We start from the raw sequence: 55,291 nt of genomic DNA, 5'->3' as shown, positions 1-55,291 counted from the left end.
CCGACGGCGTCCTGTCCGTCGAGCTCACCCGTCCCGACGGCAAGCCGCTGCCCGCCTGGACGCCCGGCGCCCATGTCGACGTGCAGGTCGGCGGGCAGATCCGGCAGTACAGCCTGTGCGGCGACCCCGCGGCGACGGGCACGTACCGCATCGGCGTCCTCAACGAGCCGTCCTCGCGCGGCGGTTCACGCCATGTGCACACGGCGCTGCGGCCGGGCCAGCAGGTCACGGTGTCCGAGCCCCGCAACCACTTCGTCCTGGAGGACGCCGCCGGGTACGTGTTCGTCGCGGGCGGCATCGGTGTCACCCCGATCCTCGCGATGGCCCAGGAGGCGGCGCGCCGGGGCGCGGCGTGGCGGATGGTGTACGGCGGGCGCAGCCGCGCCTCGATGGCGTTCACCGACGAACTGGGCGCGCTCGGCGGCGACGTGACGCTCGTGCCGCAGGACGAGCTGGGCCACATCGACCTGGCGTCCGCCCTCGCGGACCTGCCGGACGGCACGCTCGTCTACTGCTGCGGGCCCGAGCCGCTGCTCGCCGCCGTCGAGGCGGTGTGCCCCGCGGACCGGCTGCGGGTCGAGCGGTTCGCGGCGCCGGTCGTCGAACGGGCCGTGTCCGACGACGCGTTCGAGGTCGAGTGCCGCGCCTCGGGGCTCACCCTCAGCGTCGGCGCCGACACCTCGATCCTGGCCGCCGCCGAGCAGGCCGGGCTGGACGTCGCCAGTTCCTGCCGCGACGGCATCTGCGGCTCGTGCGAGACGCGGGTGCTGGAGGGCGCCCCCGACCACCGGGACTTCCTGCTCTCCGACGCCGAGCGCGCCGCCAGCACCTCGATGATGATCTGCGTCTCGCGCTGCGCGTCGGGCCGCCTCGTCCTCGACCTGTGACCCCACCTCCCTGGAGACATGCATGAGCACCGAGACCGACTGGCCGTACCTGGAGATCCACCAGTCCCGTACGCACGAGCCGTCCCCGTACGAGTACAAGCTGGCGTCCACCCTCGAAGAGGTCTTCACCGAAGAGGGGCATGAACTCGCGGACGTCGTCCGCGGGTTGAACGCCCGCCAGGTCCACGCGCCCGACGGCGCGCCGTGGACCGAGGAGTCCTTCCGCGCCGAGATGCACCGACTGGGAGCGTGACCGCCATGACCACCCTGACCGCCGATCACCTCTACGCGACGGGCCTGCGCGGCCAGTGGCACCCGGTCGTCCCGTCCTCGTTCGTCGCGCCCGGCGCGATGCGCAAGGTCACCGTCCTCGGCGAGCAGTGGCTGCTGTTCCGCCGCTCGGACGGCACCCTGAGCATGCTCGCCGACCGCTGTCCGCACCGCGGCGCCCCGCTGTCGCTCGGCAAACACCTGGGCGACCGGGTGGCCTGCTGGTACCACGGCGTGGAGGTCGAGACGGACGGCACCGTCTCGTCCGTGCCCGGTCTGCCCGGCTGCAACCTGGAGGGCAAGCAGCTCGTCGTCTCGCTGCCCGTGCGCGAGGTCGGCGGGGCGGTCCTCGCCTACTTCGGGACCGAACAGCAGCCGTCGCCGGTCGAGTTGACGCTGCCGGAGCCGCTGACGGACCCGGACACCGACGCGATCCTCTGCTACGCCGAGTGGGAGGTGCCGTGGCGGTACGCCGTGGAGAACCTGCTCGACCCGATGCACGGCGCGTTCCTGCACCACGACTCGCACACGATGTTCGACGGCGACACCACCGCGAAGTTCCGCATCCGCGAGACCGACCGCGGCTACTTCTTCGAGAAGACCGACCAGCGGGGCGTGAACTTCGACTGGGTGGAGCTGTGCCGCACCGGCGTGGACTGGGTCGACCTGTCGATCCCGTACCCGCCCTCGGCGGGCCCCGGGGGCCCGTTCGGCATCGTCGGCATGGTGCGGCCGGTCGACGAGGGGCGCTGCGCGGTGTTCTTCTGGCGCTACCGCAAGGTCCAGGGCTGGCAGCGCGACAGCTGGCGCTTCCTGTACAAGACGCTGATCGAGGACCGGCACTGGCAGGTCCTGGAGCAGGACCGGGTGATGCTGGAGGCCATGCCGGCCGACGCCGACCAGCGGGAGAACCTCTACCAGCACGACCTCGGCGTCGTCCGGCTGCGCCGCCTGTACCGCGCGGGCGCCGAGGAGCAGGCGACGGCCTAGACGCTCCCGTCCCCGTCCCCCGAGTCCACGATCGAGCGCTCCAGCTTGCCGAGCAGGCGGGCCAGTTGGCGGCGCTCGGCCGGGGACAGGTCGGTGAGCATCCGGCGCTCGTTGTCCAGGTGCTCGGCGAACACCTCGTCCACCGTGGCCAGACCGGCGTCCGTGAGCCGGGAGTGGACCACGCGCCGGTCCTCGGCGTCGCGCTCGCGCACGATCAGGCCGTCCTTCTCCAGCCGGTCGATGCGCAGCGTCACCCCCGCCGAGGAGACCAGGCCCGAGTCGGCCAGTTGCCCGGCGGTCAGCCGGTACGGGGCGCCCGCCCGGCGCAGCGCGGTCAGCACGTCGAAGCCGGCGACGGAGAGCCCGTGCCGCTCGATGGCCGAGGTCAGCCGGGTGTTGTAGCGCAGGAACGTGCGGTGCAGCCGGGCGAGGACCTCCAGTGGCGCGGTGTCGAGCTCGGGCCGCTCCCGCGCCCAGTCCTCGATGATCGCCGCGACGGCGTCCTGTCGGACCGCCGTCCTCTTCTCCGCCATGCGCCGCCGCCTCCCTGTGCACCGCCCCCGCGGGCCCGCCCGCAAAACCTTAGGGCCTGTCCGGCGGATCAGGTCGCGTCCGGGTGGCCGGGCCCTGGTCCCGGGACCACGGAGGACTCCGCTCGTCCGCCCCGCCCGTGGCCACATAATGGTCCGGGACATCGGAGGTATCGGCCCTCCGGCGACGAGCAGAGGGGGCTGCCATGGCCGTCACCGACGAGGCCATCGAGAAGATCAAGGGCATGATCGTCTCGGGCGCGCTGCGCCCCGGCGACCGGCTCCCCAAGGAGAGCGAACTCGCCGCGGAACTGGGCCTGTCGCGCAACTCGCTGCGCGAGGCCGTGCGCGCGCTCTCGCTGATCCGCATCCTGGACGTGCGCCAGGGCGACGGCACGTACGTGACGAGCCTCGATCCGCAGCTGCTGCTCGAGGCGCTGAGCTTCGTGGTCGACTTCCACCGCGACGACACGGTCCTGGAGTTCCTCGCCGTGCGCCGCATCCTGGAGCCCGCCGCGACGGCGATGGCCGCGACCCTGATCACCGAGGACCAGCTCGACAAGCTCTCGGCCCAGCTGGACGCCCTGGGCGCCGAGCCGTCGGTGGAGGAGCTGGTCGCCGCCGACCTCGACTTCCACCGCGGCATCGTCCGCGCGTCGGGCAACTCGGTGCTGTGCTCCTTGCTCGACGGCCTGTCCGGACCGACCACGCGGGCCCGCGTCTGGCGCGGCCTGACCCAGGAGGACGCGGTCAGCCGGACCCTGCACGAGCACCGGGCGATCCTCGCGGCGCTGCGCGACGGCGACGTGGAAGCGGCGCGGTCGTGGGCCACGGTGCACATCGCCAGCGTGGAGCAGTGGCTGCGCTCGTCGCTCTGACATCCGGCAAAGGGCCCCGCACGGGTGGAGTGCGACCCTCCGACACGGGGCAGTGTTCCCGGCAGCCGCCGGGTTCCAGGGGGCTGCGGAGGGCCCTCGGGGACGCCGTAAGGTGGGCAGGTACGCGAGGGCACGTCGGAAGGAGGCACTGGGTGATCGAGCTCGAGGGGGTTCCCGAGCTGGTCGACCCGGTCATGGTGGCCGCGTTCGAGGGCTGGAACGATGCCGGCGACGCCGCCTCCACCGCGGTCGCGCATCTCGACAAGGAGTTCAAGGGCGAGGTGTTCGCGGCGCTGGACGCCGAGGACTACTACGACTTCCAGGTCAACCGGCCCACGGTCTTCCTGGAAGACGGCGTGCGCAAGATCACCTGGCCGACGACCCGGCTCTCGGTGATCCGCGTCGGCGGCGAGAAGCCGCGTGACCTGGTCCTCGTGCGCGGCATCGAGCCGTCCATGCGCTGGCGCTCGTTCTGCAACGAGATCCTCGGTTTCGCGCACGAGCTGGGTGTCGAGCTGGTCGTCGTCCTCGGCGCGCTGCTCGGCGACACCCCGCACACGCGGCCGGTGCCGGTGTCCGGCGTGACGTCCGATCCGGATCTCGCTACGCGCATGGACCTGGAGGAGACCAAGTACGAGGGCCCGACGGGCATCGTCGGCATCCTCCAGGAGGCGTGCACGCACGCGGGCGTCCCGGCGGTCTCGCTGTGGGCGGCGGTCCCGCACTACGTCTCGCAGCCGCCGAACCCGAAGGCGACCCTGGCCCTGCTGAACCGGCTGGAGGATCTGATCGACCTGCGCATCCCGCTGGGCGAGCTGCCCGAGGACGCGCGCGCCTGGCAGCTGGGCGTGGACCAGCTGGCGGCGGAGGACAGCGAGGTCGCCGAGTACGTGCAGAGCCTCGAGGAGGCGCGGGACACCGCGGAGCTGCCCGAGGCGTCCGGCGAGGCGATCGCCCGGGAGTTCGAGCGTTATCTGCGGCGCCGTGATCCGGGCACGCAGCCCGGCGGGCACGCGACCGATGGCGGGGACGGTTCGTCGACGTACCTCCGGGACAATCCGGGCGGCCGGCCGCCCCGCCCGCCGAAGCCACCGCGCCCGGAGGGCGACGACAGCGAGGACTGACGGGGCGGGGCCGCACGGTGCGGCCCCGCCCCTCGTGTGTCACACCTGGTCGACGCCGATCACGTCGTAGTCGGTGTCCGGGGTGGGCGGCTCCACGTCGAACCGTGCGTTCGGCAGATAGAGCCGGTCGCGCCACGCGGCCATCGTCGTCGGGATCCGGAACCGCGGGTCGGTGATCCGGGCGACGGCGACACCCCGTGTACCGGCGGGATCGAGCCGGAAGACGTCGATCGCGTTCTGCCACTGCTGGGCCACGTAGAGCAGCCGGCCGAGCAGCAGGATCCCGTCCCCGTTGGGCACGGTCGCGCCGCCCAGGTCGATCGTCCGCGCGACGCCGGTGCGCGGGTCGACGCGCAGCAGGCTGCCGCCGCCCGCGACGGTGTTGACCACGATGAGCGCCCGCCCGTCGGGGGTGCGCTCGATCCCGTTGGCGGTGAAGTCGGGGCCCTGCTCCCAGTCACCCGCGAGCGGCAGGGTCCAGCTGCGGCCGGGTTCGCCTCGCCGCCCGAGCTCGACGCCGTACAGCTGTGGCTTGTACGAGTCGGTGAACCACGCGGCGCCGGGCGTGAGCACCACGTCGTTCACCATCGTGCCCTCGGACCCGACGACGTAGGTCCGCTCGACGCGTCCGTCCCGTGCCGAGGCGATCCGGATCTCGCGGCTGGCGGCGCCCGCGAGATAGAGCCGGCCGTACTCGTTGATCTTGAGCCCGGCGGTGGGGTGTCCGATGTCCAGGCCGGTGGGCACGACCGTGCCGCGGCCGGTGGCGAGCGAGGCCCGGTAGAGATCGCCGCTCGCGAGCGAGCCGAACCACGCGTACGGCGCGGCGCCGATGGCGATGCCCTCGGGCTGGAATCCGTGGGGCAGATCGAACCGGGTGGGCCAACTCCCCTGTCCGCTACGGGAATCAGCCGCGCGGGCAGTGCCCGTGGCAAGTCCCGTGGTGATGGCGGCCCCCACCGCGAGGAGTCTTCGTCGTGCGAAGGAACGGTGCATGGAGCGTCCTTCCGCAGAGGGCCGGGAGCGCCGCGGCGCCACCCGGCCGAAAGGGTCAACAGTCGCTCCCACCCCAGCACATGACACCGGCAACCGCAGGCTCTGGCCGGTTTGCGGCGTGACATCTGTTTCCGGTCGAAATGCAGGGGGTTCCCCATTCAACTTCATTTCAAACGCAGTTGAGGAACGAGGTCTGGACGGAACCGCGCTGCCGTAGCAAGGTGTGCCCCGACGACGAGCGCGGCACAGCACGAGCACACCCGAACGACCAGATGCGGCGAGGGGAGCTGTGGACCGATGAGCGACCAGTACGCGGAACCGGCGGGGGGCCCGGGTGGGTCAGGCCCCGGGTCGTCCGCTCCCGGGCCGGAGGGATCCGGCTTCACCTATCGAGGAGCGGAGGAGGAACTGATCGTGGTGGCGCGCCCGGAGGCCCGGCTGCGCGTACAGGCGGGCGGCGTCCGTTCGGCGGCGGGCGCCGACGTGTCGGCCCTGAACATGTTCCTGGGCGACGAACAGCTCACCCTGGAACCGCTGTTCGGCAGTGAGGAGCGGCTCCAGTCCCTCGCCGAGTCGGCGCAGGCCGGCCCGGACGTCCCCGATCTCGCCCTGTTCTACCGGGTCCGCGGCGGCGACGAGCGCACCCAGGAGCTGCGGGCGCGGATCGCGGCGCTGCCGGAGATCGACACCGCGTACGTGAAGCCGGGGGCGGTGCCGGCCGCGCGGCCCGCGGACTTCGACGAGTCGCGGCGCATGCAGGAGAAGGCCGCCGCGACGCCCGACTTCACCGGCCGCCAGGGCTATCTGGGACCCGCGCCGGAGGGCGTGGACGCGCACTGGGCGTGGCAGCGGGTCGGCGGCAGCGGCGAGGGCGTCACGATCATCGACGTGGAGGGCGCCTGGCAGCTCGGGCACGAGGACCTGTCGGCGAAGCTCGCCGGCATCGTGGTCGGCACCCCGATCTCGGACGTGGCGTGGCGCAACCACGGCACCGCGGTCCTCGGGGTGATCGGCGGCGACCGGGGCGACTACGGCGTGACGGGGATCGTCCCCGAGGCGGTGACGGCGGCGGCCGCGTTCCAGGGCGTGGGCACGGCGGCGGCGATCCACGCGGCGGCCGAGCGGCTCGACCCGGGCGACCTGGTGCTGATCGAACTGCACCGGCCGGGGCCCCGGCACGACTTCCAGCAGCGCGACGACCAGCGCGGGTACATCGCGCTGGAGTGGTGGCCCGACGACTTCGCCGCGATCCGCTACGCGACGGCCAAGGGCATCGTCGTGGTGGCCGCGGCGGGCAACGGCGCGGAGTCCCTGGACGACGCGGTCTACGAGCGGCGCCCGGACGAGTTCCCGACGTGGTGGCACAACCCGTTCAACCCGTCGAACCGCTCCTCCGCCGCGGTGCTGGTCGGCGCGGGCGCGCCGCCTCCGGGCACGCACGGCCGCGATCACGGCCCGGACCGCTCCCGCCTCGCGTTCTCCAACTACGGCGCCCGGGTGGACGCCCAGGGCTGGGGCCGCGAGGTCACCACCACCGGCGGCTCCTGGAACCGGCCCGGCGACCTGCAGGGCGGCACCGAGGAGATCGCCTGGTACACCGATACTTTCTCCGGCACTTCGTCCGCCTCCCCGGTGGTCGTCGGCGCGCTGGCTGCCCTTCAGGGCATGCTCAAGGCGGGCGGCCAGCGCCCGATGACGTCGCAGCGGGCGCGCGATGTGCTCCGGGCGACCGGCTCACCGCAGCAGGACGCCCCCGGCCGGCCCGCCTCGCAGCGGATCGGCAGCCGGCCCGACATCAAGGGAGCGGTCACCAACCTGCTTCCCGCGACGGTCGGTTCGGGTCAGGCGGAGCGGTACTGGGACGAGCTGATCCCGTATCCGCCCGAACTCCCGCCCAGGCTCCGGCTGTTCGTGGCGGGCGCCTGGCGCAGTCTGAACAACCCGTCCCCCGAGACCCGCCAGGCGGTGCACACCGCTTTCGCGGGGGGACGGCCCGACGTTCGTGTCTGGTTCTCGGACGACGAGATCGTCGGCCTGGTGGTCACGGGCTGACGCAACGCAGCCAACCATTGATGGAAGGTGGCACCCGCATGAGCATGACCCCGCAGATGAGCCAGCAGGGGCAGCAGTCCCCGAGCACGTCGCCCTACCAGCAGCAACAGCAGCAGCCGTTCGGTCAGCAGGGCTTCGGCCAGCAGCAGCCGTTCGGCCAGCAGGGCCTCGGTCAGCAGGGCTTCGGCCAGCAGGGCTTCGGCCAGCAGCAGCAGCCGTTCGGCCAGCAGGGCTACGGTCAGCAGCAGCAGCCGTTCGGCCAGCAGGGCTACGGCCAACAGCAGCAGCCGATGGGTATGGGCGGCGGCTCGCTCGAGCAGCTGCAGCAGCTCGGCCAGCAGCAGCCCTTCCAGGGGCTGCTCCAGCAGCTCGGTCAGCAGCAGATGGGCGGCCAGCAGCAGATGGGTGGCCAGCAGCAGCAGATCGAGCAGCAGGTGCAGCAGCATCTGCACCAGATCGCCCAGATCGCGGTACAGCACGCCCAGCAGCAGGTCCAGCAGCAGGTGCTCCAGGCCGGCGTCGCGGACGCCTACATCGACGTGGTGCAGCCGCTGCCCGGGCAGCCCAGCCTCATCGCCCTGCGCATCCAGGGCCAGTTCAGGATCTTCGCCAACCCGAACCCGCAGACCCACGACCAGGTCCAGGAGGCCTTCGCGTTCGGCCACCAGGTCGTCGGCATCTGGGACTCCAACTCGCAGCAGGTCCTGCGCAGCATCCACGTGCGCAAGATCTGACCCGCCTGATCCGGTCCGCCGGATCCGACCTCGAAAGATGACACGAGGGGCGCTTCCTCCGCAGGGAGGAAGCGCCCCTTTCCCGTGTCCCGGTGGCTACAGGGCCACGCCCAGCAGCGCGTCCACGGCTCGCGACACGACACCGGGGGCGCCGATGTCCGTACCGCCCTCGGTGTCCTGCCGCGCGGCCCAGCGGTCGACCGCGGCGAGCGCGGCCGGCGCGTCCAGATCGTGGGCCAGCGCCTCCCGGATCTCCTCGACGAGCGCTTCCGCGGCGGGCCCGTCCGGGCGGGACACGGCGGCCCGCCAGCGGTCGAGGCGGGCCACGGCGTCCGCGAGGACCTGGTCCGTCCACTCCCAGTCGGACCGGTAGTGGTGCGCGAGGAGCGCGAGCCGGATCGCGGCCGGGTCGACCCCGTCCCGGCGCAGCTTCGAGACGAAGACCAGATTGCCCTTGGACTTGGACATCTTCTCGCCGTCGAGCCCGACCATGCCGGCGTGCACGTACGCCTTGGCCATCGGGAACTCGCCGGTCAGCGCCTGGGCGTGGGAGGCGCCCATCTCGTGGTGCGGGAAGGCCAGGTCGGATCCGCCGCCCTGGACGTCGAAGCCCATGCCGAGGTGGTCGAGGGCGATGGCGACGCACTCGATGTGCCAGCCGGGGCGCCCCTGCCCCAGCGAGCCGCCGTCCCAGCTGGGCTCGCCGTCACGTGCGGCCATCCACAGCATCGGGTCGAGCGGGTTCTTCTTGCCCGGCCGGTCCGGGTCGCCGCCGCGCTCGGCGGACAGCAGCCGCATCGCCGCGGCGTCGAGGTTCGAGACGGAGCCGAAGTGCGGATCGGCCTCGACGGAGAAGTAGACGTCGCCCTCGAGCTCGTAGGCGGCACCGACGTCACGGAGCCGCTCGACGAGCGGCACGATGCCGGGTATCGCCTCGACGGCGCCTATGTAGTGCTGCGGCGGCAGCATCCGCAGGGCGGTCATGTCCTCGCGGAACAGGGCGGTCTCACGCTCGGCGAGGCCGGCCCAGTCGACGCCGTCGCGCACGGCCCGCTCGAGCAGCGGGTCGTCGACATCCGTCACGTTCTGGACGTAGTGAACCTGCCGCTTGGTGTCGAGCCACACGCGCTGCACGAGGTCGAACGCGTTGTAGGTCGCCGCGTGACCCATGTGGGTCGCGTCGTACGGCGTGATGCCGCAGACGTAGATACGGGCGACGGGACCGGGGTCGAGAGTGACGAGCCCATCGGTCGCGGTGTCGTGGATCCGAAGGTCGCGGCCCTTGCCAGGCAGGGCGGGGACCTCAGAAGCGGGCCAGGCATGCATGACATGAGCGTAACCGGACGGTGCTTCCGCATACGAACCGGACCGGGTCAGCTGGCCGACAAGGCCCTCTTGCGCGCCCCTGCCGTGCCCGCTAGGACGCGCCGGGGGCGACCACGGTGGCCCGGATCGCGTCGGAGAGGCCGAAGTGACGGATGCCATGCAGCAGGTAGGCGCGCAGGCCGCACACGAAGTACGTCCAGCCCTGCGTCTGGCCGACCGCCCGGGCGGCGCCCTCGATCCCGTCGGCCATGGGCTGCTCCGTGATGGTCAGCCGTGTGGCCCCCGCGTCGTCCGCCAGCTCGATGGCGACGTCGCCGCCGGGCCAGCTCCAGGAGATGCGGCGATCCGTCTCGATCTCGCCGATCCGCACGTCGAAGGTCGCGTCGACATGACCGAAACGCCAGGTCACCGTGGTGCCGGGCACCATGGCGGCGGACGCCTCGGCCGTGAAGAAGCTCGACAGGCCGTCGGGCGTGACGATCGTGCGGAACACGTCCGCGACCGGGCGGTCGATCCGGTCCTCGACAATCAGCTTGGTCATGCCTTCGAACGTAGCGCCGACCACCGACAGCCGCCCGCGGCGACGACCGCGCCGCGCCTCAGACGGGCGGCCACGGAATCGCGGGCCACTCGCCGCTCGGCTCCCGGTGCCGGCCGGACTTCAGCAGGGCCGCCACCCGCTCCCGTACGGCCTCCAGCTCGGCGTCGGTGATCAGCTCGGCGAGCCGGACGGCCAGCGGCTCATCGGCCCCGAGACGCTCGCGCAGCGCCTCCAGGGACGCGGTCGCCTCCTCGGTGAGCGGCTCCCCCGCCCAGCCCCACAGCAGGGTGCGCAGCTTGTCCTCGACGTTGAAGGTCACCCCGTGGTCGATGCCGTACAGGCGGCCCCCGGCGTCGACGAGCAGGTGCCCGCCCTTGCGGTCGCCGTTGTTGATCACCGCGTCGAGCACCGCGAGCCGGCGCAGCCGCGGGTCGTCGGCGTGCACGAGCAGGGCCGTGCGTCCCTCCTCGACCTCGGCGAATCCGATGGCCTTCCAGCCCGGTGCCGGCTCCTGCGCGTCGACGAGGGCCAGCAGCCGGTCGCCCTCCGCGGGTTCCGCGGACTCGGCGGGGCCGTCGATCCACAACTGGCACATGCCCTCGCCGTAGGGCCCGTCGCGCAGCACGGTGGGCGGCACGAGGCCCCAGCCGAGCGCCTCGGAGACCTCGTACGCGGCGACCTCGCGCTGTGCGAGCGTCCCGTCGGGGAAGTCCCACAGGGGGCGCTCGCCGCGCACCGGCTTGTACACGCAGGAGGCCTCGCGGCCCTCGTGCGTGACGGTGCACAGCAGCACGGCGTTCGAGGCGTCGCGGATCTGCCCTTCCACATGCAGCTCCCCCTGTGCGAGGAGCGCGAGGTCCCGGTCGCTCACGCTCCGCGCCGGTATCCGTTCTGGCGCGGACATACGTGTCCCTCCGGGTCGAGCGGCAGGCTGCACAGCGGGCACGGCGGGCGGCCCGCGTTCACGACGTCGAGGGCCCGCCTGGCGAAGGCGCGGGCCTGCGCGCCGGTGAGCCGGACCCGGAGCATCGGCGGACCGTTCTCCTCGTCCTGGAGAAGCCTTTCCTCGGCTTCGGCCAGGTCCTCGTCGGAGTCGGCGTCCAGCTCGACGAGGGCCTGCGCCTCGACGATCATGCGCTGCTCGTCGCCGTCCCAGGCGAGCGCCATGGTGCCGACGCGGAACTCCTCGTCGACGGGCGCGTCCAGGGGCGCGGTGTCGGAGATCTCGTTGGGCACGACGGCGGGCACCGGAGCGCTGCCGCCGCTGCGCCGGACGACCTCGTCGAGCAGTTCGTCCATGCGCTCGGCGAGCGCGGCCACCTGGGTCTTCTCCAGCGCCACGCTGGTGACCCGGGTTCCTGCCGAGGCCTGCAGGAAGAAGGTGCGGCGCCCGGGGAGCCCGACCGTACCGGCCACGAAACGCTCCGGAGGGTCGTAGAGGAACACCTGACGGGACACGTCCTGTCTCCATGGGATCTGGGGATCGACTGGCTGGGGTCCGGTCTCGGGGTGACCGGACCCGCCGTGCTTACGGCTGCTTCACCCTACTGCGGCCGACGATCACGGTGCGCCCGCGCCGCCGCCTACGGGTGCGTCCGGTTCCTGCGACTGCTCGCGCGGGGCGAGGGAGGCGAAGTCGCCGGTGTCGCCGAGGCGTACGAGAAACGGGCGCAGTCGCGTGTAACGGATCGCCGTGATGGAACACGGCTCTACAGAGATGCGCTGAAAGAGGTCCAGATGCAGCCCGAGGGCGTCCGCGACAAGGGACTTGATGATGTCGCCGTGCGAACACATCAGATAGACGGCGTCCGCGCCGTGCTCGCGCTCCACGCGCGCGTTCCACTCACGCACCGCCTCGGCGGCCCGGTGCTGCATCTGCCGCATCGACTCGCCGCCGGGGAACGCGGCGGCGGTCGGGTGCTGCTGCACGACCTGCATGAGCGGCTCGTCGGTGAGTTCGGCGAGCTTGCGGCCCGACCAGTCGCCGTAGTCGCACTCTCCGATCCGCTCGTCGGCGCTCACGGCCACCTCGGGCCGGGCGATGAGCAGCGGCGCCAGGGTCTCCTGGCAGCGCTGCAAGGGGCTGGTGACGATCTGCGCGAGGGGCAGGTCCTTGAGGCGCTCGGGCAGGGCGGCGGCCTGCGCGGCGCCGCGCTCGTCGAGGGCCACGCCGGGGGTCCACCCGGCGAGCAGACCCGCGGTGTTGGCCGTGGAGCGTCCGTGCCGGACGAGGATCAGCGTGGGCATACGGGCCAGCCTAGGCGCCCGCGGAGGTGCGACCGGCGCGGCCCCTGGGAAGAATGCCAGTCATGATCGTCGACTGCGCCATCTACCGGGACGGGCGGCGGACCGAGGGGCCCGCGGACTTCTCCGACGCGCTCGCGCAGGCGCGGGCCGCGGGCGACGCGTTCGTGTGGATCGGTCTGCACGAGGCGACGGAGCACGAGTTCGACGTGGTCAGCCAGGAGTTCGGACTGCATCCGCTGGCCGTCGAGGACGCGCTCAAGGCCCACCAGCGGCCGAAGTTGGAGGTCTACGACGACTCGCTCTTCGTGGTCCTCAAGCCGGTCGTGTACGAGCCGCAGAGCGACCGGGTGTCCACGGGCGAGCTGATGCTGTTCCTGGGCGACTCGTTCGTGGTGACCGTGCGGCACGGCGAGGGCGAGCCCCTGAAGGCCGTACGCCGGCGTCTGGAGGACGATCCGGAGTTCCTCCGGCACGGGCCCACCGCGGTCCTCTACTCGGTGACGGACGCCGCCGTGGACCATTATCTGGAGGTCGCGAGCGAGCTGCAGACCGACCTGGAGGAGCTGGAGGCGGAGGTCTTCTCGCCGGTCGTCGGCGGTTCGCGGGACACGGCGGCGCGGATCTACACGTTCAAGCGGCAGATCCTGGAGTTCCGGCGGGCCACCGGGCCGTTGGCGCTGCCGTTGGCCCGGCTCTCCGGGGCGGGTCCCTGGGGGCTCGCGGGCGTGCCGTTCGTGGACGAGGACGCGAAGCCGTTCTTCCGCGACGTGAACGACCATCTGACGCGGGTCAACGAGTCCGTGGACGGTCTGGACCGCCTGGTGTCGGACATCCTGTCCGCGCACCTGGCGCAGATGAGCGTGCGGCAGAACGACGACATGCGGAAGATCTCCGGGTGGGCGGCCATGGCCGCGGTGCCCACGATGATCGCGGGCATCTACGGCATGAACTTCGACCACATGCCCGAGCTGCACTGGGTGTGGTCGTACCCCGCGGTGATCCTGCTGATGGTCGCCCTGGAGGTGGCGCTGTTCCGGACGTTCAGACGCCGCGGCTGGCTGTAGGGCCCGTCAGGCGAACTCGACCGACGTGGTCGCGGGGCCGCCGAGCGCGTCGCGCCGCTGCGGCATCGTCAGCGACACCATCCGCCGCCAGCCGCCGGCCCGTTCGTACGCGTACACGGCGTGGATCCCGGCGGCGAGCACGGCCGACTTGGCCTTCGGCCACCCCAGGATGCGGCCCATGTGGTCCATGACGGCCAGACTGACGTCCCGGTAGACGGCGATCTCCGCCAGGGCGCACTCGCGCAGGATGCGCTGGATGGTGCGGCCGTGGCCCGCGTACGCGAAGCGGAGCAGTTCCTCGTGGCAGTAGGCGAGGTGGTTGTCCTCGTCGTTGGAGATCATCTTGACCGCGCGGCCGATGTCCGGGTCCTGGGAGAAGTGCTTGCGCAGCAGTTCCATCTGCTCGGAGGCGCGCTGTTCGGTGACGCGGCTGTGCGCGAGGTAGGTGACGATGTCCTGCACGGAGAGCGGCTCGTCGCGCTTGAGCTGCTCGTGCGCGAGTCCGATGCCGTGCTTCTCCAGCAGCATCGTGTAGTCGGCTTCGTGCGGTACGGGCACCGGCTGCAGACCGCGCTTCTTCATAAGGGCGTTGAAAATGCGCCCGTGCTTGTCCTCGTCGGCGCCGTGCCGCGCCACTTTGGGGGCGAGTGCCCGCTCGCTCTCGGGGACGAGTGCGGCGATCCGCCCGTTCTCCCAGCCGCCCTGGGACTCACCACTGGCAGCGATGGAGCAGAACAGCCGGAACGACTCGTCGTTGTCGATGATCTCCTGGAACAAGCTCTTGGCCGACAGCATCCTGGTACCTCCACGCGTCCGCGCACGATCCGGTGTTCCGCAAAGAACGAGTCAAATGCGGTACGCGGGGCGGGGCAACAGGTGTGCAGGACAACTCGGCCGAACGGAGGATCCCGAGTGCGCAGCGAAGCGTAACCGTGCGCGCGATGGCGCGTTGGTCTCCGTGACGGCCGTGGCGGGGAAGACCCCCCGAGCCCCCACCACGGCCGCGGAAACCTCTTCGCTGCTCCCGTTATGCGAGCCCGGCCCGCTCCAGCGCCTCCGTGCCCGCCCGCAGCGCGGCCACCCGCTCGTCGAGCGTGAACCCGGCCGGGTTGATCGTCAGCGTGGTGACACCGGCGGCGGCGTACGCCCGCATCCGGTCGGCGATCCGGTCCACCGAGCCTAGCAGCGTCGTGGAGTCGATGAGCTGGTGCGGGATCGCCGCGGCGGCGCCCTCCTTGTCGCCGGCGAGGTACTTCTCCTGGATCTCGGCGGCCTCCTTCTCGTAGCCCATGCGCTGCGCGAGCTGGTTGTAGAAGTTCTGCTTGGCGCTGCCCATGCCGCCCACGTACAGGGCGGTGTAGGGGCGGAAGAAGTCCGCGAGGGCCGTCACGTCCTTGTCGGCGCCGAGGGCGAGCGGCAGCGTCGGGCAGACGTCGAAGCCCTCCATCGTCAGGCCGGCCTTCTCGCGGCCCGCGCGCAGGGGCGCGATCGCGGTCTCCTCCAGGTGCTCGGCGGCCGGGAAGATCAGCAGGGCGCCGTCGGCGATCTCACCGGTCTGCTCCAGGTTCTTCGGACCGATCGCGGCGATGTACAGCGGGATGTGCTCGCGCTGCGGGTGCAGGGTGAGCTTGAGCGGCTTGCCCGGGCCCCCCGGCAGGGGCAGCGTCCAGTGCGCGCCGTCGTGGGTGACCCGCTCGCGGCTCATCGCCTTGCGGACGATCTCGACGTACTCGCGCGTGCGGGCCAGCGGCTTGTCGAACTTGACGCCGTACCAGCCCTCGGAGACCTGCGGTCCGGAGACACCGAGGCCGAGCCGGAAGCGGCCGCCGGAGAGCGAGTCGAGGGTCGACGCCGTCATCGCCGTCATCGTGGGCTGGCGGGCCGGGATCTGGAAGATGGCCGAGCCGACGTCGATGCGCTCGGTCTGCGCGGCGACGTACGCGAGGACGGTGGCGGCGTCGGACCCGTACGCCTCGGCGGCCCAGCACACCGCGTAGCCGAGCCGGTCGGCCTCCTGCGCGACGGCCAGGTTGTCCGCGTCCATGCCCGCGCCCCAGTACCCGAGATTGATGCCGAGCTTCATTGACCACATCCCCTTAACGCCGTGCGGATCCGCTGGTTTACCCATCGGTAACGTCTCTTGCCGGGCACCTTAGCGCGGCGTCGGCGCCGGGCACATGGGCCGACCTGCTCGTCGGGCCGGGGGTCCGGGCGCCGTCCCCGGGAAATCCGGCCCGCAGGGCCCCACATCCTGACCTTCGGCCAGTAATCTCAGCGCCCATGGAGCAGAGGCATCTCGGCCACACCGGCCTGCGCGTGTCCCGGATCGGACTCGGCACCCTCACCTGGGGGCGGGACACCGACGAGCACGACGCCGCCGACCTGTTGAAGTCGTTCTGGGAGGCGGGCGGCACGCTCGTCGACACGGCCGACGTGTACGGGGACGGCGAGTCCGAGTACCTGCTCGGGCGGCTCGTCGAGGGGCTCGTGCCGCGGCGGGATCTGGTCATCTCCACGAAGGCCGGCAGCGTGCCCGACCCGGACCGGCGCTTCGACGGCTCGCGCGGCCATCTGCTCTCCGCCCTCGACGCCTCGCTGGCCCGGCTCGGCACGGACTACGTCGACCTGTGGCAGGTCCACGCGTACGACACCGGGACCCCGCTCGAGGAGACGCTGCAGGCGCTCGACATCGCTGTCAGCAGCGGGCGGGCGCGCTATGCGGGCGTCTCGAACTTCTGCGGGTGGCAGCTGGCCAAGGCCGGCACGTGGCAGCTCGCGGCGCCGGGCGTGCGCACCCGTCTGGCCAGTACGCAGATGGAGTACTCGCTGCTGCAGCGCGGGGTGGAGCGGGAGGTGCTGCCCGCCGCGCTCGACCTGGGCATCGGGCTGCTGCCCTCCTCGCCGCTGGGCCGGGGCGTGCTCACCGGCAAGTACCGCTCGGGCACGCCCACGGACTCGCGCGGGGGCTCCGACCACATGGCGCCGTTCGTCGCGCCGTACCTGGACGAGGCGGCCGGGCACATCGTCGACGCGGTCGCGATAGCGGCGGACGGACTCGCGGTGACGCCGCTGCAGGTGGCTCTCGCCTGGGTCCGGGACCGGCCCGGGGTGGCCGCGCCGATCGTCGGGGCGCGCAACGCGCAGCAGCTCACGGCGGCATTGTCAGTGGAGGCCCTTAGTCTTCCTGACGAGATCTGCCAGGCGCTCGACGACGTGTCGGCGCCCGTGCACCGCTATCCCGATCAGGACTGGAGCACGTTGTGAGTACGGAGTCCGCTGCCGCGGAGAACGAGTCAGGGGCGCGCCCCGACGCCGGGCCGGACACGGAGACGTCGGCCGAGGCGCCTTCGGCGGAGGCCGGGTCGGCGACTGCGGAGCCGCAGCCGGAGGGCACAGAGGCCGCGGAGGCGGACGGTCCGGAGGGCGCGGGCACGGAGGGCGAGGACTCCGAGGGCGAAGGCACGGAGAGCGAGGGCGCCGAGCGGCAGGAGGCGGCCCAGCCGAGCGAGGCCGAGGCCGAGTTGGCCGCTCAGCGGGAGCTGCGGGAGCGGATCGCGCAGCGCAAGGCCGCCAAGGACGGCCCGGTCGACGCCGGGGCGAAGCTGAGCGGGAAGGCCGCCGATCTGCTGGCCGCCGTGCGCGCCGTGGAGAGCGGCGAGAAGCCCGTCGCCACCGTCTTCGCGGACCCGGAGCGCGAGCCGCGCCGCGTCGTCACGCCCCAGCCGGTGCGCAGGCCCGAGCCCGTCGCGCCCGCCGCCGACGCGGGGCCCGATGCCGGGACGGTGGACGCGGTGCGGGCCGTGCTCGTCGAGGGCGGGGCGCCCGACACGCTCGCCGCGTCGGCCGCCCGGACCCTGGGCGAGGACGCCGACGGGCAACTGCGCGCCGATCCGTGGCAGTTGCTGCGGGTGAGCGGTGTCCGGCCGGAGCAGGCCGACGGGTTCGCGCGGGCGCTGCTCGGCGCCGAGTGTGCCCCCGACGACGAGCGCCGTGGCCGCGCCGTCACCGTCTGGCTGCTCGAACAGGCGGCTGTCGCCGGACACACGGCCCTCGACCTGCCCGTCCTCGTCGAGGCGCTCGGCAAGCGCGCCGTGCCGGATCCGGACGCCGCCGTGCAGAGCGCCGTCGCGGAGGGAGAGGCGCTGCTCTTCCAGGACGCCCTCGACGACGCACCCGCGCCCGAGCCGGCCGAGGGCGAGGAGGAGGCCGAGCGCCCGGTCCGCGTCCTGGTGGGCCTCGAGCGGACCGCGCTCGCCGAGGAGAGCCTCGCCGACGGCCTGGCCCGGTTGATCAACTCCGGCCCCAAGGACGGCGGTTCGCCCGGCACGGACTGGGAGGACGCCGCTGCCGCCGCGGGCGGTTCGACCGCCGAGCTGATCCGCGCGATCGGGGCGCACCGGCTCGTGCTGCACACCGGTGGTGAGGCCGCCCGCGCGGAGCCGGTCGCCGCGGCGGCGGCCGCCGCCCGGCTCGGCCTGCGCGTCTGCGTCGCCGCGCACAGCGCGGACGGACGGCGGCGGGCCGCGCGGCAGCTCGGCGCGGAGGCACCCGAGACGGCCACGGCGACGGTCGCGGGCCTGCTCGCGCAGACGGAGGGCCCGGGCCGGGACGCCGACGGGGCGATCGCCGTCGACCTGCTCGTCGTCCTCGACGCACCGCAGACGGACGTGGACGACGCGGCGATGCTCGTCGAGCTCCTCGCCGACGGATCGGGGCTCGTGCTCAGCGGGGATCCCGGGACGCTGTGGTCGGCGGGCCCCGGGCGGGTGTTCGCGGATCTCCTCGCGGCGGGGATCTGCCCCCGGATCTCCTCCCGCACCCCGGACTTCGGGCCGATCGGCGAGCTGGTCTCCGGGATCGGCATCGGTGAGCTGAACCAGGTGGAGGCGCCGGGCAAGGAAGTCGTGATCGTTCCGGTGCGGGACGCGGCCGAGGCGATCCACCGCACGGTGCAGCTCGTCGCCGACTCGGTGCCGCGGGCGATCGGCGTGCCGGCCGAGGAGACCCAGGTGATCACTCCCGGGCACGGCGGCGCGGCCGGGACACGGGTGTTGAACGCGGCGCTGAAGGAGCGGCTCAACCCCGGCCCCGGGCGGTTCGGGGGCTTCGACCCCGGGGACCGGGTGGTGTACGTGCCGACGCCGGGGCGGATCCGGCCCGGCCGGGTGCTCGGCGCCGACGCGGAGGGGCTGCGCCTGGAGTGCGACGGCGAGCCCGTCGTCGTACCGAAGGAGCAGGTGGAGCGCGCCGTGCGGCACGGCTGGGCGGTCACCGGGCATCAGGCGATGGGACTGCGCTGGCCGGCGGCCGTGGTGGTGCTGCCCGGCGATGCGGTGCAGGCGCTGAGCCGGCCCTGGGTCTACACGGCGTTCGGGCGCGGGGAGCGGCACCTGTCCGTGGTGCACGGCGTCGACGCGGCCCTGCCCCGGGCCGTCGCGGAGGTCCCGGCCAAGCCGCGGACCACGCGGTTGCAGACCCTGGTCCGGGCGCAGGTGCCCGGCGCCTAGTCGAGGCGTCCGTCCCCGGCCCGGTTCCCCGGCGCCGGGGGGGACGGACGCCCCGGGGACCGTCATCTGCGGTCGGCGTCCTCCAGTGCCTCGTCGATCTCCACGCCCGCGTCGATGTCCTCGTCGGGGTCCAGGTCGTCGTCGTCGAAGACGGCGCTCACGTCGAAGCGGCAGACGACCCGCTGGGGGTCGGCCTGGTCGAACGGGAGCTCCAGCCACTCGCCCGGTTCCGCCGGTTCGTCCGCGGCCATCACCCAGAGCGTGGAGTCGCCCTCCTCCAGGCCGAACTCCTTGTGCCGGGAGGCGATCTCGTCGGGTTCGAACTCGCCGAAGAGGACGCCGAGCGCGGCGTGCACGCTGCTGCCCGCCCCGGTCGCGGTCTCGGTGTCGATGTCCGGATCGCCGTCGAGGTCGGCGACCCGGCCGGCCTGGGCGAGAAGTCGCTGCGGCTCCACCACGGCGTAGTCGCGTCGGATCAGCACGCTCAGCGCGTTCGGCTCCTCGGGCCCCGTGTACGGCGGCAGGGAATCCTCTCCGCCGGGGATCTCGAAGGGGGTGACCTCGTCGTAGCGGTCGTAGAGGAGCTCGTCGTACTCCTCGGCCGCGGCGGCGAGCTCGTTGAACGCTTCGTATACGGCCGGGTCGTCCTCTCCCGACCTGCGCTCGACAGCCGCCAGGTGGCGGTCGAGCGCAGCCTTGACCGCCTCGGCGGCGGCGCGTACCTCGGCAGCGGTGGGCTGCGCAGCATCAGACATAGTGCAGACGCTATCCGTACCGGGCCACTGCCCGCACAATAGATGCGATGCCGGAATACGAATTTGTCGACGTGTACGTGCCGCGCGGGGTCTCCCGCAAGGATGCGACGCGCCTGCTGACGGACCATGCAGAGTACGGACACTGGGAGTTGGACCGATTGAGTCTGCGCCGCGACGGCAGTCGCCGCGTGCGGCTGCGCCGTCGGATCATCCGCCAGGTACGGGCCACATGGTGACCTGAACCCGGCGGGTGAGCCGACACGGAGGAGCGGGCCCCGCACCCGCGGGGCCCGCTCCTCCGTTCTTGGCGCCTGCTCGACTCAGGCCGCCTTGGCCCGCCGGTAGAGGACCGCGCCGGCGAGCAGCGCACCCGCGCCCACCGGGATCGCCGCGCCGACCGGCAGGGAGCTGCCGGTCATCGCCAGCTGCGACTCGCCCTTGGGCTGGGCGACCGTCTGCGTCCCCGGCTGATTGGGGGTGTCGGGCTGGTGCTGGTGGTGCACCGCACGGGTCGGCGGGGTCCCCGGGGTGCCCGGCGTACCCGGGTGGTGCCGCTTCGACGGCGGCTTCTCGGGGCCGCCGGGCGGCGTGCTGGTGCCGCTGTCGTGGTTCGAGCAGTCGTTGCCGGTCGTCGCGTTGCCGAGTCCGATGACGCTGACCGAGTTGCCGCACGCGTTGACCGGCACCTCGACCGGCACCTGCACGTGGTTGCCCGAGCCGACGCCGGGCGAATCGCTCGTGTGACCGCCGGCCTGCGAGCCACCGCCGGACGACTGGTGCGAGCCACCGCCGGACGACTGGTGCGAGTCGCTGCCGTAGCCGTCGCGGTCCGAGGCGTTGGAGCAGTCGTTGCCCGTCGCGGGGTTGAGCAGCCCGACGACGTTCACGGTGTTGCCGCACAGGTTGACCGGAACCTCGACGGGCACCTGCACCGAGTTGCCGGACAGCACGCCCGGGGAACCCGAGGAGCTTCCCTGCGCGCCCGAGTCGGCGTGCGCGTAGCCACCGGTGACGGCGAGCACGCCGGTCGCGGCCGCCACGGTGATCAGGCCCTTGCGCGTGACCTGTCGCATAGCTTTCCCTGCCTTAGAACTTGCCTAAGCACCTACCGAAATGTGCGGAGCCGTGCGCCCCGCACCGAATCACCGTCGGCCCCGGAGCGCATGGCGCGCACTCCGGGGCCGACGGACTCAGACCCTCAAGGGGTGAAGCACAGCAACGTCAGCTGTTGACGCAGGTGTTGCCGAAGGCGGGGTTCAGCAGCCCGATCACGGAGACCGTGTTGCCGCAGACGTTCACCGGCACGTGGATGGGCGCCTGGATGACATTGCCCGACAGCACACCGGGGGACTTCACGGCGGCACCCTGGGCACCGGCGTCGGCAGCGGCGATGCCCGCACCCGCGAGCACGAGACCACCAGTGGCAGCCGCAGCAGCGACGACCTTCTTGATCATTATTCCTCCTTGTTGGCAATGCAGTCCCAGCCGCGGACTGCACTCCCTGTAACGAGGAGGAAGTAATGGGGCTACGAGCCTATGGTTCCTTTCACTCTTTTCAGGCAAGTACGCACGTGCGGACGAATGTTGCGATCACGCGGTGTTGACGCGGACCGTTCCTCACGACGCGTCGATGAACCGGTCGAGCACCCGGACACCGAACTTGAGGCCGTCGACCGGGACCCGCTCGTCCACGCCGTGGAACATGCCCGCGAAGTCCAGCTCGGGCGGCAGCTGCAGCGGCGCGAAGCCGAAGTTGCGGATGCCCAGCTCCACGAAGGACTTGGCGTCGGTGCCGCCGGAGAGCATGTAGGGGATGGCCTTGCCGATCGGGTCCTCGGCGGCGATCGAGGACTGCATGGCCGCGACGAGCGCCCCGTCGAAGGTGGTCTCGACGGCCTTGTCCGCGTGCACGTCCTCGCGCTTGACGAGGGGGCCGAGGATGCGGTCGAGGTCGGCGAGGAACTCCTCCTCGTGGCCGGGCAGGTACCGTCCGTCGACGTGCGCGGTGGCCTCGCCGGGGATGACGTTGACCTTGTAACCGGCGCCCAGCTGCGTGGGGTTGGCGGTGTTGCTGAGCGTGGCGCCGATCAGCTTGGCGATGCCGCCGAGCCGGACGAGGGTCGACTCCATGTCCTCGGGGTCGAGCTCGGTGCCGAGCGCGTCGCCGAGCTCGTCGAGGAAGGCGCGGGTGGTCTTGGTGACGCGCACGGGGAACTTGTGGCGGCCGAGCCGGGCGACGGCCTCGGACAGTTCGGTGATCGCGTTGTCCCGGTGGATCATCGAGCCGTGCCCGGCGGTGCCGGCCACGGTGAGCTTCATCCAGTGCATGCCCTTCTCGGCGGTCTGGACGAGGTAGAGCCGGCGCTGCTCGTTCACGGTGAACGAGAAGCCGCCGACCTCGCTGATCGCCTCGGTGACGCCCTCGAAGAGCTCCGGGTGGTGGTCGACGAGGTGGTGGGCGCCGAACGTGCCGCCGGCCTCCTCGTCGGCGAGGAAGGCCAGGACGATGTCGCGCGGGGGCTTGCGGCCGGTGCGCAGCCGGTCGCGGACGACCGCGAGGGTCATCGCGTCCATGTCCTTCATGTCGACGGCTCCGCGGCCCCACACGCACCCGTCGGCGACCTCGCCGGAGAAGGGGTGGTGGGTCCAGTCGGCCGCGTTGGCCGGGACGACGTCGGTGTGGCCGTGGATGAGCAGCGCGGGCCGCGTCGGGTCCTCGCCCTCGATGCGGGCGACCGTGGAGGCGCGGCCGGGGTGGGACTCGAAGATCTTCGGTTCGAGACCGACCTCGGCGAGCTTCTCCGCGACGTACTCGGCGGCCTTGCGTTCGCCGGGACCCGAGTGGTCGCCGTAGTTGCTGGTGTCGATCTGGATCAGCTCACGGCAGAGGTCGACGACCTCGTCCTGTCCGGAGACGGCCCTGCCCGTGCTCGACTCGCTCACGCTTGTTCCTCTCTCCCTGTGGATCCCTCCCATCCTCTCTCTCCTGGTGCCCGCGCCCAAGGCCGGGCCGCCCTCGTCACGTGCCGTTCACAGGCCGGTCGGGTGGCGTGATCGGACCACCTGGAAACCCTGGTAATGTTCTCTGTGTCGCCGCGGGAAACACCCCGCAAAAAGGCGGCAGACACCTTGTCCGGGTGGCGGAATGGCAGACGCGCTAGCTTGAGGTGCTAGTGCCCTTTATCGGGCGTGGGGGTTCAAGTCCCCCCTCGGACACAGCGAAAGACCCCAGTCCATCTGGGGTCTTTTTGTTTTACCGGCGGTCGGTGAGAGGGAAGTTGTGCGGTTTCAGCGCGGTGGGCGGGACGCCCGCTGGTGGATCACCTTCGGCGGGATCGCGTTCGGGGCCCTGTTCCTGGCGATCGGTCTGGTGCTGGGCGGAATGTCGGTCTCGCTGGCGGTGAGCGGGAAGCACGCCGAGGGCACGGTGGTGCACATGGAGTGGAGCTCCGGCACGAGCAGCGGTTCGTCCCGCAAGAGCCGGGGCAGCGGGCCGTCCGCGCACCCGGTGGTCCTGTTCACCCCGGCCGGCGGCGAGTCGGTGACCTTCCGCAGTTCGGCGGGCTCCAATCCGCCGGCGTACGACGTGGGCGACCGGGTCGATGTGCTGTACCGGGCCGATGACCCCGAGGACGCGCAGATCGACGGCTTCCTCTCGATGTGGCTCCTGCCGCTGATCTTCAGCGGGATCGGCCTGGTGATCCTGGCGATCGCGACGGCCTTCGCGGTGGCGCGGCGCAGGCGGTCGCGGGTCGCGGGCGCGCCGCCGGTGGCTCTCACGAAGGCGTAGCGACACACGCACCAGACCCCCCGGCCGTCCGGCCGGGGGGTCTGGTGTTTGCGGGTCGGTCAGCCGGTGAAGCCGGCCGTGATCTTCGTGAACTGCCAGGTGTCCTGGCTGATGCCGGAGCAGTTCTCGGCGACGCCGCCGCCCGCGCACGGCCGGTCGCGGTTGACCGACCAGAAGGCGAGGCGGGCGATGTGCTTGCTGTTCGCCCAGTCCTTGATCTGGGTCCAGATGGCGGGCGTGGTGGTCTCCTGCTGGTCGCTGAGGCCGTTCATCCCGGAGATGCCGAGGTGGGCGTAGGCGGTGGCGTCGTCCCAGCCGAAGACCGACTTGAGCTTGGTCTTCAGGCCCTCGGCGGCGTTCACGGTGTTGCCGTACATGTCGCTGCCGCCGCCGAAGTCGAACGGCATGATCGTGAAGACGTCGATGTCCGCGTTCAGGGCCTTGGCCTGCTCGATGAGGCGGTTGCCGTAGTACGTCGGGCCGGTGGTCGACGTGCCGAAGGTGAGGATCGTGCGCAGGCCGGGGTTGTTGGCCTTGACGATCTTCAGGGCGTTCAGGATGCGGTCCTGCACGGCGGTGTTCTCGAACTCGTCGGTGTTCTCGATGTCGACGTCGATCGCCTTGAGGCCGTACGCGTCGATGACCTTCTGGTACGCGCCCGCGAGCGCTTCCGGTGTCGAGCAGTTGGGGCCGAGCTTGTTGCCGCTCCAGCCGCCGATGGACGGGACGATGTCGCCGCCCGCGGACCGGACGGCGTTGATCGCGGTCTGGTCCTGGCCGCCGGTGAGCGGGCGCTGGCCGTCCCAGGCCGGGTTGCAGCCGCCGGAGGAGAGGATGAAGGCCATCGTGAACCACTTGACTCCGGTGGCGTTCATGACGGTGGTGGGGCTCGGCGGGTCTCCCCAGCCGGTGTAGAGGTACGGCGCGGCCTGTTTGAAGCCGGTGCCGCCGCCGGAGCCCGCGCTCGTGGTGACGGAGACGGCGTTGGAGGCGGCCGAGCTGTTGCCCGCCGCGTCGTGGGCCTTGACCGTGAAGCTGTACGCGGTGGACGCGGCCAGGCCGGAGACGGTGGCCGACGTGCCGGAGACCGTGAGGAGCTTGTTGCTGCCGCCGGAGTAGATGTCGTAGCCGGTGACCCCGACGTTGTCGCTCGCCGCGCTCCAGGACAGGGAGACGCTGGAGGACGTCTTGCCGGTGGAGGTGAGGCCGGTCGGGGCGGTCGGGGCCTGGGTGTCCGAGCCGCCCCCGCCGCCGGGTCCGTCGAGGCTGATGTCGTCGGCGTAGTAGGTGCCCTGCCCGTACCAGCCCTGCGTGTAGATCCTGACGCTGGTCTGGGCGGCGCCGGTGGTGAACTTGACCGTCAACTGGCTGTACGTGGACGGGGACTGGGTCCAGGTGGAGGCGCCGCCGTCGACGCCGAGGTAGACGTAGCTGCCGCGCAGCGAGCCGGAGAGGGTGTACGCGGTGTTGGGCTGGACGGCGACGGTCTGGCCGCACTTGGCGTTGTCGCTCGCACTCGCCGCGCCCGCAAGGGCCTTGGTGCCGCCGTGGACGGGGGTGGAGACCACGGAGCCGAGGTTGCCGGAGCAGGTCCAGGGGCCGAGGGAGCCGGACTCGAAGCCGGGGTTGGACAGGACGTTGGCCGCCTGGGCGGTGCCGGGCAGGGCGACGGCACCGGCGAGGGCGAGGGCGGCGGCGCCGAGGAGGGCCAGGAAGCGGGGTCTGACGGAGGGTCTGGTGCGGCGTTGCGTTCGGTGTGGGGACACGCGAACTCCCGGTGCTCTGAGGGGACTTGGGGACGAGCGCGAACCGTGCAGTTCCTGTGGCCCTCATAAGTTGGTATGGACCAATGCGGTTGTCAAGGTGGTCCGCCGGATTGCGGGGCCGCCCACCCCGCCTGCGTCCGGTTCGTCCCCGGGGCCGACCGTACGGCCGTGTGCCGTACGGTCGGCCTCGCGTCAGGACGCGGGTCGTACGTTCCAGGCCGCGACGACCGGCCGGCCGTGCTCGGTGGAGAGCCGGCTGACCGTGCCGGTGGCGAGCTGGAACAACCGACCGTCGGCCGGGGCGAGCCCCAGCCGACGGGCGGTGACGACGCGCAGGAAGTGCGCGTGCGCGACGAGGACGACGTCCCCGTCGTCGGCCGCGAGGGCCGCGTCCACCCGGGACAGGACGCGGTCGGCCCGCGCCCCGGCCTCGGCCGGGGACTCCCCCGGGTGCCCCTCGGGGCCGGGCGGCACACCGTCCGTCCACAGGTCCCAGGTGGGCCGGGTGCTGTGGATCTCGCGGGTGGTGATGCCTTCGTACGCCCCGTAGTCCCACTCGTGCAGATCGGGGTCGGGCTCGGCCCCGGCCAGGCCCGCCAGATCGGCGGTGCGGACCGCGCGGTCCAGCGGGCTGGTGAGGACGCGTGCGAAGGGCCGGCCGGCGAAGAACGGGGCCAGGGACTTGGCCTGTTCCTCGCCGTGCCGGGTGAGGGGCTTGTCCGTCCAGCTGGTGTGCTGTCCGGACAGGCTCCACTCGGTCTCGCCGTGGCGGACCAGCAGGAGGTCACCCATGGCGACATCCCCCCTCAACTTGCCTTTATATGTGGCTGCTTGGTGCCGTTGCGTGTGGGGCTACTTGGCGGACTCGACCGCGTGGCCGCCGAACTGGTTGCGCAGCGCGGCGATCATCTTCATCTGCGGCGAGTCGTCCTGGCGGGACGCGAAGCGGGCGAAGAGCGAAGCGGTGATCGCGGGCAGCGGCACCGCGTGGTCGATGGCCGCCTCGACGGTCCAGCGGCCCTCGCCGGAGTCGGCGGCGAAGCCGCGCAGCTTGGCCAGGTGCTCGTCGTCGTCGAGGGCGTTGACCGCCAGGTCGAGCAGCCAGGAGCGGATGACCGTGCCCTCCTGCCAGGAGCGGAAGACCTCGCGCACGTCGGTCACCGAGTCGGCGGCCTCGAGCAGCTCCCAGCCCTCGGCGTAGGCCTGCATCATGGCGTACTCGATGCCGTTGTGGACCATCTTGGAGAAGTGGCCCGCGCCGACCTTGCCCGCGTGGACGTAGCCGAAGTCGCCCTCGGGCTTGAGGGCGTCGAAGACCGGCTTGACCTTGGCGACGTTCTCGTCGGAGCCGCCGACCATGAGGGCGTAGCCGTTCTGCAGGCCCCACACGCCGCCGGAGACGCCGGCGTCGACGAAGCCGATGCCCTTCACGCCCAGCTCGGCGGCGTGCTTCTCGTCGTCCGTCCAGCGGGAGTTGCCGCCGTCGACGACGATGTCGCCCTCGGAGAGCAGGTCCTTCAGCTCGTCGACGGTGGACTGGGTGGCGGCGCCCGCGGGGACCATCACCCAGACCACGCGCGGGCCTTCGAGCTTCTCGACGAGTTCGGCGAGCGACGCGACGTCCGAGACCTCGGGGTTGCGGTCGTAGCCGATGACGGTGTGGCCCGCGCGGCGGATGCGCTCGCGCATGTTGCCGCCCATCTTGCCGAGGCCAATAAGTCCGAGCTGCATGTCAGTTCACTTACCTTCAGTGGTACGGCCGCGCAGGGCGCGGTAGGTGGAGACCAGGGACTGGGTGGAGGCGTCGAGGCCGGGGACCTCCGCGCCCTCCGTGAGGGCGGGCTCGACGCGCTTGGCGAGGACCTTGCCGAGTTCGACGCCCCACTGGTCGAAGGAGTCGATGTTCCAGACCGCGCCCTGGACGAAGACCTTCTGCTCGTAGAGGGCGATGAGCTGGCCGAGGACCGACGGGGTCAGTTCCTTCGCCAGGATCGTGGTGGTCGGGTGGTTGCCCTTGAACGTCTTGTGCGGCACCAGCTCCTCGGCCACCCCCTCCGCGCGCACCTCGTCGGGCGTCTTGCCGAAGGCGAGCGCCTGGCCCTGGGCGAACAGGTTGGCCATCAACAGGTCGTGCTGGCCGGCGAGTTCACCGAGCTCCTCGACCGGCTTCGCGAATCCGATGAGGTCCGCCGGGATCAGCTTCGTGCCCTGGTGGATCAGCTGGTAGTAGGCGTGCTGGCCGTTGGTGCCGGGCGTGCCCCACACCACCGGTCCGGTCTGCCACTCCACGGGGCGGCCCTCGCGGTCCACGGACTTGCCGTTGGACTCCATGTCGAGCTGCTGGAGGTACGCGGTGAACTTGGACAGGTAGTGCGAGTACGGCAGGACCGCGTGCGACTGGGCGCCGTGGAAGTTGCCGTACCAGATGCCCAGCAGGCCGAGCAGCAGCGGCGCGTTGGCCTCGGCCGGCGCCGTGCGGAAGTGCTCGTCGACCAGGTGGAAGCCGTCGAGCAGCTCGCGGAACGCGTCCGGGCCGATCGCGATCATCAGGGACAGGCCGATGGCCGAGTCGAAGGAGTAGCGGCCGCCGACCCAGTCCCAGAACTCGAACATGTTGGCCGTGTCGATGCCGAAGTCGGAGACCTTCTCGGCGTTCGTCGACAGGGCGACGAAGTGCTTGGCGACGGCGGCGTCGTCACCGAGGGACGCCAGCAGCCAGGACCGGGCGGCCTTGGCGTTGGTGATCGTCTCGATGGTGGTGAAGGTCTTCGACGCGATGATGAAGAGCGTCTCGGCCGGGTCGAGGTCGCGGACGGCCTCGTGCAGGTCGGCGCCGTCGACGTTCGACACGAAGCGGAACGTCAGGTCCCGTGCGGTGTACGGGCGCAGGGCCTCGTACGCCATCGCGGGACCCAGGTCGGAGCCGCCGATGCCGACGTTCACGACGTTCTTGATGCGCTTGCCGGTGTGGCCGGTCCACTCGCCGGAGCGGACCTTGTCGGCGAAGGCGGCCATCGTGCCGAGCACGGCGTGCACCTTCGGAACGACGTTCTCGCCGTCGACCTCGATCACGGCGTCGGCCGGGGCGCGCAGCGCCGTGTGCAGCACGGCGCGGTCCTCGGTCGTGTTGATCTTCTCGCCGCGGAACATGGCGTCGCGCTGCCCGAACACGTCGGTGGCGGTGGCCAGTTCCTGGAGGAGGGCGAGCGTCTCGTCCGTGACCAGGTGCTTGGAGTAGTCGATGTGCAGGTCGCCGACCTGGACGCGGTAGCGCTCGGCGCGCGCCGGGTCGGTGGCGAACAGGTCGCGCAGGTGCGTGCCGTTGAACTTGGCGCGGTGGTCCTCCAGGGCGGTCCACTGCGGGCGGCGCGTCAGGAGGGGGGTGGTGTCAGGCATGGTGAACGGACTCCTTGGAAGCCTTGGTGGCCTTCGTCGCCTTCGTGTCCTTCGTGTCCTCGGAGGAGGCCTTCGCGTCCTCGGAGGAGGCCTTCGCGTCCTTCGGGCCGGAGGCGCCCGTGGCGTCCCCGTGCAGCGCGACGGCGTACATCTCGTCGGCGTCGAGGCGGCGGAGCTCCTCGGCGATCAGCTCGGCGGTGGAGCGGACCTTCAGGGCGAGGGTGCGCTCCGGCTGACCGGGCAGGGACAGGGTGGCGAGGGGGCCGTCGGGGCGGTCGATGCGGATCTCGCCGTTCGGCGTGCCGAGGCGGACCGCGGTGACGACGGGGCCGGCCGTGGTGACCCGCTCGACCTGGACGCCGAGCCGGGTGCCGAGCCAGCGTGCGAGCAGTTCGGCGCTGGGGTTCTCGGCCTCGGACTCGACGGCCGCGGAGACGATGTCGGCGCGGGCCTGGTCGAGGGCGGCGGCCAGCATGGAGCGCCACGGCGTGAGCCGGGTCCAGGCCAGGTCGGTGTCGCCCGGCGCGTAGGACTTGGCGCGGTCGGTGAGCGCGGCGATCGGGTCCTCGACGGCGTACGCGTCGGTGATGCGGCGGGCGGCGAGCGCGCCGAGCGGGTCCCCCGCGGGCACCTCGGGCGCGTCGACCGGCCACCACACGACGACCGGGGCGTCGGGCAGCAGCAGCGGCAGCACGACGGAGTCGGCGTGCTTGCTGACCTCGCCGTACAGCCGCAGGATCACGGTCTCGCCGGTGCCGGCGTCGGAGCCGACCCGGACCTCCGCGTCGAGGCGGTTGCCCTGCCGGTCGCGCGGCGAGCGCGCGGTGCGCTTGATGACGACGAGGGTGCGCGACGGGTGCTCGCGGGACGCCTCCTGGGCGGCCTTCGTCGCGTCGTACGCGTTCTCCTCGTCGGTGACGATGACCATCGTCAGGACCATGCCCACGGCGGGCGTCCCGATGGCCCGGCGCCCTTGCACGAGCGCCTTGTTGATCTTGCTTGCCGTGGTGTCGGTCAGGTCGATCTTCATGGCCTGCGCCAGCTCCGTCCGTCTCGTGCGAGCATCTCGTCCGCTTCCTTCGGCCCCCAGCTTCCCGAGGCGTACTGGGCGGGCCTGCCATGCTCGTCCCAGTTCTCCTCGATGGGGTCGAGGATGCGCCAGGACTCCTCCACCTCTTCCGTGCGCGGGAAGAGGTTGGCGTCGCCCAGCAGCACGTCCAGGATCAGACGCTCGTACGCCTCCGGACTGGACTCCGTGAACGACTCGCCGTAAGCGAAGTCCATGGAGACGTCGCGGATCTCCATCGAGGTACCCGGGACCTTCGACCCGAAGCGTACGGTCATGCCCTCGTCGGGCTGGACGCGGATGACGACCGCGTTCTGGCCGAGTTCCTCGGTGGCGGTGGAGTCGAACGGGGAGTGCGGGGCGCGCTGGAAGACGACCGCGATCTCGGTGACGCGGCGGCCCAGGCGCTTGCCGGTGCGCAGGTAGAAGGGGACGCCCGCCCAGCGGCGGTTGTCGATCTCCAGCTTCACGGCGGCATAGGTGTCGGTCTTCGACCTGGGGTCGATGCCGTCTTCCTGGAGGTAGCCCTTGACCCGCTCGCCGCCCTGCCAGCCCTCGGCGTACTGCGCGCGGACCGTGGACGCGCCCAGGTCGGCGGGAAGCCGCACGGACTTGAGGACCTTGAGCTTCTCCGTCACGAGCGACTCGGCGTCGAACGCGGCCGGCTCCTCCATGGCCGTGAGGGCCATCAGCTGGAGCAGGTGGTTCTGGATGACGTCGCGGGCGGCGCCGATGCCGTCGTAGTAGCCGGCGCGGCCGCCGATGCCGATGTCCTCGGCCATCGTGATCTGCACGTGGTCGACGTACGACCGGTTCCAGATCGGCTCGTACATCTGGTTGGCGAAGCGGAGCGCCAGGATGTTCTGGACGGTCTCCTTGCCGAGGTAGTGGTCGATCCGGAAGACCTGCTCGGGCGAGAAGACGTCGTGGACGATCCGGTTGAGCTCCTTGGCCGACGTCATGTCGTGGCCGAAGGGCTTCTCGATGACGGCGCGCCGCCAGGAGCCCTCGGGGGCGTCGGCGAGGCCGTGCTTCTTGAGCTGCTGCACGACCTTCGGGAAGAACTTCGGCGGGACCGAGAGGTAGAAGGCGTAGTTGCCGCTCGTGCCGCGCTTCTCGTCCAGCTCGTCGACGGCGTCGCGCAGCTGCTTGAACGCGGTGTCGTCGTCGAAGTCGCCCGGGATGAAGCGCATGCCCTCGGCGAGCTGGGCCCAGACCTCCTCACGGAAGGGCGTGCGGGCGTGCTCGCGCACCGAGTCGTGGACGACCTGCGCGAAGTCCTGGTCCTCCCACTCGCGGCGGGCGAACCCGAGGAGCGAGAAGCCCGGCGGGAGCAGACCGCGGTTGGCGAGGTCGTAGACGGCCGGCATCAGCTTCTTGCGGGACAGGTCGCCGGTGACGCCGAAGATGACGAGCCCGGAGGGGCCCGCGATGCGCGGCAGACGCCGGTCGCGGGGGTCCCTCAGCGGGTTCTGCCAGGCGGTGACGCTCACTTGGAGGCACCTTCCTTGCCGGCGAGGCGGTCGGCGACCGTGCCGAGCAGGTCGTTCCAGGAGATCTCGAACTTGGCGACGGCCTCGTCCTCGAGCTGCTGGACGACCTGGTCGTAGGAGATGCCGAGCATCTCGACGGCCGCGAGGTCGGTGCGGGCCTGGGCGTAGCCGCCGGTGATGGTGTCGCCGGTGATCTCGCCGTGGTCGGCGGTGGCGTTCAGGGTGCCTTCCGGCATGGTGTTGACGGTGCCGGGGGCGACCAGCTCGTCGACGTACAGGGTGTCCTTGTACGCGGGGTCCTTGACGCCGGTCGAGGCCCACAGCGGGCGCTGCTTGTGGGCGCCGGCGGCCTCCAGCTCGGTGGCCCGCCCGGTGGCGAAGACCTGCTCGTACGCCTCGTAGGCGAGACGGGCGTTGGCGAGCGCGGCCCGGCCCTTGAGGCCCTTGGCCTCGTCGGTACCGATCTTGTCGAGGCGCTTGTCGATCTCGGCGTCGACGCGCGAGACGAAGAAGGAGGCGACCGAGTGGATCGTGGAGAGGTCGATGCCGCGCCGGTGCGCCTTCTCCAGGCCCGCGAGGTAGGCGTCCATGACGGCCTTGTAGCGGTCGAGGGAGAAGATCAGCGTGACGTTGACGGAGATGCCGAGGCCGATGACCTCGGTGATGGCCGGCAGGCCCGCCTTCGTCGCCGGGATCTTGATCATGACGTTCGGGCGGTCGACGAGCCAGGCGAGCTGCTTGGCCTCGGCGATCGTGGCCGCGGTCTCGTGGGCCAGGCGCGGGTCGACCTCGATGGAGACGCGGCCGTCGCGGCCCTGCGTCGCGTCGAACACGGGGCGCAGGATGTCGGCGGCGGCGCGGACGTCGGCCGTCGTCATCATGCGGACGGCCTCGTCGACGGTGACCTCGCGGACGGCCAGGTCGGCGAGCTGGTCCTCGTAGCCCTCGCCGGAGCCGATGGCGGCCTGGAAGATCGAGGGGTTCGTGGTGACGCCCACGACGTGGCTGTTCTCGATGAGCCCGGCGAGGTTGCCGGACTCGATGCGCTTGCGGGACAGGTCGTCCAGCCAGATGGAAACGCCTTCGTCGGAGAGGGACTTCAGGGCCGACGGGGAGGAGGCGGCGTTGCTCATGTTCTTCTTCATCTTCTTTCTGGCGTACTTACTGCGTACTGATCAAGCGCGGGCGGCGGCCAGGGATTCCCGGGCCTGGGCGGCGACGTTCTCGGCGGTGAAGCCGAACTCGCGGAAGAGGACATCGGCGTCCGCGGAGGCGCCGAAGTGCTCCAGGGAGACGATGCGGCCGGCGTCCCCGACGAAGCGGTACCAGGTCAGGCCGATGCCGGCCTCGACGGCGACGCGGGCCTTGACGGCGGGCGGCAGGACGCTGTCGCGGTACTCCTTCGGCTGCTCCTCGAACCACTCGACGGACGGCATCGACACGACGCGGGTGGCGACGCCCTCGGCCTCCAGCGCCTCGCGCGCGGCGACGGCGAGCTGCACCTCGGAACCGGTGGCGATCAGGATGACGTCCGGGGTCTCCTTCGAGGCCTCGGCGAGCACGTAACCGCCCTTCGCGGCCAGCTCGTTGGCCTCGTAGGTGGGCAGGCCCTGACGGGAGAGCGCGAGGCCGTGCGGGGCCGGCTTGACCGAGCCGCGGCGCAGGATCTCGCGCCAGGCAATGACGGTCTCGTTGGCGTCGGCCGGGCGGACCACGTTGAGGCCGGGGATGGCGCGCAGGGAGGCGAGGTGCTCGACCGGCTGGTGCGTCGGGCCGTCCTCGCCGAGACCGACGGAGTCGTGGGTCCAGACGTAGGTGACGGGCAGCTGCATCAGCGCGGACATGCGGACCGCGTTGCGCATGTAGTCGGAGAAGACCAGGAACGTGCCGCCGTAGATACGGGTGTTGCCGTGCAGCGCGATGCCGTTCATCTCCGCGGCCATCGAGAACTCGCGGATGCCGAAGTGGACGGTGCGGCCGTAGGGGTCGGCCTCCGGCAGCGGGTTGCCCTTCGGCAGGAAGGACGACGTCTTGTCGATGGTGGTGTTGTTCGAGCCGGCGAGGTCGGCGGAGCCGCCCCACAGCTCGGGGATGACCGGGCCGAGCGCCTGCAGGACCTTGCCGGACGCGGCGCGCGTGGCGATCTTCGTGCCGGTCTCGAAGGCGGGCAGCGCCTGCTCCCAGCCCTCGGGCAGCCGGCCGGCGACGATCCGGTCGAGCAGCTTCGAGCGCTCGGGGTTGTCGGTGCGCCAGGCGCCGAGCTGCTTGTCCCAGGCGGCGTGCGCCTCGGCGCCGCGGTCCAGGGCCTTGCGGCTGTGGGCGACGACCTCGTCCTCGACGATGAAGGTCTGCTCGGGGTCGAAGCCGAGGACGCGCTTGGTGGCCGCGATCTCGTCGGCGCCCAGCGCGGAGCCGTGGGAGCCCTCGGTGTTCTGCTTGGTCGGGGCGGGCCAGGCGATGATCGTGCGCATCGCGATGATGGACGGGCGCTCCGTCTCGGCCTTGGCGGCGGCGAGGGCCTCGTACAGGGCCTTCACGTCGACGTCGCCGTCGGCCTGCGGCGTGATGCGCTGGACGTGCCAGCCGTAGGCCTCGTAGCGCCCCAGCACGTCCTCGGAGAAGGCGGTCGCGGTGTCGCCCTCGATGGAGATGTGGTTGTCGTCGTAGACGAAGACGAGGTTGCCGAGCTTCTGGTGGCCGGCGAGCGAGGAGGCCTCGGCGGAGACGCCCTCCTCCAGGTCGCCGTCGGAGACGATCGCCCAGATGGTGTGGTCGAAGGGGCTGGCGCCCTCGGGGGCCTCGGGGTCGAACAGACCGCGCTCGTAGCGGGCGGCCATCGCCATGCCGACGGCGTTGGCGACGCCCTGGCCGAGCGGTCCGGTGGTGGTCTCGACGCCCGCGGTGTGGCCGTACTCGGGGTGGCCCGGCGTCTTCGAACCCTGCGTCCGGAACGCCTTCAGGTCGTCGAGCTCCAGCTCGTAGCCGGCCAGGAAGAGCTGCGTGTAGAGGGTGAGGCTGGTGTGGCCGGGCGAGAGGACGAAGCGGTCGCGGCCCGTCCACTCCGGGTCGGCCGGGTCGTGCCGCATGGCCTTCTGGAAGATCGTGTACGCGGCGGGGGCCAGGCTCATGGCCGTGCCGGGGTGCCCGTTGCCGACCTGCTGCACGGCATCGGCCGCCAGGAGGCGGGCGGTGTCGACGGCACGCTGGTCGAGTTCGGACCACTCGAAGGGGCCCGCGAAGGGGTCGAGGCCGTCCGGTGTCTGCGTGCTCATCTGTATGACTTCCTTCGCATCCGTGGTGCTCTTGCTGTGCCGAAGGGCACTGCCCGTCCAGGGCTAAAGTCCCTGGTCGAACCACCTACGACGTTAAAGGTCATACTTTTCGCTCGGTAGGTGCCCCCGTGCCAGCGTTCGGTGAAAATGGGACACGGGACGCAAGCGAAGTCGGTAGAGGTCGAGGAAAACGGATGTCGGAGCAGAGCGCCGCGCAGACGAGCGCACATCTGGGAGCACTCCCCGCGGATCGAGCGCACATCCGCACCTACCCCTTCGACCCGAGCGCGAGCGTCTCCGGCGTCGGGATGCAGGTCGGCCCGATGGGCACCGAGGGACCTTGGGCCGGCGGTGTGGGACTTTCGCGGCGCGTGCACCGCATCGACTTCCACGTCCTGCTGTTCTTCCGCGAGGGGCCGGTCCGTCACATGATCGACTTCACGGAGCACGAGGTGGCCGCCGGGGACATCCTGTGGATCCGGCCGGGCCAGGTGCACGGCTTCTCGACGACCGAGCCGTACGTCGGCACGGCCCTCACGATGCAGCCCGGCTTCCTGCCCCGCGCCATCGTCGAGGCGACCGGCATGTACCGCTACGACCGGCCGCCGCTGCTCCGCCCCGACGCGCCCCAACTCGCCGCTTTGGAAGCCTCGTTGGAGCAGTTGCAGCGCGAGTACCTGGACACCTCGACCCTGCCGCTGAGCCTGCACACGTCGGTGCTGCGGCACTCGCTGACGGCCTTCATGCTGCGCGTGGCGCATGTGTCGGCACAGGCGGCGGCCGACAGCTGCGAGCCGCAGCCGGACACCACGTTCACCCGGTTCCGCACGGCGGTCGAGCAGGGCTTCACCACGAACCACAGCGTCAGCGCGTACGCCGACGAGCTCGGCTACTCGCGCCGCACTCTGGTCCGCGCCGTACGGGCGGCGACCGGACAGACCCCGAAGGCCTTCATCGACCGGCGCGTGATCCTGGAGGCGAAGCGGCTGCTCGCCCACACGGAGCTGCCGGTGGGACGGATCGGGGCCGCGGTCGGCTTCGGCGACTCGGCCAACTTCTCCAAGTTCTTCCAGCAGCACACGGGGGCGACCCCGGCCGCCTTCCGGGCCGAGCAGGTCTGAGCCGCACCCGCACCGCACCTCCCCGCAACCCCCCGTTTCAGCATGCGCAACGGGGGGTTGACCGTTCCCCCGGCGCCTCGTACGGTGCTCGCACCCCCGCAGGTATATCGATTAACCATTCATGACTCTCCTGGCTTCCCCGGCCCTCATGGTTGGAGACATACCGCTGTGCCCTCGACACTGAGTCGGCGCGGTTTCCTCGCCGCCGGTGGCGCGCTCGCCACCGCCTCCGCCCTGCCCGCACTGTCCGGCTGCTCCTCCCTCGCCGCGGCCGACGACGATCCCGACACGCTCGTGGTGCACAGCCAGCTCGGCACCACCGCCCCCGGATCGCCCACCTACCTCTCGGCGCTGGACCGGTTCCGCAAGGAGAACCCGGGCCTCAAGGTCCGCAACCTCGTGAACGGCGACGACCTCGCGCAGGTCTACGAGACCTCACGGCTGGCCCGCAAGGAGCCGGACGTCGTGATGGTCAACCTGTACGACAAGACCCTGGCCTGGACGGACGTCGGCGCCACTGTCGATGTCAAGGGGCACCTCGACGACTGGGGCCTGCGCGAGCGCGTGCTGCCCGTCGCCCTGGACGCCTGGACGGACGGCAAGGGCCGGCTGCGCGCCTTCCCGTACTTCGCGACGAACTGGCCGATCGCCTTCAACCGGGCCCTGCTCGACAAGGCGGGCGTCGACCGGATCCCCGTCACCGGCGACGAACTCATCGCCGCCGCGGGGAAGCTGCGCAAGAAGGGCATCGCGCCCGTGACGACCGGCGGCAACGACTGGACCGGGCAGAAGCTGCTCGCGCAGATCATCCAGACGTTCCTCAGCGAGGACGAGGCGCGGCACGTCTACGAGACGGGTGACTTCAGCGGAAGCCGCGGGGCACGCCGGGGCATCGACTACTTCGTCGAGCTGCGGGACGCCGGGGTCTTCGCCGACAAGGCGCAGGGCCTGACGTCGGACACGATGACGACGCAGTTCAACACGCAGGCCGCGGCGATGCAGTCGGCGATGTCGTCGGCGCTCGCGAAGGTGCCGGAGGCGGTGGCGCGCCACACGGACGTGGGCGGCTGGCCGCTGGCGCCGGGCGCGGCGCACGACAAGCCGACGATCCTGCGCACGTACACCCTGATCGGCTTCTGGATCAGCCCGAACGGCACGAAGAAGATCGACGCGGTCGAGAAGTTCCTGAAGTTCTTCTACCGCGAGGACACGGTGGCCCGGTTCATCAAGGAGTCCGGGCGCGACATGGCGCTGCGCTCGGACGCGGTGAGCACGGACTTCCCGCTGGTCGCCGCGGCGCAGCGGCTCGGTTCCGACGTGGGTCAGGTGCTGCTGCCCGACCTGTTCGTGCCGCCGCCCGCGACACAGCCGCTGATCACCGCGACGAGTACGTCGTTCACCCGTGGCACGAGTGCGGCCAAGGTCCGTTCGGTGCTCGAAGCCGCCTACCGCGGCGCCTGACCGCCCGCCCCCTCATCTCTTCTCTCGCGTAAGGGAGTTGCTCATGACGACGCTGACGTCGACAGCGGGCGAGGCCGCGGTCCGCCGCCCCACCCCGCCTTCCTCGGCCCCCGGCAGGCGCCCGCGCCGGCAGGGCGGCACGATCCTCGCGCTGCCCGCACTCGTCTGGTACCTGGTGTTCATGGTCGGCCCGCTGGTCGCCATCTTCGTCGTGGCGGCGCTGCACTGGCCGGGCATGCTGCAGCCGGTGTCGTTCGCCGGGCTGGACAACGTGCGCGCGGTCTTCGACGACCCGGTGTTCTGGGACGCGGTGAGCAACACCGCGATCCAGCTCGTCGTCGCCATCCCGGTGATGGTGGTGTGCGCGTACATGCTGGGCTATTACGTGGCGCAGAAGCCGCCCGGGCATCGCGTGATCCGCTATCTCCTCTTCGTCCCGGGGCTGATCTCGACTCCGGCGAAGGCGATGGTCTTCTACGCCGCCCTCTCCCCCGACGGGCTGGTGAACGGGGGGCTGGAGGCGGTCGGGCTCGGGTCGCTCGCCGACGCGTGGCTGGCCTCGCCGTCGACGGCGCTGGCGTGTCTGATCGCGCTCGACATCTGGGCCGGGATCGGCTTCACGGCGGTGCTGTTCGCGGCGCGGCTCGGCAGTGTGCCGGACGAGCTGGGCGAGGCGGCGCAGCTGGACGGGGCCGGGCACTGGCGGACCATGTGGCGCGTCCACTTCCCGGTGATCCGGGACTACGTGGGCGTGGTGACGATGCTGCAGTTCCTGTGGACGCTGTTCGGCTCGGCGCAGCACGTGCTGCTGCTGACGCAGGGCGGGCCCGGGAGTTCGTCGACGACGCTGTCGTTCCTCGTCTACCAGAAGGCGTTCATCGCGGCGGACCTCGGCTACAGCCAGACCGTGGGTGTCCTTCTCTTCCTCGTCGGCCTCGTCGGACTGCTCGCCATCCGGCGTGCGTTCCGCCAGAACTACTGATCGGAGCCGTACGCCATGAAGTCTGCCGTGAGCTCTTCGAAGCGTTCGAGGTTCGGCCGGTCCTGGCTGCCCGCGCACATCCTGGTGTGGCTGTACGCGGTGCTGCTGGTCATCCCGCTGTACTACTTCATCGCCTCGGCGTTCAAGACGAACGACGAGATCTTCGCGCATCCCTTCGCGCTGCCGTCGTCGTACGGGTTCGGGAACTTCACCACCGCCTTCGAGAGCGCGGACCTGGGGCTCGCGGTCGTCAACTCGGCGCTGGTGACGGTTTTCTCACTGGTCCTGACCCTGGCGCTGGCGATCCCGGCGGCGTTCGCGCTGGCCCGCTCGACGGGGCGGCTCGCGTCGGCGGTGGAGAAGGTGTTCTCGCTGGGCTTCCTGATCCCGACGTTCGCGGCGCTGTTCCCGACGTTCCTGCTGGCGGCGGCCACCGGTCTGTTCCACACGCGGACGTTCATGGTGCTGTTCCTGCCGGCGACGGCGATGCCGCTGTCGGTGGTGATCCTGGTGCAGTTCATGCGGACGATCCCGAAGGAGATGGAGGAGGCGGCCCGGCTGGACGGCGCGTCCACGTTCGCGGTCCTGCGGCACGTCTACACGCCGATGTGCCTGCCCGGCATCGCGACGGTGCTGCTGCTCAACTTCCTGACGTTCTGGAACGAGTACCTGTACTCCCTCGTCATCATCGGGCCCGACCCCGCGCAGCGCACGGTCCAGGTGGCGCTGCCCACGCTGAAGGCCATCACCGGCACGGACTACGGCGTGCTGACCGCCGGCACCGTCCTCACGCTCGTCCCGGTCTGGGTGGTCTATACGGTGCTGCAGAAGCGGATGCAGCAGGCACTGGTCAGTGGGGCGGTGAAGATGTGAGCGGGACCCGAGCGACGAAGAAGGCCGGTCGTCCGACCATCAAGGCGGTGGCGGCCGCGGCGGGCGTGTCGACGGCGGCGGTGTCGCAGGCGTTCAACGACAAGGGGCGGCTGGCCGAGGCGACGCGGCAGCGGATCCTCGACGCGGCCCTGGAGCTGGGCTGGTCGCCGAGCGCGTCGGCGACGGCGCTGCGCAGCGCCCGGACGCGCACGCTCGCGCTGGTGGTGCGCAGGCCCACCGACGTGCTGGGCGCGGACCCGCACTTCAGTGAGCTGATCACCGGCATAGAGGGCGAGTTGGCGCCGCGCGGCTACGGTCTGCTGCTGCATCTGGTCGCCGATGTCGCGGAGGAGGGCGCGCTGTACGAGCGGCTCGCCGCCGAGAAGCGGGTGGACGGGGCGGTGCTGACGGACGCCCGCGCCGACGATCCGCGTCCGGCGCTGCTGACCCGCCTCGGCCTGCCCGCCGTGCTGCTCGGCGCGCCGAACCCGGAGTCGGACGTGCCGGTCGTCGGGCTCGGCAACCAGGGCGCGGGTGTGCACGAAGTCGTCGACCATCTGCGGGAGTTGGGACACACGCGGATCGCGTACGTGGCCGGTCCCGCGGAGCTCCAGCACACCCGGCTGCGCCTCGCGGTCTTCGAGGAGACCCTGGAGACGGCCGGGCTCGCGCCCGCCGCCGTGCGGCACACCGACTTCTCGGAAGCCGCGGCCGTGGCCGCGACCCGGGAACTGCTCGCCGCCGACGCGCGGCCCACCGCCATCGTCTACGCCAACGACTCGATGGCCGTGTGCGGCATCGGCACCGCCCAGCGGGCGGGCCTGCGCGTACCGGAGGACCTGTCCGTCGTCGGCTACGACAACCTGCCGCTCGGCCGCTGGCTGCACCCGCGACTGACCACCGTCGACCAGCAGGTGCAGCGGGTCGGCGCGGCCGCCGCCCGCACGCTGCTCGCCCGGTGCGGTGAGGACCTGCCCGCGGCGCGGCTCGACGACCGGCCACGCCTGGTCGTCCGCGAGTCGACCGGACCCGTGACAACAGACGTCTAGCATCCCGCACTTCAGCAACGGAGACCCGTACCACCATGCGACGCCACAGCGCCCATCTGACCCACGACGCCGCCGTCCTGCCCTGGCTCGGTGCCAACTACTGGTCCCGCACGGGCGGGCCCCTGATGTGGCGCGACTACGACCCGAAGGTGGTGCGCGAGGAGCTGGAGGTGCTGCGCGAGCACGGGCTGAACATGACCCGCTCGTTCTTCTACTGGCCGGACTTCCACCCCGAACCGCACCGGATCGACGAGGAGCTCTGCGAGAGGTTCCGCGACTTCCTGGACGCCCACCGGGAGTCGGGGATGGGCACGGTGCCGACGTTCATCGTGGGGCACATGTCCGGCGAGAACTGGGATCCGGCCTGGCGGGGCGGCCGGGATCTGTACGAGGACGTGTGGATGGTGGGCCGGCAGGCCTGGTTCGCGTCCCAGATGACGCGCCGCTTCAAGGACCACCCGGCCGTCACCGGCTGGCTCATCACGAACGAGATGCCCGGCTACGGCCGCATCTACCAGGTGGACCCGCCCGACAGCGATGTCGTGACGGCGTGGGCGCAGGCGATGTGCAACGCGGTGCGCGCGGCCGGCGCCACGCAGCCCGTGTCGCTGGGGGACGGCGCGTGGGGCATCGAGGTGACGGGCCGCGACAACGGCTTCTCGCTGCGCGACACCGCCGAGTACGTCGACTTCGTCGGCCCGCACGTCTACCGCTCGGACACGGACCGGGCGCGCCAGCACTACCGGGCGGCGTTCGAGTGCGAGCTGGCCGCGGTGACCGGGCAGCCGGTGGTCCTGGAGGAGTTCGGCCTGTCGACGGACACGGTGTCCGCCGAGAACGCGGGCGTGTACTACCGGCAGACCCTGCACAATTCGCTGCTCGGCGGCGCGACGGGCTGGATCGCCTGGAACAACACGGACTACGACGACCTGTGGGACCGGTCCCCGTACGACCACCACCCCTTCGAGATGCACTTCGGCATCACGGACTCCACCGGCGCGCCGAAGGCTCCGCTGCGTGAACTCGCCTCATTCTCAGAGGTGTTGAAGGGCGTCGACTTCGCGCGGTGCCGTCGCGCGGACGCGGGCGCGGCGCTGGTCGTGCCCGCGTTCCTGGAGCGCGGCTACCCCTACAGCCGCCCGGCGGACCGCCCGCTGATCTTCACGTCGCTGCATCAGGGGTACGTGGCCGCGCGCGCCGCCGATCTGCCGGTGGGCCTGACCCGCGAGGCGGACGGCATCGCGGAGGACGTGGAGCTGTATCTCCTGCCCGCGACCCGGCAGTTGACGACGCGGACGCGGCGGACGCTGCAGCGCCGGGCGGACGAGGGCGCGACGGTCTACCTGTCGTTCTGCTCGGGCGAGCACCCGGGCACCCGTGGCCCCTGGTTCGACGACCTGGACAGCCTGTTCGGCGTGGAGATGCAGCTGTCGTACGGCGTCGCGGAGCCGATCGAGGACGAGGTCCTGGAGATGACGTTCCAGGAGGACTTCGGCGGCATCCGCGCGGGCGAGACGCTGCGTTTCCCGGTCGCGGGCAACGAGGACAGCCGCGCCTACCTGCCCGTCGTGCCGCGCGGCGCCCGGGTCGTCGCGGTGGACGCGCACGGCCGTCCGGCGCTGCTGTGCCACGAGACGGGCCGCGGCCGCACGGTCCTCGCCACCTACCCGCTGGAGCACATGGCCGCCCGCACGGCCCGGGTCAACCCGGAGCAGACGCACCGGCTGTACGCGGCGCTCGCCGAACTGGCCGGTGCCAAGCGGGCGGTGACCGTGGACGATCCGTTCGTCGGGGCCGATGTGCTGGTGCACGAGGACGGGCGGCGGTTCGTCTGGCTGGTCAGCCAGGCCGAGGACGAGGTCACGGTGCGCCCGGCGGCGGAGGGGACGCTGCACGCCCTGGACTCCGGGGAGCCGGTCGGCGACGTGACCCTGCCCGCGTTCGGCGTCCGCGTCCTGGAACTGCGGTGAGCGAGCCGCTGTACCGCGATCCGGCGGCGCCCGTGCCCGACCGGGTGCGGGACCTGCTGGGCCGGATGACGCTCCCGGAGAAGGTCGGGCAGGTCAACCAGCGCCTGTACGGCTGGCACGCGTACGAGCGGACGGCCGCGGGCGGGTTCCGGCTGACCGACGCCTTCCGCGCCGAGGTCGCGGCGTACGACGGGATGGGCGCCCTGTACGGGTTGCAGCGCGCCGACCCGTGGTCGGGCGTGACGTTCGCCGACGGGATCACGGCGGCGGACGCGGCCGCCGTCGCCGACGCGGTGCAGCGGCACGTGGTGGAGGGGACCCGGCTCGGCATCCCGGTACTGATGGCCGAGGAGGTGCCGCACGGGCACCAGGCGCTCGACGGCACGGTGCTGCCGGTGAATCTGGCGGTCGGCGCGAGCTGGGACCCGGACCTGTACGAGGCGGCGGCGAGCGCCGTCGCCACCGAACTCCGCGCGCGCGGCGGTCACTTGGCGCTGGTCTCCGCGCTCGACCTGGTGCGCGACCCGCGCTGGGGCCGGGCCGAGGAGTGCTTCGGCGAGGATCCCTACCTGGCCGCCCGGTTCACCGAGGCGCTGGTGCGCGGGATGCACGCCCAGGGCGTCGGCGTGGTGCTCAAGCACTTCGCGGGCCAGGGCGCGACGGTCGGCGGGCGGAACAGCGCGGCGACCGAGCTGGGCCCGCGCGAGCTGCACGAGATCCATCTGGCGGCGGCCCGGGCGGGGGTGCGGGCCGGGGCGGCCGGGGTGATGGCGGCGTACAACGAGTTCGACGGCCTGCCGTGTGCGGCCAACCCGTACCTGCTGACCGGACTCCTGCGGGAGCGTTGGGAGTTCGACGGGATCGTGATGGCGGACGGGTGCGCGCTCGACCGGCTGGCGCGGCTCGCGGGCGATCCGGTGGCGGCGGGGGCGATGGCGCTCGCGGCGGGGACCGATCTGAGCCTGTGGGACTCGGCGTTCCCGCGGCTCGGGGAGGCCGTGGAGCGCGGGCTCGTCGGCGAGGGGGCGCTGGACGTGGCGGTGGGGCGGGTGCTCGCGCTGAAGTTCCGGCTCGGCCTGTTCGAGCAGCCGTACGTCGGCGACCGGGAACAGCCCGGTACTGCGCGGGAGTTGAGCGAGCGGATCGCCCGGGAGTCGGTCACGCTGCTCGACCACGACGGACGGACCCTGCCGCTCGGCCCCGACGTGCGCCGGATCGCCGTGCTCGGCCCGAACGCCGACTCGGTGCCGCAGCAGATCGGCGACTACACGGCGCCGCAGCGTCCCGGCACCGGGATCACCGTGCTCGACGGGATCCGCACCGCCGGCGGACCCGGCCGCGAGGTGACCTGGGCGCGCGGCTGCGAGCTGGTCGGCGGCGACCGGTCCGGGCTCGGCGGGGCGGTCGCCCTGGCCGCCGCGGCGGACGTGGCGGTGCTGGTCCTCGGCGGATCGAGCGCCCGCGAGGACGGCACCCGGTTCGAGGCGAACGGCGCGGCCGTCGTGTCGTCCGGCAACCCGGTCGGCATGACGTGCGGCGAGGGCGTGGACCTGGCCGATCTCGCGCTGCCCGAAGGACAGTTGGCCCTGCTCGACGCGGCCGCGGCGACGGGGACGCCGGTCGTGGCGGTCCTGGTGCAGGGACGGCCGCACGCGCTGCCCGATCTCTCCGGGCGGGCGGCGGCGCTGCTGTGCGCCTGGTACCCGGGTCCGTGGGGCGGCCGGGCGGTGGCCGATGTCCTGTTCGGCGCGGCGGCTCCGGCCGGCCGGCTCCCGGTGTCGGTGCCGCGCTCGGCGGCCCAGCTCCCCGTCTTCTACAACACCAAGGACCACGGCTACCGCGGCTATGTCGATCAGCCGGCGACCGCGCGGTACGCGTTCGGGCACGGCCTGTCGTACGGGACGGTCGGCTACGGCCCGCCCTGCCTGAGCCGGGCCGCCGTGTCCGTCGCCGACCCGCTGGTGACCTGCACGGTCACTGTCGAGAACACGGGCGGTGCGGCCGTGCGGGAGACCGTGCAGCTGTACGTGCGGCGCGTGTCGGGCGGCTCGTCGTGGCCGCGGGTGCGGGAGCTGCGCGGGTTCACTCAGGTCGCTCTCGCGCCGGGCGAGCGGCGGGACGTGACGTTCGAGGTGACCTCGGAGACGCTCGCGTCGGTCGGCCGCGACCTGGAACTCGTCGTGGAGCCGGGCGAGTTCTCCCTGGAGACCGGACCGGCGTCGGACCGCACCCAGGGGGTGTCGCTCACCGTGGCCGCCGGGGCCGGGCCGGGGGCCCGCATCACGGGGCCCAGCTCCGGACCCCGCTCCCCGACCGCCGGAGGGGCTTGATCGGGAACAATGGGGCGCATGGCTCGATCCACCGTTCCTCCCACCTGCCCTTGCGGGCTCCCCCGCCCCTACGCCGACTGCTGCGGCCGTTTCCACTCCGGCCAGGCGGCCGCACCCAGTGCCGAGGCCCTGATGCGCTCCCGGTACGCCGCCTTCACCCGCAGGGACGCCGCGTACCTGCTGCGCACCTGGCATCCGGACACCCGGCCGCCGGGCGTCGACTTCGACCCCGCTCTCACCTGGGCCGGTCTGGAGATCCTGGAGACCACCGAGGGCTCCGCGTTCCACCAGAAGGGCACCGTCACCTTCCGCGCCCGCTACAAGGACAGCGGCCGTGCGGGGTCGCTGCACGAGCGCAGCCGGTTCGTGCGGGTCGACGGCGCGTGGGTGTACGTCGACGGGGACTTCATCGAGTAGTACCCCGTCGCGCACGGCGGCTCAGGGCGCCAGGATGTCCAGCTCCTGCAGCGCCCCGGCCGCGATCTCCCGTGTGAGCGCCTCCGCGCGCTCCGCGTTCCCCTCCCGCACCGCCTCCGCGACCTGCACGTGCAGGGTGACCGCCGCCGGGTCCGGGTCCTCGAACATGACCTGGTGGTGGGTGCGGCCCGCGAGCACCTCCGCGACGAGGTCGCCGAGATGGGCGAACATCTCGTTGCCCGACGCGTTGAGGACGATCCGGTGGAACTCGATGTCGTGGACGAGGTACGCCTCCAGCTGCTGGCCGCGTGACGTGGCGACCATGCCGAGCGCGCACTCGGTGAGCGCGGCGCACTGCTCCGCGGACGCGTGCCGCGCGGCGAGCCCCGCGGCGACCGGCTCGACCGCCGAGCGCAGCACCGTGAGCGAGCGCAGCTGGCGGGGCCGGTCGGCCCCGGCCAGCCGCCAGCGGATGACCTGCGGGTCGTAGACGTTCCACTCCCCGGCGGGCCGCACGGTCACCCCGACGCGGCGCCGGGAGGCGACCAGGTGCATGGACTCCAGGACCCGCACCGCCTCGCGCATCACCGAGCGCGAGACCTCGTAGCGCTGCGCGAGTTCGTCGGTGCGCAACACGCTTCCCGCGGGGTACTCCCCCGCGGTGATCGCGGGACCGAGGCTGTCCAGTACGCGGGCGTGCAGCCCCCGGTCCTTCGTGGTCATGGGGCCAGCGTACGGTTCGGGCGCAGACAACAAAAAGTCTGACTTTTATGTCACAGGCTCTTGAATTAGTCAGACCTATTGGGTTTCAGTGACGTGACACAGCGATGTCGATGAAGACAGCGAGGCAGCGATGAGTACCCCCCACGTCGTCGTGGTCATGGGCGTGGCAGGCACCGGCAAGACAACGATCGGTCCCCTGCTCGCCGAGCGGCTCGGCGTTCCCTACGCCGAGGGCGACGACTTCCACCCCCCGGCCAACATCGCCAAGATGACGGCCGGCACGCCCCTCACGGACGAGGACCGCTGGCCGTGGCTGGACGCCATCGGCGAGTGGGCCCACGGCCGCGCCGGGCTCGGCGGGGTGGCCAGCAGCTCCGCGCTGAAGCGCAGTTACCGCGACCGGCTCCGGGCCGCCGCACCCGGCCTCGTCTTCGTCCACCTCACCGGTGACCGGGCGCTCATCGAGGACCGGATGTCCCACCGGCAGGGCCACTTCATGCCGACCGCGCTGCTCGACTCGCAGTTCGCCACGCTCCAGCCGCTCGCGGCGGACGAGGCGGGCGTCGACGTCGACGTGTCGGGTTCCCCGGACGAGATCGCGGACCGGGCCGTACGGGCCCTCGCCGCGCTCGACTCCGAGTAGCCCGCGGCACTCCCCTTTCCCCCCTTCCCTCCCTTTCTTCCCCTTCTCAGTCCCCCTCCACGTTCAAGGGATAAGACCGTGACCAGACTCAGCGTCGAGATGCTGGCAGCGGACGCCGTCGAGCCGATCACCTCCGCGGGCCACGCCCAGCTCGGGATCGCCGTCCTCGCGGGCATCGCCGTCATCGTCCTGCTCATCACGAAGTTCAAGCTCCACGCCTTCCTGGCCCTGACCGTCGGCTCGCTCGCGCTCGGCGCGTTCGCCGGGGCACCGCTGGACAAGGTGATCACCAGCTTCACCGCGGGGCTCGGCTCCACGGTGGCCGGTGTGGGTGTGCTGATCGCGCTCGGCGCGATCCTCGGCAAGCTGCTCGCCGACTCCGGCGGCGCCGACCAGATCGTCGACACGATCCTCGCCAAGGCGGGGAAGTCCGGCGGCAAGGCCATGCCCTGGGCGATGGTCCTGATCGCCTCCGTGATCGGCCTGCCGCTGTTCTTCGAGGTCGGCATCGTGCTGCTGATCCCCGTCGTCCTGATGGTCGCCAAGCGCGGCAACTACTCGCTGATGCGCATCGGCATCCCGGCCCTCGCCGGCCTGTCGGTCATGCACGGTCTGATCCCGCCGCACCCCGGCCCGCTCGTCGCGATCGACGCGGTCAAGGCCAACCTGGGCATCACGCTCGCGCTCGGCGTCCTCGTCGCCATCCCGACGGTGATCGTCGCCGGCCCGGTGTTCTCGAAGTTCGCCGCCAAGTGGGTGGACGTCCCCGCGCCCGAGAAGATGATCCCGGCGCGCGCCTCGGACGAGCTGGAGAACCGTCCCGGCTTCGGCGCCTCCGTCGCGACGATCCTGCTGCCCGTCGTGATGATGCTGTCCAAGGCTCTCGTCGACATCATCGTCGACGACCCCGAGCACACCGTCCAGCGGGTCTTCGACGTGATCGGCTCGCCGCTGATCGCGCTGCTCGCCGCCGTCATCGTGGGCATGTTCACCCTCGGCCGTCCGGCCGGCTTCACCAAGGGCAAGCTGCAGTCCACCACCGAGAAGTCGCTCGCCCCGATCGCGGGCGTGCTCCTCATCGTCGGCGCGGGCGGCGGCTTCAAGCAGACCCTGATCGACTCCGGCGTCGGCCAGATGGTCCTGGACATCTCCAAGGACTGGTCGATCCCGACGCTGCTGCTCGCCTGGCTGATCGCCGTGGTGATCCGCCTGGCCACCGGTTCGGCGACCGTCGCGACGGTCTCGGCCGCCGGTCTGGTCGCGCCGCTCGCGGCCGGGATGACCGACACGCACACGGCGCTCCTCGTCCTCGCGATCGGCGCGGGCTCGCTGTTCTTCAGCCATGTGAACGACGCGGGCTTCTGGCTGGTCAAGGAGTACTTCGGGCTCACGGTCGGGCAGACCGTGAAGACCTGGTCGGTCATGGAGACGATCATCTCCGTGGTCGCGGGAGCCCTGGTCCTGCTGCTGTCCGTGATCATCTAGGGCCACGGTCCCCGCGCGGAGGAGTACGTCGATGAGCCACCCCCTGTTCGACATCAGCGGCCGCACCGTCCTCGTCACCGGGTCGAGCCGCGGGATCGGGTTCGCCCTGGCCCGCGGCCTCCTGGAGGCCGGCTGCACGGTCGTCCTGCACGGCCGCGACCCCGGCCGTCTCGACGAGGCGGCCCAGGAGCTCGGCGGCACGGTCCACACGGCGGCGTTCGACGTCACCGACGGCGCCGCCGTGGCCGCCGGGATCGCGGACGTCGAACGGCGGGTCGGCCCGCTCGACATCCTCGTCAACAACGCGGGCATGCAGCTGCGCGCCCCGCTCCTGGAGTTCACCGACGCCGACTGGCACCGGATCCTGGACACCAATCTGACGAGCGCGTTCCTGGTGGCCCGGGAGGCCGCGCGCGGCATGGTCGCGCGCGGTCACGGCAAGATCGTCAACATCTGCTCGCTGCAGAGCGAGGTGGTCCGCCCGGGCATCGCCCCGTACGCGGCCACGAAGGGCGCCCTGAAGATGCTCACCAAGGGCATGTGCGCCGACTGGGGGCCCGCGGGCGTCCAGGTCAACGGGCTGGGCCCGGGCTACATCGAGACCGAGCTGACCCGGCCGCTCGTCGAGGACGAGGAGTTCAGCGCCTGGGTGCGCCGCAGGACGCCGGCCGGCCGCTGGGGGCGCACCGAGGACCTGGTGGGCGGCGTCCTGTTCCTCGCCTCCCCCGCGGCGGACTTCGTCAGCGGCCAGATCCTGTACGTCGACGGCGGCATGACCAGCGTTCTCTGAGGAGGCCCGATGCTCGGCTGTGTGATCCACGGCGCCGGTGATCTGCGCGTCGACGAACTGCCCGCCCCCGAGCCGGGGCCGGGTCAGGCGCTGATCGCGGTCCGCTACGGCGGGGTGTGCGGATCGGATCTGCACTACTGGCGGCACGGCGGCGTCGGCGACTTCCGTCTGACGGAGCCGATGGTGCTCGGGCACGAGGTCGTCGGCACCGTCGTCGGACACGGTCCCGGCGCTGCGGGGCCCGCGCCCGGCACCGCGGTCGCCGTGCACCCCGCGACCCCGTGCGGCGGGTGCCCCGAGTGCCGGGACGGGCGGCGCAACGTGTGCCGTGACACCCGCTATCTGGGCAGTGCCGCCCGCACCCCGCACGTCCAGGGCGGTTTCGCCGCACGCCTGGCGGTCCCGGCCGAGCAGGTGAGGCCGCTCCCGCCGGGCCTGCCCCTGGAGCGGGCCGCGCTCGCCGAACCCCTCTCGGTGGCGCTGCACGCGGTGCGGCGGGCCGGGGACGTCGCCGGGCGGCACGTCCTGGTGACCGGCGCGGGCCCGATCGGCTGCCTCGTCGTCGCGGCGGCGAAGGCGGCGGGCGCGGCCCGGGTGACGGTGACGGACCTGCTGCCGAAGGCACTGGAGTACGCCTCCGTCGCGGGCGCCGACGTCCTCGTACGGGCCGACGATCCGGACGATCCCGGGTGGCCGGACGAGGTCGACACGGCCGTCGAGGCGTCCGGGGTGGCCGACGGGCTCGACGCCTGTCTGCGCCGGGTGCGGCGGGGCGGTGTGGTGGTGCAGCTGGGGATGCTGCCGCCGGGGGACAGCCCGTTCGCCGGGAACCTGGTGGTGAGCCGGGAGATCGAGCTGCGCGGCGCGTTCCGCTTCGACGCCGAGTTCGACGACGCGCTCGCCCTGCTCGCGCGCACCCCCTCGCTCGCCGGGCTCGTCAGCGCCGTGGTCCCGGTGGCCGACGCGGCCCGGGCCTTCGCGCTGGCGGCGGACCGGGCCGCCGCCTGCAAGGTGCTGCTGGACTTCGACAGCCCCTGAGCTCACGGGAGTTGGGTGGCCCCGGCACGAATCCTTGACTTCGAGCGCGCTCCAGCACGTTTACTGACCCGCCATGAAGTACACCCAGCTCGGACGCACCGGACTCAAGGTCAGCCGACTCGTGCTCGGCACGATGAACTTCACCGGCGAGGCCGACGCCACCGACGAACAGAGCAGCCATGCGCTGATGGACGCCGCCCTCGACGCGGGGATCAACTTCTTCGACACGGCGAACATCTACGGCACCGACGAGGAGAAGGGCGCCACGGAGCGCATCATCGGCTCCTGGTTCGCGCAGGGCGGCGGCCGGCGCGACAAGGTCGTCCTGGCGACCAAGCTGTACGGCAACATGACCAACGACGGCACTCCGTGGCACCAGCAGTCGTGGCCGAACCACGACCGGCTCAGCGCGCTCAACATCCGCCGCGCCGTGGACGCCTCGCTGACGCGTCTGCGCACGGACCACATCGACGTCTACCAGTTCCACCACATCGACCGGGCCACTCCGTTCGAGGAGATCTGGCAGGCGATCGACGTGCTGATCCGGCAGGGCAAGATCCTCTACGCGGCCTCGTCGAACTTCCCCGGCTACAAGATCGCCCAGGCCAACGAGACGGCGACGGCCCGCGGTCTGGCCGGGCTGGTCAGCGAGCAGTGCCTCTACAACCTCTTCGAGCGGCGCGCCGAGATGGACGTGATCCCGGCCGCCCAGGAGTACGGCCTCGGGGTCATCCCCTGGTCGCCGCTGCACCAGGGCCTGCTCGGCGGGGCGCTGCGCAAGGAGCGCGAGGGCACCGGTTCGCGCACCCACGTCGGCCGCTCCGCGACGGGCCTCGCGGACCCGGCGGTGCGGGCGCAGGTGGAGGCGTACGAGAAGGTCGTCGCCGAGCACGGCATGGAGCCCGGCGAGGTGGCCCTGGCGTGGCTGCTCGGCCGGCCCGGGGTGACCGGGCCGATCGTGGGTCCGCGCACCGCGGAGCAGCTGGAGTCGGCGCTGCGGGCGGTCGAACTCGACCTGCCCGCGTCCCTGTCGGCCTCGCTCGACGCGATCTTCCCGGGTCCCGGCCCGGCGCCTGAGGCCTTCGCCTGGTGACGCCCGACGTGCTCGCCGACCGTCGTCGCGACGGGTCCGGCGAGCACCGGGGCGCGGCGGTCAGCCCGCCTTCTTCTCCAGCTGGAACGCCTCGTTGCCGAGTCCGATCCGGGCGTGCGCCTCGGGGTTGCGGGAGCGCAGGACGAGGCTGTAGGCGACGCCGACGATCGCGGCCAGGGCGATGATGCCGGGCAGCAGCCAGTTCAGGGCGGAGTCGGGGCCCGAGCCGACCAGCACGTCGAAGTCCTTGATGGTGTAGCCGGCGATGACCAGCAGGGAGAGCCCCGCGATGCCGGAGGCGACCAGGCGCCAGGCCTGCGCGCCCGCCGCGCCGCGCTTGGCGAAGAAGGCGATGACCGCGAGGGACGCGGTGGCCATCAGCAGGATGACGCCGAGCGCGCCGACGTTGCCGCCCCACGTGAACAGGTGCAGAACCGGCGCCGTCGGGTCGCCGACCGGACCGTCGTCGGCGATCGCGAAGCAGACGACCACGATCAGGGAGATCACCGACTGCAGGACCGAGCCGGTGCCGGGCGCGCCGCTGCCGCTGTTGGTGCGGCCGAACGCGGCCGGGAGCAGCCCCTCGCGGCCCATCGCGAAGGCGTACCGGGCCACGACGTTGTGGAAGCTGAGCAGCGCCGCGAACATGCCGGTGACGAACAGGACATGGACGATGTCGGTGAAGGTACCGCCGAGACGGTCCTCGGTGAGGCCGAAGAGGAGTCCGGCCGACTGCTTCTGGGCCGCGCCGACGATGCCCGACGGGCCGGTGGCCACGGTCAGCGCCCACGAGCTGATCGCGAAGAAGACGGCCACGCCGCCGACGGCCAGGAACATGACGCGGGGGACGAGGATGTGCGGGCGGCTGGTCTCCTCCGCGTACACGGGCGCCTGCTCGAAGCCGGTGAACGCGGCGATGCAGAAGCACAGGGCGGTGCCGAGCCCGGCCCCGGACAGGGTCTCCGGGTTGAAGGCGTGCAGGGACAGGCCCTGGCTGCCCGGGTCGCCGATCGCCGCGATGTCGAAGACCACCACGACGGCGATCTCGAGGAGCAGCAGGACGCCGAGCACCTTCGCGTTCACGTCGATCTTCAGGAGGGCGAGCACGCCGACCGCGACGACGGCCACCAGCGCCGGGATCCACCAGGCGAGTTCGACGTCGAGGTACTGCTGGGCGAGGCCGGAGACCTCGAAGCCGAAGATGCCGAAGATGCCGACCTGCAGCACGCTGTAGGCGACGAGCGCGACGAGGGCCGCGGCGGCGCCGGCGGTCGGGCCGAGCCCGCGGGATATGTACGCGTAGAAGGCGCCGGCGTTGTGCACGTGCCGGCTCATCTCCGCGTAGCCGACGCTGAAGAGGGTCAGGACGACGCCGAGGATGAGGAAGAGCAGCGGCTGCCCGACCACGCCCATCACGGCGAACGTCGTCGGCATCACCCCGGCCACCACCATCAGCGGGCCGGTCGCGGCGAGCACGGACAGCAGCAGCCCGGCGGTGCCGAGCCGCCCGGCGCGCAGTGCGCTCTCCTCGCCCAGATACGTGCTGATGCCCGGCTCGGCCGTCACGGCTCTGTCGCTCGTGCTCGAACTGCCCGTCGTCATCGCGGGGTTGTCCCTTCCGATGGGTGCTTGCTGATTGCTGGCTGATCCTCTACGCCGAGCCGAGCGCGGCACTGCGCGCGGCGCGGAAGGCTTCGTACGGATCCCGGTCCGGGTACGACCAGGGGGCCGGGGTGATGTGCTGGCCGATGCGGTGGAACAGGGCGGCCGCCTCGGCCGGGCGGCCCTCGCAGTACTTGGCGTGGGCGAGGAAGTTGAGGTCGATGCGGCCGCGCGGGTGCGCGACACCGGCCCGGTCGTGCGGGTCGCCCCACTCCAGCCACCAGTCGAACGCGGCCTTCATGACGAGGCGGGCCCGCCGTCCCGCCCAGTGCCCGGAGGTCTTCGGGTCGCCGGGTTCGACGCCCGCCTTGGCGAGGACGCGGTACCGCTCGGCGTGCGCGACGACCGGGAGCACCGCCAACGGCGAGGCGGGCGGTGCCTGTTCGGCGGCCCAGGCGGCGAAGTCGTAGACCTCGTGCAGCGGGTCCTGTCCCGCGTCGGCGCGCCGCTCGGCGAGCCGCGCCACCATCAGGTGGTGCGCGTGGTGGTGGGCCGGGTGGCGGTGGCGCACCTCGTCGAAGAGCCGTACGACATCCTCCTCGCGCCCCAACTCCCGCTCCAGGAGCAGCAGCCCGAGCCAGGGAGTGGGGTCGAGGGGCACCAGCGCGGCGGCCTCCATGCAGGACTCGCGGGCCGTGTCGGGCCGGGTCCTGCCGGCGATGGCGCGGTGCACGGCGGCGCAGGCGAGGAGGACGGGTGCGTCCGTCGACTCGGGTTCGGCCAGGCGCCAGTCCTGGACCCAGGCGTTCGCGGTGGGTTCCTGGGCGAGGCCCATGACGCGGTGTCCGCGGCGGTCCCAGTCCTCACCGGTGGCGGCGAGCAGCGCCCGGGCCTCGGTCCAGCGGCCCTGCGCGAGGGCGGCGCGGGCGGTGACGAGCTCGGTGTCGTCGAGTGCGGGGTCGAAGGAGTGCGCGGGCTTCTTGCGGGGGCGCCCGAGCGGAGGCGGGGGTGGGGACACCGCGGCGGTTCCTCTACGACTGTTCAGATACGAAGCGACGAGCGTGCGGGCACCGACGCGACGCTGCGCGGCCCGGGACAGGATGATCACGCACAGCAAACCGGTAGGGGGGCCTCCGCGTCAAGGGTGGTCCGGTGACGGACTTCACCAACTCGTCGCAGGATCTGTCGAGTTCACTGTCCGGATCTTTGAAACACCGCCGTGAGCTGGGGCGTTGACCACGTGACACGAGTACGTTGCGGTCGGGTGTCGGGGTACCCGCCCGGGGCACCCGTGGGGCGGTCTGCGCCGCGGGGCGCTATCGTCGGCGCAGACCCACTCCTGCCCGTTCAGCAGTCGCCCGAGGTGCGCAGCGTGTCGGTTCTCGTACTGGTCCTCGCCGTGAGCGCGGCGTTCTGCCTGGGCATCGGATTCGTCCTCCAGCAGAACGCGGCACGGCATGCCCCGCTCGGCGACTTCCTCTCGCCCCGCCTGCTGCTCGACCTGATCCGGGTGCCGCGCTGGCTCGCCGGGATAGGGCTGATGGTGTGCGGCATGGTGCTCGGCGCCGTCGCGCTCGGCCGGGGCGAGGTGACCCTCGTCGAGCCGCTGCTGGCCACGAATCTGCTGTTCGCCCTGGTGCTCTCGCGCCGCCAGACGCGGCAGCCGCTCGGCCGGCAGGGCTGGGGCGGACTGCTGCTGCTCGCGGGCGGGGTGACGGCGTTCATCGTGGCCGGGCAGCCGCGCGGCGGCAGCGCGGTCGCCGATCCGCTGCGGCACTGGCTGATCATCGGGGTGATGGTCGGCGGCGCCCTGTTCCTCGCCGCGCTCGCCAAGCGGTCCCGGCTGAGCGCGGGGCCCGCACTGCTCGCGGTCGCGGCGGGGCTGCTGTACGGGGTGCAGGACGCGCTGACCCGGGTGAGCGGTCAGCGGCTCGCCGCCGGCGGGTGGCCGGCGCTGTTCTCCGGGTGGCAGCCGTACGCGGTGCTGGTGCTCGGTGTGACGGGGCTGGTGCTGGTGCAGAGCGCGTTCGAGACGGCGCCGCTGCGGATGTCGCTGCCCGCGCTGACCGCGGCGCAGCCGTTGGCGGGGATCGTGTGCGGGGTGGGATTCCTCGGGGACCGGTTGCGGACGGACACCGGGGCGCTGGCGTGGGAGGCGGCGGGGCTGGCCGGGATCGTGGTGGGTGTGGTGCTGCTGGGGTTGCATCCCGCCATGCCGGGCGCTGTCGCGCGGGAGCGGGACCAGGTCGGGGCCGGGGCCTGAGCCTCTCGTGGCCGGGTGCGGGTCGTGGTGGGTCGCCCGCGCAGTTCCCCGCGCCCCTGAAGGGGCGCTTAGCCTCGCTCCCATGAATCCCGCTGAAGAGATCCTGGACATCGTCGACGAGCACGACCACGTCATCGGGCAGGCCCCGCGCGGCCAGGCCTATGCCGAGAACCTTCGGCACCGGTGCGCGTTCATCCTGGCCCGCGACCCGGAGGGCAACGTGTTCGTGCACCGGCGCACCACCACGAAGCTCGCCTTCCCGGGGATGTACGACATGTTCGTCGGCGGGGTCGTCGGCGCCGGGGAGAGCTATGCGGAGGCCGCCCTGCGGGAGGCCGAGGAGGAGCTCGGGGTGAGCGGGCTGGCGGCGCCGACCCCGCTGTTCAAGTTCCTGTACGACGACGGCACCGGGCGGTCCTGGTGGTCGTACGTCCATGAGGTGACCTGCGGTCTTCCGGTGCACCCGCAGGCCGAGGAGATCGACTGGCACGCGTTCTTGAGCCCCGAGGAGCTGGAGCGGCGGCTCGGCGAGTGGACGTGGACGCCGGACGGGCTCGCGGCGTACGAGCGGCTGAAGGCTCATCGGTGACGCACGGGTAATGTCCTGCGGGTGATCGAATTCGCGCGCAGCGTCCGCCTCTGGTTCGCGCCGGAGCGGATCAAGGACGAGGGTGATACGCCCGACTACCGCTTCTCCCTGGCCAACGAGCGCACCTTCCTGGCGTGGGTGCGCACCGCGCTGGCCCTGATCGGCGGCGGTTTCGCCG

General features: G+C 71.9%; 52 protein-coding genes and 1 tRNA gene (2 of these 53 only partly in view). 29 read left to right on the top strand and 24 right to left on the bottom strand.

From position 1 onward, the window contains the following. The 3 genes in view from ACQUQD_RS32730 to ACQUQD_RS32720 are tightly spaced (at most 22 nt apart) and all read left to right on the top strand, a layout consistent with a single transcriptional unit that may run on beyond the window. Positions 1–887, top strand: partial view of a PDR/VanB family oxidoreductase gene (locus ACQUQD_RS32730; RefSeq protein WP_428955787.1) — the 3' portion only. 58 nt of this gene lie to the left of the window's left edge; only the last 887 of its 945 coding nucleotides appear in the window; the start codon falls outside the window, past its left edge; its stop codon occupies positions 885–887. 22 nt (positions 888–909) lie between these two features. Further along, the gene (locus ACQUQD_RS32725) at positions 910–1,140 is read left to right on the top strand and encodes a recombinase-like helix-turn-helix domain-containing protein (protein WP_428955786.1); all 231 of its coding nucleotides are present in this window, start codon (positions 910–912) and stop codon (positions 1,138–1,140) included. Positions 1,141–1,145: 5 nt separating this feature from the next. Then, positions 1,146–2,147 (top strand): Rieske 2Fe-2S domain-containing protein, encoded by a 1,002-nt coding sequence (locus ACQUQD_RS32720; RefSeq protein ID WP_428955785.1) that lies wholly within the window; start codon positions 1,146–1,148, stop codon positions 2,145–2,147. Here the strand turns inward: ACQUQD_RS32720 and ACQUQD_RS32715 are convergent. Then, on the bottom strand, positions 2,144–2,680 hold the full coding sequence (locus tag ACQUQD_RS32715; protein ID WP_428955784.1) for a MarR family winged helix-turn-helix transcriptional regulator: 537 nt from the start codon (positions 2,678–2,680) through the stop codon (positions 2,144–2,146). The two genes, ACQUQD_RS32720 and ACQUQD_RS32715, sit on opposite strands and share 4 nt — an antisense overlap. A 203-nt stretch (positions 2,681–2,883) precedes the next feature. Between ACQUQD_RS32715 and ACQUQD_RS32710 the strand changes: the two genes are divergently transcribed. After that, on the top strand, positions 2,884–3,555 hold the full coding sequence (locus tag ACQUQD_RS32710) for a FadR/GntR family transcriptional regulator (RefSeq protein ID WP_428955783.1): 672 nt from the start codon (positions 2,884–2,886) through the stop codon (positions 3,553–3,555). Positions 3,556–3,707: 152 nt separating this feature from the next. Further along, positions 3,708–4,679, top strand: coding sequence for a PAC2 family protein (locus ACQUQD_RS32705; RefSeq protein WP_428955782.1), 972 nt, complete (start codon positions 3,708–3,710; stop codon positions 4,677–4,679). Positions 4,680–4,718: 39 nt separating this feature from the next. Here ACQUQD_RS32705 and ACQUQD_RS32700 read toward each other — a convergent pair whose 3' ends face one another. Further along, on the bottom strand, positions 4,719–5,675 hold the full coding sequence (locus ACQUQD_RS32700; RefSeq protein ID WP_428955781.1) for an SMP-30/gluconolactonase/LRE family protein: 957 nt from the start codon (positions 5,673–5,675) through the stop codon (positions 4,719–4,721). A 414-nt stretch (positions 5,676–6,089) separates the two neighbouring features. Here ACQUQD_RS32700 and ACQUQD_RS32695 point away from each other — a divergent pair, with 414 nt between their 5' ends. Together ACQUQD_RS32695 and ACQUQD_RS32690 are read left to right on the top strand one after the other, a co-directional pair. Then, entirely contained in the window at positions 6,090–7,727 is a 1,638-nt protein-coding gene (locus tag ACQUQD_RS32695) for a S8 family peptidase (protein WP_428955780.1), read from the top strand. Positions 7,728–7,765: 38 nt separating this feature from the next. Next, positions 7,766–8,461: a hypothetical protein gene (locus ACQUQD_RS32690; RefSeq protein WP_428955779.1), complete on the top strand. Its 696-nt coding sequence runs from the start codon at positions 7,766–7,768 to the stop codon at positions 8,459–8,461. A gap of 96 nt (positions 8,462–8,557) precedes the next feature. On the opposite strand, the gene mshC is transcribed toward ACQUQD_RS32690, so the two are convergent. From mshC to ACQUQD_RS32665, 5 genes are all read right to left on the bottom strand, one after another. Continuing rightward, positions 8,558–9,787 (bottom strand): cysteine--1-D-myo-inosityl 2-amino-2-deoxy-alpha-D-glucopyranoside ligase, encoded by a 1,230-nt coding sequence (gene mshC / locus ACQUQD_RS32685; protein ID WP_428955778.1) that lies wholly within the window; start codon positions 9,785–9,787, stop codon positions 8,558–8,560. 91 nt (positions 9,788–9,878) lie between these two features. After that, positions 9,879–10,328 (bottom strand): SRPBCC domain-containing protein, encoded by a 450-nt coding sequence (locus tag ACQUQD_RS32680; protein WP_428955777.1) that lies wholly within the window; start codon positions 10,326–10,328, stop codon positions 9,879–9,881. A gap of 58 nt (positions 10,329–10,386) precedes the next feature. Then, complete coding sequence (locus ACQUQD_RS32675; protein WP_428955776.1) at positions 10,387–11,232, bottom strand: SCO1664 family protein; 846 nt, start codon at positions 11,230–11,232, stop codon at positions 10,387–10,389. Further along, positions 11,196–11,786 (bottom strand): DUF3090 domain-containing protein, encoded by a 591-nt coding sequence (locus ACQUQD_RS32670; protein WP_428955775.1) that lies wholly within the window; start codon positions 11,784–11,786, stop codon positions 11,196–11,198. The genes ACQUQD_RS32675 and ACQUQD_RS32670 overlap by 37 nt, the downstream gene beginning before the upstream one ends. A gap of 102 nt (positions 11,787–11,888) precedes the next feature. Further along, positions 11,889–12,575 (bottom strand): histidine phosphatase family protein, encoded by a 687-nt coding sequence (locus ACQUQD_RS32665; protein ID WP_428955774.1) that lies wholly within the window; start codon positions 12,573–12,575, stop codon positions 11,889–11,891. A gap of 62 nt (positions 12,576–12,637) precedes the next feature. On the opposite strand from ACQUQD_RS32665, the gene corA reads away from it, so the two are divergent. Beyond that, on the top strand, positions 12,638–13,639 hold the full coding sequence (gene corA / locus ACQUQD_RS32660; protein ID WP_428955773.1) for a magnesium/cobalt transporter CorA: 1,002 nt from the start codon (positions 12,638–12,640) through the stop codon (positions 13,637–13,639). A 6-nt stretch (positions 13,640–13,645) separates the two neighbouring features. On the opposite strand, the gene ACQUQD_RS32655 is transcribed toward corA, so the two are convergent. Both ACQUQD_RS32655 and ACQUQD_RS32650 read right to left on the bottom strand, forming a co-directional pair. Then, positions 13,646–14,434: a ferritin-like domain-containing protein gene (locus ACQUQD_RS32655; protein WP_428955772.1), complete on the bottom strand. Its 789-nt coding sequence runs from the start codon at positions 14,432–14,434 to the stop codon at positions 13,646–13,648. Positions 14,435–14,666: 232 nt separating this feature from the next. After that, positions 14,667–15,722: an LLM class F420-dependent oxidoreductase gene (locus ACQUQD_RS32650; RefSeq protein WP_428955771.1), complete on the bottom strand. Its 1,056-nt coding sequence runs from the start codon at positions 15,720–15,722 to the stop codon at positions 14,667–14,669. A 197-nt stretch (positions 15,723–15,919) separates the two neighbouring features. Here ACQUQD_RS32650 and ACQUQD_RS32645 point away from each other — a divergent pair, with 197 nt between their 5' ends. Further along, entirely contained in the window at positions 15,920–16,903 is a 984-nt protein-coding gene (locus tag ACQUQD_RS32645) for an aldo/keto reductase (protein ID WP_428955770.1), read from the top strand. Further along, the gene (locus ACQUQD_RS32640; RefSeq protein ID WP_428955769.1) at positions 16,900–19,146 is read left to right on the top strand and encodes a helix-hairpin-helix domain-containing protein; all 2,247 of its coding nucleotides are present in this window, start codon (positions 16,900–16,902) and stop codon (positions 19,144–19,146) included. The genes ACQUQD_RS32645 and ACQUQD_RS32640 overlap by 4 nt, the downstream gene beginning before the upstream one ends. 62 nt (positions 19,147–19,208) lie before the next feature. Here the strand turns inward: ACQUQD_RS32640 and ACQUQD_RS32635 are convergent, their stop codons facing one another. Further along, positions 19,209–19,901, bottom strand: coding sequence for a hypothetical protein (locus tag ACQUQD_RS32635; protein WP_428955768.1), 693 nt, complete (start codon positions 19,899–19,901; stop codon positions 19,209–19,211). Between the two features lie 47 nt (positions 19,902–19,948). On the opposite strand from ACQUQD_RS32635, the gene ACQUQD_RS32630 reads away from it, so the two are divergent. Next, complete coding sequence (locus ACQUQD_RS32630; RefSeq protein ID WP_111666225.1) at positions 19,949–20,137, top strand: DUF5703 family protein; 189 nt, start codon at positions 19,949–19,951, stop codon at positions 20,135–20,137. A gap of 84 nt (positions 20,138–20,221) precedes the next feature. Here ACQUQD_RS32630 and ACQUQD_RS32625 read toward each other — a convergent pair whose 3' ends face one another. From ACQUQD_RS32625 to ACQUQD_RS32615, 3 genes are all read right to left on the bottom strand, one after another. After that, positions 20,222–20,974 carry a chaplin gene (locus ACQUQD_RS32625; RefSeq protein ID WP_428955767.1) on the bottom strand — a complete coding sequence of 251 codons (753 nt, stop codon included), beginning with the start codon at positions 20,972–20,974 and terminating at the stop codon, positions 20,222–20,224. Positions 20,975–21,122: 148 nt separating this feature from the next. Further along, a complete protein-coding gene (chpH, locus tag ACQUQD_RS32620; RefSeq protein ID WP_428955766.1) occupies positions 21,123–21,356 on the bottom strand; it encodes a chaplin ChpH in 234 nt (77 codons plus the stop codon). 162 nt (positions 21,357–21,518) lie between these two features. After that, positions 21,519–22,844 (bottom strand): M20/M25/M40 family metallo-hydrolase, encoded by a 1,326-nt coding sequence (locus ACQUQD_RS32615; RefSeq protein ID WP_428955765.1) that lies wholly within the window; start codon positions 22,842–22,844, stop codon positions 21,519–21,521. Between the two features lie 188 nt (positions 22,845–23,032). Here ACQUQD_RS32615 and ACQUQD_RS32610 point away from each other — a divergent pair. Together ACQUQD_RS32610 and ACQUQD_RS32605 are read left to right on the top strand one after the other, a co-directional pair. Then, positions 23,033–23,117, top strand: a tRNA-Leu gene (locus ACQUQD_RS32610). A gap of 64 nt (positions 23,118–23,181) precedes the next feature. Further along, the gene (locus ACQUQD_RS32605; RefSeq protein ID WP_428955764.1) at positions 23,182–23,691 is read left to right on the top strand and encodes a DUF3592 domain-containing protein; all 510 of its coding nucleotides are present in this window, start codon (positions 23,182–23,184) and stop codon (positions 23,689–23,691) included. Between the two features lie 59 nt (positions 23,692–23,750). On the opposite strand, the gene ACQUQD_RS32600 is transcribed toward ACQUQD_RS32605, so the two are convergent. The 8 genes from ACQUQD_RS32600 to tkt all read right to left on the bottom strand — a co-directional run bounded on the left by ACQUQD_RS32600 (position 23,751) and on the right by tkt (position 34,684). Then, positions 23,751–25,457, bottom strand: coding sequence for a fibronectin type III domain-containing protein (locus ACQUQD_RS32600; protein ID WP_428955763.1), 1,707 nt, complete (start codon positions 25,455–25,457; stop codon positions 23,751–23,753). Between the two features lie 192 nt (positions 25,458–25,649). Beyond that, positions 25,650–26,249 (bottom strand): histidine phosphatase family protein, encoded by a 600-nt coding sequence (locus tag ACQUQD_RS32595; RefSeq protein WP_428955762.1) that lies wholly within the window; start codon positions 26,247–26,249, stop codon positions 25,650–25,652. A 60-nt stretch (positions 26,250–26,309) separates the two neighbouring features. Beyond that, entirely contained in the window at positions 26,310–27,188 is an 879-nt protein-coding gene (gene gnd / locus ACQUQD_RS32590; RefSeq protein WP_428955761.1) for a phosphogluconate dehydrogenase (NAD(+)-dependent, decarboxylating), read from the bottom strand. A 6-nt stretch (positions 27,189–27,194) separates the two neighbouring features. Then, positions 27,195–28,853, bottom strand: a complete 1,659-nt coding sequence (gene pgi / locus ACQUQD_RS32585; RefSeq protein ID WP_428955760.1) for a glucose-6-phosphate isomerase — start codon at positions 28,851–28,853, stop codon at positions 27,195–27,197. Next, entirely contained in the window at positions 28,846–29,883 is a 1,038-nt protein-coding gene (gene opcA, locus ACQUQD_RS32580) for a glucose-6-phosphate dehydrogenase assembly protein OpcA (protein ID WP_428955759.1), read from the bottom strand. The genes pgi and opcA overlap by 8 nt, the downstream gene beginning before the upstream one ends. Further along, positions 29,880–31,412, bottom strand: coding sequence for a glucose-6-phosphate dehydrogenase (gene zwf, locus ACQUQD_RS32575; protein ID WP_428955758.1), 1,533 nt, complete (start codon positions 31,410–31,412; stop codon positions 29,880–29,882). Before zwf ends, opcA begins: the two co-directional genes overlap by 4 nt. Then, positions 31,409–32,545 (bottom strand): transaldolase, encoded by a 1,137-nt coding sequence (gene tal / locus ACQUQD_RS32570; RefSeq protein ID WP_428955757.1) that lies wholly within the window; start codon positions 32,543–32,545, stop codon positions 31,409–31,411. The genes zwf and tal overlap by 4 nt, the downstream gene beginning before the upstream one ends. A 42-nt stretch (positions 32,546–32,587) precedes the next feature. Next, positions 32,588–34,684, bottom strand: a complete 2,097-nt coding sequence (gene tkt / locus ACQUQD_RS32565) for a transketolase (protein WP_428955756.1) — start codon at positions 34,682–34,684, stop codon at positions 32,588–32,590. A 194-nt stretch (positions 34,685–34,878) separates the two neighbouring features. Here tkt and ACQUQD_RS32560 point away from each other — a divergent pair, with 194 nt between their 5' ends. The 8 genes from ACQUQD_RS32560 (at position 34,879) to ACQUQD_RS32525 (ending at position 44,887) form a co-directional block, all read left to right on the top strand. Then, the gene (locus tag ACQUQD_RS32560) at positions 34,879–35,805 is read left to right on the top strand and encodes an AraC family transcriptional regulator (RefSeq protein WP_428955755.1); all 927 of its coding nucleotides are present in this window, start codon (positions 34,879–34,881) and stop codon (positions 35,803–35,805) included. 168 nt (positions 35,806–35,973) lie between these two features. Further along, positions 35,974–37,266: an ABC transporter substrate-binding protein gene (locus ACQUQD_RS32555; protein WP_428955754.1), complete on the top strand. Its 1,293-nt coding sequence runs from the start codon at positions 35,974–35,976 to the stop codon at positions 37,264–37,266. 43 nt (positions 37,267–37,309) lie between these two features. Continuing rightward, the gene (locus ACQUQD_RS32550; protein WP_428955753.1) at positions 37,310–38,248 is read left to right on the top strand and encodes a carbohydrate ABC transporter permease; all 939 of its coding nucleotides are present in this window, start codon (positions 37,310–37,312) and stop codon (positions 38,246–38,248) included. 15 nt (positions 38,249–38,263) lie between these two features. Then, a complete protein-coding gene (locus ACQUQD_RS32545; RefSeq protein ID WP_428955752.1) occupies positions 38,264–39,121 on the top strand; it encodes a carbohydrate ABC transporter permease in 858 nt (285 codons plus the stop codon). Further along, positions 39,118–40,170, top strand: a complete 1,053-nt coding sequence (locus ACQUQD_RS32540) for a LacI family DNA-binding transcriptional regulator (RefSeq protein ID WP_428955751.1) — start codon at positions 39,118–39,120, stop codon at positions 40,168–40,170. Before ACQUQD_RS32545 ends, ACQUQD_RS32540 begins: the two co-directional genes overlap by 4 nt. A 35-nt stretch (positions 40,171–40,205) precedes the next feature. Further along, complete coding sequence (locus ACQUQD_RS32535; RefSeq protein ID WP_428955750.1) at positions 40,206–42,140, top strand: glycoside hydrolase 5 family protein; 1,935 nt, start codon at positions 40,206–40,208, stop codon at positions 42,138–42,140. Continuing rightward, the gene (locus ACQUQD_RS32530) at positions 42,137–44,470 is read left to right on the top strand and encodes a glycoside hydrolase family 3 N-terminal domain-containing protein (protein WP_428955749.1); all 2,334 of its coding nucleotides are present in this window, start codon (positions 42,137–42,139) and stop codon (positions 44,468–44,470) included. Before ACQUQD_RS32535 ends, ACQUQD_RS32530 begins: the two co-directional genes overlap by 4 nt. A 9-nt stretch (positions 44,471–44,479) precedes the next feature. Continuing rightward, positions 44,480–44,887, top strand: a complete 408-nt coding sequence (locus ACQUQD_RS32525; protein ID WP_428955748.1) for a YchJ family protein — start codon at positions 44,480–44,482, stop codon at positions 44,885–44,887. A gap of 21 nt (positions 44,888–44,908) precedes the next feature. Here the strand turns inward: ACQUQD_RS32525 and ACQUQD_RS32520 are convergent, their stop codons facing one another. Next, positions 44,909–45,610 (bottom strand): FadR/GntR family transcriptional regulator, encoded by a 702-nt coding sequence (locus tag ACQUQD_RS32520; protein ID WP_428955747.1) that lies wholly within the window; start codon positions 45,608–45,610, stop codon positions 44,909–44,911. Positions 45,611–45,740: 130 nt separating this feature from the next. On the opposite strand from ACQUQD_RS32520, the gene ACQUQD_RS32515 reads away from it, so the two are divergent. The 5 genes from ACQUQD_RS32515 (at position 45,741) to ACQUQD_RS32495 (ending at position 50,659) form a co-directional block, all read left to right on the top strand. After that, positions 45,741–46,253 (top strand): gluconokinase, encoded by a 513-nt coding sequence (locus ACQUQD_RS32515; protein WP_428955746.1) that lies wholly within the window; start codon positions 45,741–45,743, stop codon positions 46,251–46,253. A 78-nt stretch (positions 46,254–46,331) separates the two neighbouring features. Continuing rightward, positions 46,332–47,738: a gluconate:H+ symporter gene (locus tag ACQUQD_RS32510; RefSeq protein ID WP_428955745.1), complete on the top strand. Its 1,407-nt coding sequence runs from the start codon at positions 46,332–46,334 to the stop codon at positions 47,736–47,738. Between the two features lie 31 nt (positions 47,739–47,769). Then, positions 47,770–48,528, top strand: coding sequence for an SDR family oxidoreductase (locus ACQUQD_RS32505; protein ID WP_428955744.1), 759 nt, complete (start codon positions 47,770–47,772; stop codon positions 48,526–48,528). A 9-nt stretch (positions 48,529–48,537) separates the two neighbouring features. Then, positions 48,538–49,566, top strand: a complete 1,029-nt coding sequence (locus tag ACQUQD_RS32500; RefSeq protein ID WP_428955743.1) for an L-idonate 5-dehydrogenase — start codon at positions 48,538–48,540, stop codon at positions 49,564–49,566. A 73-nt stretch (positions 49,567–49,639) separates the two neighbouring features. Next, positions 49,640–50,659 (top strand): aldo/keto reductase, encoded by a 1,020-nt coding sequence (locus ACQUQD_RS32495; protein ID WP_428955742.1) that lies wholly within the window; start codon positions 49,640–49,642, stop codon positions 50,657–50,659. 60 nt (positions 50,660–50,719) lie between these two features. Here ACQUQD_RS32495 and ACQUQD_RS32490 read toward each other — a convergent pair whose 3' ends face one another. Both ACQUQD_RS32490 and ACQUQD_RS32485 read right to left on the bottom strand, forming a co-directional pair. After that, positions 50,720–52,261: an APC family permease gene (locus ACQUQD_RS32490; protein ID WP_428955741.1), complete on the bottom strand. Its 1,542-nt coding sequence runs from the start codon at positions 52,259–52,261 to the stop codon at positions 50,720–50,722. Positions 52,262–52,310: 49 nt separating this feature from the next. After that, positions 52,311–53,279, bottom strand: coding sequence for a hypothetical protein (locus tag ACQUQD_RS32485; protein ID WP_428955740.1), 969 nt, complete (start codon positions 53,277–53,279; stop codon positions 52,311–52,313). Positions 53,280–53,633: 354 nt separating this feature from the next. On the opposite strand from ACQUQD_RS32485, the gene ACQUQD_RS32480 reads away from it, so the two are divergent. The 3 genes from ACQUQD_RS32480 to ACQUQD_RS32470 all read left to right on the top strand — a co-directional run. Next, complete coding sequence (locus tag ACQUQD_RS32480; protein WP_428955739.1) at positions 53,634–54,524, top strand: DMT family transporter; 891 nt, start codon at positions 53,634–53,636, stop codon at positions 54,522–54,524. A gap of 82 nt (positions 54,525–54,606) precedes the next feature. Further along, the gene (locus ACQUQD_RS32475; RefSeq protein WP_428955738.1) at positions 54,607–55,113 is read left to right on the top strand and encodes an NUDIX hydrolase; all 507 of its coding nucleotides are present in this window, start codon (positions 54,607–54,609) and stop codon (positions 55,111–55,113) included. A gap of 21 nt (positions 55,114–55,134) precedes the next feature. Then, a protein-coding gene (locus ACQUQD_RS32470; protein ID WP_428955737.1) for a YidH family protein crosses the window boundary here: on the top strand, positions 55,135–55,291 show its 5' portion. It continues 236 nt past the right edge of the window; 157 of the gene's 393 nt are visible here — the first part of the coding sequence; the start codon lies at positions 55,135–55,137; its stop codon lies off the right edge, out of view.

Source organism: Streptomyces sp. cg35 (genome assembly GCF_050410835.1).
Classification (GTDB): domain Bacteria; phylum Actinomycetota; class Actinomycetes; order Streptomycetales; family Streptomycetaceae; genus Streptomyces.
This window is presented reverse-complemented; position numbering and strand designations above follow the sequence as displayed.

Excerpts from the sequence above, each read along its gene's own strand:
- ACQUQD_RS32515 (WP_428955746.1), top strand. The coding sequence starts at position 45,741 with ATGAGTACCCCCCACGTCGTCGTGGTCATGGGCGTGGCAGGCACCGGC.
- ACQUQD_RS32495 (WP_428955742.1), top strand. The coding sequence starts at position 49,640 with ATGAAGTACACCCAGCTCGGACGCACCGGACTCAAGGTCAGCCGACTC.
- ACQUQD_RS32550 (WP_428955753.1), top strand. The coding sequence starts at position 37,310 with ATGACGACGCTGACGTCGACAGCGGGCGAGGCCGCGGTCCGCCGCCCC.
- ACQUQD_RS32645 (WP_428955770.1), top strand. The coding sequence starts at position 15,920 with ATGGAGCAGAGGCATCTCGGCCACACCGGCCTGCGCGTGTCCCGGATC.
- ACQUQD_RS32520 (WP_428955747.1), bottom strand. The coding sequence starts at position 45,610 with ATGACCACGAAGGACCGGGGGCTGCACGCCCGCGTACTGGACAGCCTC.
- ACQUQD_RS32715 (WP_428955784.1), bottom strand. The coding sequence starts at position 2,680 with ATGGCGGAGAAGAGGACGGCGGTCCGACAGGACGCCGTCGCGGCGATC.
- ACQUQD_RS32655 (WP_428955772.1), bottom strand. The coding sequence starts at position 14,434 with ATGCTGTCGGCCAAGAGCTTGTTCCAGGAGATCATCGACAACGACGAG.
- ACQUQD_RS32525 (WP_428955748.1), top strand. The coding sequence starts at position 44,480 with ATGGGGCGCATGGCTCGATCCACCGTTCCTCCCACCTGCCCTTGCGGG.
- tal (WP_428955757.1), bottom strand. The coding sequence starts at position 32,545 with ATGAGCAACGCCGCCTCCTCCCCGTCGGCCCTGAAGTCCCTCTCCGAC.
- ACQUQD_RS32535 (WP_428955750.1), top strand. The coding sequence starts at position 40,206 with ATGCGACGCCACAGCGCCCATCTGACCCACGACGCCGCCGTCCTGCCC.
- tkt (WP_428955756.1), bottom strand. The coding sequence starts at position 34,684 with ATGAGCACGCAGACACCGGACGGCCTCGACCCCTTCGCGGGCCCCTTC.
- ACQUQD_RS32560 (WP_428955755.1), top strand. The coding sequence starts at position 34,879 with ATGTCGGAGCAGAGCGCCGCGCAGACGAGCGCACATCTGGGAGCACTC.
- ACQUQD_RS32500 (WP_428955743.1), top strand. The coding sequence starts at position 48,538 with ATGCTCGGCTGTGTGATCCACGGCGCCGGTGATCTGCGCGTCGACGAA.
- ACQUQD_RS32710 (WP_428955783.1), top strand. The coding sequence starts at position 2,884 with ATGGCCGTCACCGACGAGGCCATCGAGAAGATCAAGGGCATGATCGTC.
- ACQUQD_RS32720 (WP_428955785.1), top strand. The coding sequence starts at position 1,146 with ATGACCACCCTGACCGCCGATCACCTCTACGCGACGGGCCTGCGCGGC.
- ACQUQD_RS32690 (WP_428955779.1), top strand. The coding sequence starts at position 7,766 with ATGAGCATGACCCCGCAGATGAGCCAGCAGGGGCAGCAGTCCCCGAGC.
- ACQUQD_RS32680 (WP_428955777.1), bottom strand. The coding sequence starts at position 10,328 with ATGACCAAGCTGATTGTCGAGGACCGGATCGACCGCCCGGTCGCGGAC.
- ACQUQD_RS32675 (WP_428955776.1), bottom strand. The coding sequence starts at position 11,232 with ATGTCCGCGCCAGAACGGATACCGGCGCGGAGCGTGAGCGACCGGGAC.
- ACQUQD_RS32625 (WP_428955767.1), bottom strand. The coding sequence starts at position 20,974 with ATGCGACAGGTCACGCGCAAGGGCCTGATCACCGTGGCGGCCGCGACC.
- ACQUQD_RS32505 (WP_428955744.1), top strand. The coding sequence starts at position 47,770 with ATGAGCCACCCCCTGTTCGACATCAGCGGCCGCACCGTCCTCGTCACC.
- gnd (WP_428955761.1), bottom strand. The coding sequence starts at position 27,188 with ATGCAGCTCGGACTTATTGGCCTCGGCAAGATGGGCGGCAACATGCGC.
- mshC (WP_428955778.1), bottom strand. The coding sequence starts at position 9,787 with ATGCATGCCTGGCCCGCTTCTGAGGTCCCCGCCCTGCCTGGCAAGGGC.
- ACQUQD_RS32650 (WP_428955771.1), bottom strand. The coding sequence starts at position 15,722 with ATGAAGCTCGGCATCAATCTCGGGTACTGGGGCGCGGGCATGGACGCG.
- ACQUQD_RS32490 (WP_428955741.1), bottom strand. The coding sequence starts at position 52,261 with ATGACGACGGGCAGTTCGAGCACGAGCGACAGAGCCGTGACGGCCGAG.
- ACQUQD_RS32665 (WP_428955774.1), bottom strand. The coding sequence starts at position 12,575 with ATGCCCACGCTGATCCTCGTCCGGCACGGACGCTCCACGGCCAACACC.
- ACQUQD_RS32635 (WP_428955768.1), bottom strand. The coding sequence starts at position 19,901 with ATGTCTGATGCTGCGCAGCCCACCGCTGCCGAGGTACGCGCCGCCGCC.
- opcA (WP_428955759.1), bottom strand. The coding sequence starts at position 29,883 with ATGAAGATCGACCTGACCGACACCACGGCAAGCAAGATCAACAAGGCG.
- chpH (WP_428955766.1), bottom strand. The coding sequence starts at position 21,356 with ATGATCAAGAAGGTCGTCGCTGCTGCGGCTGCCACTGGTGGTCTCGTG.
- pgi (WP_428955760.1), bottom strand. The coding sequence starts at position 28,853 with ATGCCTGACACCACCCCCCTCCTGACGCGCCGCCCGCAGTGGACCGCC.
- corA (WP_428955773.1), top strand. The coding sequence starts at position 12,638 with ATGATCGTCGACTGCGCCATCTACCGGGACGGGCGGCGGACCGAGGGG.
- ACQUQD_RS32475 (WP_428955738.1), top strand. The coding sequence starts at position 54,607 with ATGAATCCCGCTGAAGAGATCCTGGACATCGTCGACGAGCACGACCAC.
- ACQUQD_RS32545 (WP_428955752.1), top strand. The coding sequence starts at position 38,264 with ATGAAGTCTGCCGTGAGCTCTTCGAAGCGTTCGAGGTTCGGCCGGTCC.
- ACQUQD_RS32725 (WP_428955786.1), top strand. The coding sequence starts at position 910 with ATGAGCACCGAGACCGACTGGCCGTACCTGGAGATCCACCAGTCCCGT.
- ACQUQD_RS32700 (WP_428955781.1), bottom strand. The coding sequence starts at position 5,675 with ATGCACCGTTCCTTCGCACGACGAAGACTCCTCGCGGTGGGGGCCGCC.
- ACQUQD_RS32630 (WP_111666225.1), top strand. The coding sequence starts at position 19,949 with ATGCCGGAATACGAATTTGTCGACGTGTACGTGCCGCGCGGGGTCTCC.
- ACQUQD_RS32595 (WP_428955762.1), bottom strand. The coding sequence starts at position 26,249 with ATGGGTGACCTCCTGCTGGTCCGCCACGGCGAGACCGAGTGGAGCCTG.